General features: G+C 66.1%; 60 protein-coding genes and 1 pseudogene (1 of these 61 cut by a window edge). 20 read left to right on the top strand and 41 right to left on the bottom strand.

Translation table 11 applies throughout. The features are described 5' to 3' along the window. The 3 genes from CUR96_RS18605 to CUR96_RS10465 form a co-directional block, all read left to right on the top strand. Window positions 1-51, top strand: part of the annotated coding region (locus CUR96_RS18605) for a DUF3418 domain-containing protein (protein ID WP_180968999.1) (this coding region is incomplete at its 5' end). 1162 nt of the annotated region lie to the left of the window's left edge; 51 of its 1213 annotated nt are in view. 22 nt (window positions 52-73) lie between these two features. Continuing rightward, entirely contained in the window at window positions 74-1018 is a 945-nt protein-coding gene (locus CUR96_RS10470; protein ID WP_102193261.1) for a quinone oxidoreductase family protein, read from the top strand. Further along, the gene (locus CUR96_RS10465) at window positions 1015-1821 is read left to right on the top strand and encodes an alpha/beta fold hydrolase (protein WP_102193260.1); all 807 of its coding nucleotides are present in this window, start codon (window positions 1015-1017) and stop codon (window positions 1819-1821) included. Before CUR96_RS10470 ends, CUR96_RS10465 begins: the two co-directional genes overlap by 4 nt. A 59-nt stretch (window positions 1822-1880) precedes the next feature. Here the strand turns inward: CUR96_RS10465 and CUR96_RS10460 are convergent, their stop codons facing one another. Beyond that, window positions 1881-2348, bottom strand: a complete 468-nt coding sequence (locus CUR96_RS10460) for an SRPBCC family protein (protein ID WP_102193259.1) — start codon at window positions 2346-2348, stop codon at window positions 1881-1883. 86 nt (window positions 2349-2434) lie between these two features. On the opposite strand from CUR96_RS10460, the gene CUR96_RS10455 reads away from it, so the two are divergent. Genes CUR96_RS10455 through CUR96_RS10445 form a run of 3 tightly spaced genes read left to right on the top strand, consistent with a single transcriptional unit; the run spans window position 2435 to window position 5733 of the window. Further along, complete coding sequence (locus CUR96_RS10455) at window positions 2435-3727, top strand: O-acetylhomoserine aminocarboxypropyltransferase/cysteine synthase family protein (protein WP_102193258.1); 1293 nt, start codon at window positions 2435-2437, stop codon at window positions 3725-3727. A 37-nt stretch (window positions 3728-3764) separates the two neighbouring features. Next, window positions 3765-4760, top strand: coding sequence for a Gfo/Idh/MocA family protein (locus tag CUR96_RS10450; protein ID WP_102193257.1), 996 nt, complete (start codon window positions 3765-3767; stop codon window positions 4758-4760). Continuing rightward, the gene (locus tag CUR96_RS10445) at window positions 4753-5733 is read left to right on the top strand and encodes an NYN domain-containing protein (protein ID WP_102193256.1); all 981 of its coding nucleotides are present in this window, start codon (window positions 4753-4755) and stop codon (window positions 5731-5733) included. The genes CUR96_RS10450 and CUR96_RS10445 overlap by 8 nt, the downstream gene beginning before the upstream one ends. A 117-nt stretch (window positions 5734-5850) precedes the next feature. On the opposite strand, the gene CUR96_RS10440 is transcribed toward CUR96_RS10445, so the two are convergent. Continuing rightward, complete coding sequence (locus tag CUR96_RS10440) at window positions 5851-6957, bottom strand: Gfo/Idh/MocA family protein (RefSeq protein WP_102193255.1); 1107 nt, start codon at window positions 6955-6957, stop codon at window positions 5851-5853. Next, entirely contained in the window at window positions 6957-7763 is an 807-nt protein-coding gene (locus tag CUR96_RS10435) for a sugar phosphate isomerase/epimerase family protein (protein WP_102193254.1), read from the bottom strand. Before CUR96_RS10435 ends, CUR96_RS10440 begins: the two co-directional genes overlap by 1 nt. A 119-nt stretch (window positions 7764-7882) precedes the next feature. Here CUR96_RS10435 and CUR96_RS10430 point away from each other — a divergent pair, with 119 nt between their 5' ends. From CUR96_RS10430 to CUR96_RS10420, 3 genes are read left to right on the top strand one after another with little or no spacing between them, the layout of a single operon-like run. Then, the gene (locus CUR96_RS10430) at window positions 7883-8491 is read left to right on the top strand and encodes a TetR/AcrR family transcriptional regulator (RefSeq protein WP_102193253.1); all 609 of its coding nucleotides are present in this window, start codon (window positions 7883-7885) and stop codon (window positions 8489-8491) included. A 9-nt stretch (window positions 8492-8500) separates the two neighbouring features. Further along, window positions 8501-9118: a DUF4166 domain-containing protein gene (locus CUR96_RS10425; protein ID WP_102193252.1), complete on the top strand. Its 618-nt coding sequence runs from the start codon at window positions 8501-8503 to the stop codon at window positions 9116-9118. Beyond that, window positions 9115-10101 carry an epimerase gene (locus CUR96_RS10420; RefSeq protein WP_281255055.1) on the top strand — a complete coding sequence of 329 codons (987 nt, stop codon included), beginning with the start codon at window positions 9115-9117 and terminating at the stop codon, window positions 10099-10101. Before CUR96_RS10425 ends, CUR96_RS10420 begins: the two co-directional genes overlap by 4 nt. Here the strand turns inward: CUR96_RS10420 and CUR96_RS10415 are convergent. Continuing rightward, window positions 10098-10493: a PLDc N-terminal domain-containing protein gene (locus CUR96_RS10415; RefSeq protein ID WP_102193251.1), complete on the bottom strand. Its 396-nt coding sequence runs from the start codon at window positions 10491-10493 to the stop codon at window positions 10098-10100. The genes CUR96_RS10420 and CUR96_RS10415 overlap by 4 nt on opposite strands. 52 nt (window positions 10494-10545) lie before the next feature. Further along, on the bottom strand, window positions 10546-11475 hold the full coding sequence (locus CUR96_RS10410) for an aldo/keto reductase (RefSeq protein ID WP_102193250.1): 930 nt from the start codon (window positions 11473-11475) through the stop codon (window positions 10546-10548). 51 nt (window positions 11476-11526) lie between these two features. Here CUR96_RS10410 and CUR96_RS10405 point away from each other — a divergent pair, with 51 nt between their 5' ends. Further along, a complete protein-coding gene (locus CUR96_RS10405) occupies window positions 11527-12129 on the top strand; it encodes a GNAT family N-acetyltransferase (RefSeq protein WP_102193249.1) in 603 nt (200 codons plus the stop codon). A 5-nt stretch (window positions 12130-12134) separates the two neighbouring features. On the opposite strand, the gene CUR96_RS10400 is transcribed toward CUR96_RS10405, so the two are convergent. Both CUR96_RS10400 and CUR96_RS10395 read right to left on the bottom strand, forming a co-directional pair. Continuing rightward, window positions 12135-12338 (bottom strand): hypothetical protein, encoded by a 204-nt coding sequence (locus CUR96_RS10400; RefSeq protein ID WP_102193248.1) that lies wholly within the window; start codon window positions 12336-12338, stop codon window positions 12135-12137. Further along, window positions 12335-13396: a hypothetical protein gene (locus tag CUR96_RS10395; protein ID WP_102193247.1), complete on the bottom strand. Its 1062-nt coding sequence runs from the start codon at window positions 13394-13396 to the stop codon at window positions 12335-12337. The genes CUR96_RS10400 and CUR96_RS10395 overlap by 4 nt, the downstream gene beginning before the upstream one ends. Before the next feature lie 23 nt (window positions 13397-13419). On the opposite strand from CUR96_RS10395, the gene pgi reads away from it, so the two are divergent. The 4 genes from pgi to CUR96_RS10375 all read left to right on the top strand — a co-directional run bounded on the left by pgi (window position 13420) and on the right by CUR96_RS10375 (window position 17331). Continuing rightward, entirely contained in the window at window positions 13420-15099 is a 1680-nt protein-coding gene (gene pgi, locus CUR96_RS10390; RefSeq protein WP_102193246.1) for a glucose-6-phosphate isomerase, read from the top strand. An 85-nt stretch (window positions 15100-15184) separates the two neighbouring features. After that, a complete protein-coding gene (locus CUR96_RS10385; RefSeq protein WP_102193245.1) occupies window positions 15185-15796 on the top strand; it encodes a flavodoxin family protein in 612 nt (203 codons plus the stop codon). A 23-nt stretch (window positions 15797-15819) separates the two neighbouring features. After that, window positions 15820-16671 (top strand): alpha/beta fold hydrolase, encoded by an 852-nt coding sequence (locus CUR96_RS10380; RefSeq protein WP_102193244.1) that lies wholly within the window; start codon window positions 15820-15822, stop codon window positions 16669-16671. Window positions 16672-16683: 12 nt separating this feature from the next. After that, complete coding sequence (locus CUR96_RS10375) at window positions 16684-17331, top strand: LysE family translocator (RefSeq protein ID WP_102193243.1); 648 nt, start codon at window positions 16684-16686, stop codon at window positions 17329-17331. Between the two features lie 40 nt (window positions 17332-17371). Here CUR96_RS10375 and CUR96_RS18880 read toward each other — a convergent pair. The 18 genes and pseudogenes from CUR96_RS18880 to CUR96_RS10285 form a co-directional block, all read right to left on the bottom strand. Beyond that, window positions 17372-17635, bottom strand: a pseudogene (locus tag CUR96_RS18880) (hypothetical protein); the annotation flags it as partial. Next, window positions 17604-18140 carry a MarR family winged helix-turn-helix transcriptional regulator gene (locus CUR96_RS10365; protein ID WP_102193242.1) on the bottom strand — a complete coding sequence of 179 codons (537 nt, stop codon included), beginning with the start codon at window positions 18138-18140 and terminating at the stop codon, window positions 17604-17606. The gene CUR96_RS10365 and the pseudogene CUR96_RS18880, both read right to left, overlap by 32 nt. Before the next feature lie 58 nt (window positions 18141-18198). Then, window positions 18199-18657, bottom strand: a complete 459-nt coding sequence (locus tag CUR96_RS10360) for a DUF3237 domain-containing protein (protein ID WP_102193241.1) — start codon at window positions 18655-18657, stop codon at window positions 18199-18201. Window positions 18658-18752: 95 nt separating this feature from the next. Beyond that, on the bottom strand, window positions 18753-20390 hold the full coding sequence (locus CUR96_RS10355; protein ID WP_102193240.1) for an amidohydrolase: 1638 nt from the start codon (window positions 20388-20390) through the stop codon (window positions 18753-18755). Between the two features lie 33 nt (window positions 20391-20423). After that, window positions 20424-21842, bottom strand: a complete 1419-nt coding sequence (locus CUR96_RS10350; protein WP_102193239.1) for an alpha/beta hydrolase domain-containing protein — start codon at window positions 21840-21842, stop codon at window positions 20424-20426. 126 nt (window positions 21843-21968) lie between these two features. Next, window positions 21969-22754: an ABC transporter ATP-binding protein gene (locus CUR96_RS10345; protein WP_102193238.1), complete on the bottom strand. Its 786-nt coding sequence runs from the start codon at window positions 22752-22754 to the stop codon at window positions 21969-21971. Continuing rightward, a complete protein-coding gene (locus tag CUR96_RS10340) occupies window positions 22751-23734 on the bottom strand; it encodes an ABC transporter ATP-binding protein (protein WP_102193237.1) in 984 nt (327 codons plus the stop codon). The genes CUR96_RS10345 and CUR96_RS10340 overlap by 4 nt, the downstream gene beginning before the upstream one ends. Beyond that, window positions 23731-24630, bottom strand: coding sequence for an ABC transporter permease (locus tag CUR96_RS10335; RefSeq protein WP_146008146.1), 900 nt, complete (start codon window positions 24628-24630; stop codon window positions 23731-23733). Before CUR96_RS10335 ends, CUR96_RS10340 begins: the two co-directional genes overlap by 4 nt. After that, window positions 24627-25631 (bottom strand): ABC transporter permease, encoded by a 1005-nt coding sequence (locus CUR96_RS10330; protein WP_102193235.1) that lies wholly within the window; start codon window positions 25629-25631, stop codon window positions 24627-24629. Before CUR96_RS10330 ends, CUR96_RS10335 begins: the two co-directional genes overlap by 4 nt. 102 nt (window positions 25632-25733) lie before the next feature. Then, window positions 25734-27278: an ABC transporter substrate-binding protein gene (locus tag CUR96_RS10325; RefSeq protein ID WP_281255054.1), complete on the bottom strand. Its 1545-nt coding sequence runs from the start codon at window positions 27276-27278 to the stop codon at window positions 25734-25736. 372 nt (window positions 27279-27650) lie between these two features. Further along, window positions 27651-28799 carry a flavin reductase gene (locus CUR96_RS18600; protein WP_180968997.1) on the bottom strand — a complete coding sequence of 383 codons (1149 nt, stop codon included), beginning with the start codon at window positions 28797-28799 and terminating at the stop codon, window positions 27651-27653. A 106-nt stretch (window positions 28800-28905) separates the two neighbouring features. Further along, window positions 28906-30627, bottom strand: a complete 1722-nt coding sequence (locus tag CUR96_RS10315) for a CocE/NonD family hydrolase (protein WP_146008145.1) — start codon at window positions 30625-30627, stop codon at window positions 28906-28908. Beyond that, window positions 30602-31909 (bottom strand): LLM class flavin-dependent oxidoreductase, encoded by a 1308-nt coding sequence (locus CUR96_RS10310; RefSeq protein WP_102193232.1) that lies wholly within the window; start codon window positions 31907-31909, stop codon window positions 30602-30604. The genes CUR96_RS10315 and CUR96_RS10310 overlap by 26 nt, the downstream gene beginning before the upstream one ends. 96 nt (window positions 31910-32005) lie before the next feature. Further along, window positions 32006-32542 (bottom strand): nuclear transport factor 2 family protein, encoded by a 537-nt coding sequence (locus CUR96_RS10305; protein WP_102193231.1) that lies wholly within the window; start codon window positions 32540-32542, stop codon window positions 32006-32008. Between the two features lie 537 nt (window positions 32543-33079). Continuing rightward, complete coding sequence (locus CUR96_RS10300) at window positions 33080-34489, bottom strand: aldehyde dehydrogenase family protein (protein WP_102193230.1); 1410 nt, start codon at window positions 34487-34489, stop codon at window positions 33080-33082. After that, complete coding sequence (locus tag CUR96_RS10295; protein WP_348639574.1) at window positions 34486-35967, bottom strand: APC family permease; 1482 nt, start codon at window positions 35965-35967, stop codon at window positions 34486-34488. Before CUR96_RS10295 ends, CUR96_RS10300 begins: the two co-directional genes overlap by 4 nt. A gap of 40 nt (window positions 35968-36007) precedes the next feature. Continuing rightward, window positions 36008-37309, bottom strand: a complete 1302-nt coding sequence (locus CUR96_RS10290; protein ID WP_102193228.1) for a flavin monoamine oxidase family protein — start codon at window positions 37307-37309, stop codon at window positions 36008-36010. An 11-nt stretch (window positions 37310-37320) separates the two neighbouring features. Continuing rightward, the gene (locus CUR96_RS10285; RefSeq protein ID WP_102193227.1) at window positions 37321-37659 is read right to left on the bottom strand and encodes a cupin domain-containing protein; all 339 of its coding nucleotides are present in this window, start codon (window positions 37657-37659) and stop codon (window positions 37321-37323) included. Between the two features lie 155 nt (window positions 37660-37814). Here CUR96_RS10285 and CUR96_RS10280 point away from each other — a divergent pair, with 155 nt between their 5' ends. The 3 genes from CUR96_RS10280 (at window position 37815) to CUR96_RS18595 (ending at window position 39415) form a co-directional block, all read left to right on the top strand. Beyond that, window positions 37815-38357: a TetR/AcrR family transcriptional regulator gene (locus tag CUR96_RS10280; protein ID WP_245861191.1), complete on the top strand. Its 543-nt coding sequence runs from the start codon at window positions 37815-37817 to the stop codon at window positions 38355-38357. A 421-nt stretch (window positions 38358-38778) separates the two neighbouring features. Next, window positions 38779-39213, top strand: coding sequence for a hypothetical protein (locus CUR96_RS10275; RefSeq protein WP_180968996.1), 435 nt, complete (start codon window positions 38779-38781; stop codon window positions 39211-39213). Window positions 39214-39244: 31 nt separating this feature from the next. Continuing rightward, complete coding sequence (locus tag CUR96_RS18595; protein ID WP_180968995.1) at window positions 39245-39415, top strand: hypothetical protein; 171 nt, start codon at window positions 39245-39247, stop codon at window positions 39413-39415. On the opposite strand, the gene CUR96_RS10270 is transcribed toward CUR96_RS18595, so the two are convergent. Continuing rightward, the gene (locus CUR96_RS10270; protein WP_102193224.1) at window positions 39412-39672 is read right to left on the bottom strand and encodes a hypothetical protein; all 261 of its coding nucleotides are present in this window, start codon (window positions 39670-39672) and stop codon (window positions 39412-39414) included. The genes CUR96_RS18595 and CUR96_RS10270 overlap by 4 nt on opposite strands. 70 nt (window positions 39673-39742) lie before the next feature. Between CUR96_RS10270 and CUR96_RS10265 the strand changes: the two genes are divergently transcribed. Genes CUR96_RS10265 through CUR96_RS10255 form a run of 3 tightly spaced genes read left to right on the top strand, consistent with a single transcriptional unit; the run spans window position 39743 to window position 41063 of the window. Further along, window positions 39743-40075, top strand: coding sequence for a hypothetical protein (locus CUR96_RS10265; protein WP_102193223.1), 333 nt, complete (start codon window positions 39743-39745; stop codon window positions 40073-40075). A gap of 10 nt (window positions 40076-40085) precedes the next feature. Beyond that, window positions 40086-40781 carry an SOS response-associated peptidase gene (locus tag CUR96_RS10260; RefSeq protein ID WP_102193222.1) on the top strand — a complete coding sequence of 232 codons (696 nt, stop codon included), beginning with the start codon at window positions 40086-40088 and terminating at the stop codon, window positions 40779-40781. Between the two features lie 9 nt (window positions 40782-40790). Continuing rightward, window positions 40791-41063, top strand: a complete 273-nt coding sequence (locus tag CUR96_RS10255; protein ID WP_102193221.1) for a hypothetical protein — start codon at window positions 40791-40793, stop codon at window positions 41061-41063. Window positions 41064-41285: 222 nt separating this feature from the next. On the opposite strand, the gene CUR96_RS10250 is transcribed toward CUR96_RS10255, so the two are convergent. The 15 genes from CUR96_RS10250 to CUR96_RS10180 all read right to left on the bottom strand — a co-directional run bounded on the left by CUR96_RS10250 (window position 41286) and on the right by CUR96_RS10180 (window position 56008). Then, window positions 41286-41621 (bottom strand): hypothetical protein, encoded by a 336-nt coding sequence (locus tag CUR96_RS10250; protein ID WP_102193220.1) that lies wholly within the window; start codon window positions 41619-41621, stop codon window positions 41286-41288. Next, complete coding sequence (locus CUR96_RS10245) at window positions 41618-42094, bottom strand: hypothetical protein (RefSeq protein WP_146008143.1); 477 nt, start codon at window positions 42092-42094, stop codon at window positions 41618-41620. The genes CUR96_RS10250 and CUR96_RS10245 overlap by 4 nt, the downstream gene beginning before the upstream one ends. Window positions 42095-42101: 7 nt before the next feature. Further along, window positions 42102-42947 (bottom strand): hypothetical protein, encoded by an 846-nt coding sequence (locus CUR96_RS10240; RefSeq protein WP_102193218.1) that lies wholly within the window; start codon window positions 42945-42947, stop codon window positions 42102-42104. Then, window positions 42947-43273 (bottom strand): hypothetical protein, encoded by a 327-nt coding sequence (locus CUR96_RS10235; RefSeq protein ID WP_102193217.1) that lies wholly within the window; start codon window positions 43271-43273, stop codon window positions 42947-42949. The genes CUR96_RS10240 and CUR96_RS10235 overlap by 1 nt, the downstream gene beginning before the upstream one ends. Window positions 43274-43286: 13 nt before the next feature. Beyond that, window positions 43287-45224, bottom strand: a complete 1938-nt coding sequence (locus CUR96_RS10230; protein WP_102193216.1) for a DUF859 family phage minor structural protein — start codon at window positions 45222-45224, stop codon at window positions 43287-43289. Window positions 45225-45291: 67 nt separating this feature from the next. After that, a complete protein-coding gene (locus CUR96_RS10225; RefSeq protein ID WP_102193215.1) occupies window positions 45292-47937 on the bottom strand; it encodes a hypothetical protein in 2646 nt (881 codons plus the stop codon). A gap of 15 nt (window positions 47938-47952) precedes the next feature. After that, window positions 47953-49914 (bottom strand): hypothetical protein, encoded by a 1962-nt coding sequence (locus CUR96_RS10220; RefSeq protein WP_102193214.1) that lies wholly within the window; start codon window positions 49912-49914, stop codon window positions 47953-47955. Between the two features lie 9 nt (window positions 49915-49923). Next, a complete protein-coding gene (locus CUR96_RS10215) occupies window positions 49924-52767 on the bottom strand; it encodes a phage tail tape measure protein (protein WP_102193213.1) in 2844 nt (947 codons plus the stop codon). Continuing rightward, window positions 52745-53005 (bottom strand): hypothetical protein, encoded by a 261-nt coding sequence (locus CUR96_RS10210; RefSeq protein ID WP_102193212.1) that lies wholly within the window; start codon window positions 53003-53005, stop codon window positions 52745-52747. Before CUR96_RS10210 ends, CUR96_RS10215 begins: the two co-directional genes overlap by 23 nt. 77 nt (window positions 53006-53082) lie before the next feature. Further along, window positions 53083-53517 carry a DUF7426 family protein gene (locus CUR96_RS10205; RefSeq protein WP_102193211.1) on the bottom strand — a complete coding sequence of 145 codons (435 nt, stop codon included), beginning with the start codon at window positions 53515-53517 and terminating at the stop codon, window positions 53083-53085. Between the two features lie 115 nt (window positions 53518-53632). Continuing rightward, entirely contained in the window at window positions 53633-54391 is a 759-nt protein-coding gene (locus CUR96_RS10200; protein ID WP_102193210.1) for a phage tail tube protein, read from the bottom strand. Beyond that, window positions 54388-54795: a minor capsid protein gene (locus CUR96_RS10195; RefSeq protein ID WP_102193209.1), complete on the bottom strand. Its 408-nt coding sequence runs from the start codon at window positions 54793-54795 to the stop codon at window positions 54388-54390. The genes CUR96_RS10200 and CUR96_RS10195 overlap by 4 nt, the downstream gene beginning before the upstream one ends. Further along, window positions 54792-55106 carry an HK97 gp10 family phage protein gene (locus CUR96_RS10190; protein ID WP_102193208.1) on the bottom strand — a complete coding sequence of 105 codons (315 nt, stop codon included), beginning with the start codon at window positions 55104-55106 and terminating at the stop codon, window positions 54792-54794. Before CUR96_RS10190 ends, CUR96_RS10195 begins: the two co-directional genes overlap by 4 nt. 12 nt (window positions 55107-55118) lie before the next feature. After that, a complete protein-coding gene (locus CUR96_RS10185) occupies window positions 55119-55442 on the bottom strand; it encodes a hypothetical protein (protein WP_102193207.1) in 324 nt (107 codons plus the stop codon). Then, entirely contained in the window at window positions 55439-56008 is a 570-nt protein-coding gene (locus CUR96_RS10180; RefSeq protein WP_102193206.1) for a hypothetical protein, read from the bottom strand. The genes CUR96_RS10185 and CUR96_RS10180 overlap by 4 nt, the downstream gene beginning before the upstream one ends. Between the last annotated feature and the right edge of the window lie 63 nt (window positions 56009-56071).

The raw sequence follows: 56071 nt of genomic DNA, 5'->3' as shown, positions 1-56071 counted from the left end.
GCGCAGCCGGTTTCTCCGCCGCGGATCATGAAGGTCTTGGCGGGTCGCTGATCTGCGGCGGTAGCCTGAAATCATGGCTCGCGCGATCGTCTACACCGAAATCGGCTCCCCCGACGTCCTCCACCTCATCGAGATCCCCGACCCGCTCGCGACCTCGGGTGAGGTCGTCGTGCGGATCGAAGCCGCTGGGGTGAATCCGATCGACGCGAAACTGCGCAGCGGCAACCGCGCGTCCAAGCCGATCACCGAACCGCGACCGGTCGGCTTCGACGGTGCCGGGGTGATCGAATCGGTCGGCGACGGGGTCACCGGGTTCGCCGTCGGCGACCGCGTGGCCATCCGCGACACGGTCGGCACATACGCGTCGTCGCTGACCGTGCCTGTGCGCAACATCGCCGCGTTGCCCGACGCGGTCACCGCCGCCGAGGGCGCCGGTATCGGCATCCCGGCCGGCACGGCATACCAGGCACTCCGCTCGCTCGGCGTCAGCGCCGGCGACACGCTGCTCGTGCACGGCGGCTCAGGTGCCGTCGGCCAGGCGGCGGTCCAGTTCGCCGTGGCCTGGGGTGCCACCGTCGTCGCGACGGCGAGCCCGGCGAGACATGACCAACTGCGCGAACTCGGCGCCATCCCGGTCTCCTACGACGCGGGCCTGCTCGAGCGGGTCCGCGAGGCCGCGCCCGGCGGGATCACCGTCGCCCTCGACTGCGCCGGAACCGACGAGGCGATCCAGGCCTCCCTCGATCTCGTCGCCGACCGCGACCGCATCGCCACGATCGTCCGCGGGGCGGACGCCGCCGGATTCGGCATCCGCGGCTTCCAGGGCGGATCTCCCGTCCCGCTCACCGAGGAGGAACGGGCCTGGCGTGCAGAGGCGCTGCCGAAGACGATCGAGCTGATCGCCAACGGTGACTTCACGATCGAACTCGGACCGGAGCTCCCGCTCGCCGAGGCCATCCGGGCACACGAGCTCGTGGAGTCGGGCGCGACCGCCGGCAAGATCATCCTCATCCCGTGACGCGCGAGACGGTCGCCTCCGGGCGCGCACGACTCGCGGTCGAGGCCACCGGATCCGGCGCACCCGTGCTGATGATCCACGCCGGGGTCACCGACCGGCGGTCCTGGTCACCCCTGATCGATCATCTCGGCTCGGCGATCCGCAGCATCCGTTACGACACACGCGGCTTCGGCGAGACCGAGTACGACCCCGAAGACGGCTGGTCGCCGGTCTCCGACGCCGTCGCGGTGCTGGATGCCGAAGCCGTGGATACGGCGATCGTCATCGGCTGCTCGATGGGCGGCCGAGCGGCGATCGATCTGGCCCTCGCCCATCCGGACCGCGTCGGTGCGCTCGTGCTGATCGCCCCGTCGATCGGCGGGGCGCCCGCACCCGATCTCGCCCCGCTCGTCGCGGACCTCGACCGGCGCATCGACGCCGCCGATGACAGCGGCGACCTCGACGAGGTCAACCGGCTCGAGGCCGAGATCTGGCTAGACGGCCCCGGGCACGCCGGCCGTGCCGCACCCGGTGCTCGTACGCTCTTCCTGGAGATGAACGGCCGCGCACTCGCGGCCGCCGACCCCGGCGATCCGGCTCTGATCGAGGAGGCCTGGCCACGGATCGCCGCGATCACGGTGCCGACGCTCGTGCTGGTCGGCGACCTCGACCTGGCGCATATGGTGCGCAATGCCCGTCACGTCGCAGCATCCGTGCCCGATTCCGAGCTCGTGCAACTCAGCGACGTCGCGCACCTCCCCCATCTGGAGGGACACCCGGAGACGCTGCAGGCGATCGCGCGGTTCGTCGCAGCGCAGGCTTGACTCAGACGGACTCACCGAGCGGCGCCACTGGACCTCGTCAACACGCAATCCCGTAGAGGTCAGGCGAGACGCGCGAAGGACCTCTGCAACGCCTCGATGACAACGGTGCGTTCGCGCAGCGCCATCCGGCGGTACAAAGGCGTCATGAGGCGATGGATTCCGTAGGCGGCCATCCTCGCGTGGTGGCGAACGATGGTCGTGCGCGGCCCGGAAGCCTCGAGCCGATATCCCGGCCAGCCCTCCACTTTGACCTTCCCACGGGATGATGCGTCCCACCAGTGGAATACCAGCGTCGTCGGGCTGTCGAACTCGATGACCTCTCCAGGCGAAGTCCCCGCGGACATCTGGTCGACGTAGGTGGTCCCGACTCCGACGGGACCCGGCGACGTCTGCTTCGTATGCCGCAAGAGGCTCCCGCGCTTCGGCATCCAGTCTTTGTATCCGTCGATGTCTGCGAGCCGCTCGAACACCTCGCCGATCTGCGCGTCGACGGTCCGCACCAGCTCGAACTCGATGACGCCGCCCATTCCACCATGCTCCTCCCCCGAATCACGCGCCGCAACAGTTCGACATATCCCCGTGCCGGATCGACACTCCCCCGGATGATGGACGGATGAGCGAGTTCGCGACCCAGCAGATCCAGGCCGGCTACGTTCCGGGGACCCCGCAGAACAGCGCGATTCCGCCGATCTATCAGACAGCCGCCTTCCAGTTCGCCTCGCTCGCCGACGCTGCCGACCTGTTCGCTCTGCGCACGGTCGGCAACCTGTACAGCCGCAACGCCAGTCCCACGCAGCAGGTGCTCGAGGAGCGCGTGGCAGCACTCGAGGGCGGCACGTCCGCCGTCGCCGTGGCCTCGGGCCAGGCGGCTGTGGCGGTCACGCTGCTGGCGCTCGTCGGCCGGAACGGGCACATCGTGGCGGCGAACCAGCTCTACGGCGGCACGGTCGACCTGTTGCAGGACACCTTCGAGGATTTCGGCATCCGCACGACCTTCGTGGACCAGGACGACCCCGAGGCATGGCGTGCGGCCATCACTCCGCAGACTCGTGCCGTTTTCGCCGAGTCGGTGGCCAATCCGGTGGCCCAGGTGCTCGACATCCGGCTCGTCGCGGACATCGCACATGAGGCCGGCGTGCCGCTCGTGATCGACAACACGGTCGGCACCCCGTTCCTGGTGCGCCCCGGCGAGCACGGCGCCGACTTCGTCGTGCACTCGGCGACGAAGTTCCTCTCCGGTCACGGCACCTCGCTCGGCGGCGTCGTCGTCGACCAGGGCACGTTCGACTTCGGCGCGGACCCGGCGCGCTGGCCGCAGTTCACCGCACCGTACAAGCGGTTCGGTGAGCTGGTGCTGTGGGACCGGTTCGGCATCGGCCAGTCGTTCGCGCCGCTGGTGAAGTCGAAGTACGTGCACGACCTCGGTCCCTCGCTCTCGCCCTTCAACGCCTGGCAGATCCTGCTGGGCATCGAGACCCTCGACCTGCGGGTGTCCCGTCAGAGTGCGACGGCGCAGGCCGTCGCGGAGCACCTCCGGCAGCATCCCGCTGTCGCGAAGGTGAACCACCCGGGGCTTGACGACAACCCGTGGCACGAACTCGCTCAGCGCTATCTGCCGCGCGGCGTGCCCTCCGTGTTCTCCTTCGAACTCGCGGGAGCAGAGGACGCCGGCACGCAGGAGCGCGTCGCGCGGGTGGTCGACAGCCTCACCGTGGTGCGCCTCATCGCGAACATCGGCGACGCACGCAGCATGGTCGCGCATCCGGCCTCGATGACGCACTCGCACCTGAACGCCGAGCAGCGCGCAGCGGCCGGCATCTCCCTCAACACGATCCGGCTCTCCGCCGGACTCGAGGACCCGGCCGATATCATCGCCGACCTGGATCAGGCGCTCGCGCGGGCCTGAGTGCCGCCGCCCGGCCCGCACCCCGTACGCTGAGACCATGACTGGTCTTCGTTGGGGAATCCTCGCAACCGGCGGCATCGCCGGTTCCTTCGCATCCGATCTTCGAACGGCCGGACTCGATCTCGTGGCCGTCGGATCCCGGTCGCAGGAGTCGGCGGACGCCTTCGCCGCCCGCTTCGACATCGCGCACGCGCACCCCTCCTACGAGGCTCTCGCGGCCGATCCCGATGTCGACATCATCTACGTCGGAACTCCGCACCCGATGCATCACGAGAACGCACGTCTCGCCCTCGAGAACGGCAAGCACGTGCTCGTCGAGAAGGCGTTCACTCTGAACCGCGCCGAGGCCGAGGATCTGCAGCGGCTGGGCGCCGAGCGCGGACTCCTGGTGATGGAGGCCATGTGGACGCGCTATCTGCCGCACATGATCCGCATCCGCGAGATCATCGCCGCCGGAACGCTGGGCGATATCCGAGTCGTCACCGCCGACCACACGCAGCGCATCTCCTCCGATCCGGCGCACCGCCTCAACGCGCTTGAGCTCGGCGGTGGCGCGCTGCTCGACCTCGGCATCTACCCGATCTCGTTCATCCACGACATCCTGGGAACACCGACCACCGTACGCGCCGTCGGACGCCTGATCGAGACAGGCGCCGATTCAGAGGTCGCCACCGTCATGACGCACGAGGGCGGGGCCGTCTCGACCAGCGTGTCGTCCTCGCGTGGAGCAGGGGCGAACGCCGCGACCATCGTCGGAACCGAGGCGCGGATCGACATCGACCGGGTCTGGTACAGCCCCACGTCGTTCCGGGTGGTCGGGCCGGACGGCACGGTGCAGGAGGAGTACTCCTCGGAGATCGTGGGACGCGGCATGCAGTTCCAGGCGCTCGCCGCCGAGCGGCTGGTGCGCGACGGCCAGCTCGAAGGAGACATCCTGCCGATCGCGGAGAGCGTCGCGATCATGGGCACCCTCGACGAGATCCGCACACAGATCGGCGTGCGTTACCCGAGCGAGGAGGCCGACCGTGGCTGAGACGACAGACACGCGCGTCGCCGTCTACCTCGACTTCGACAACATCGTCATCTCCTGGTACGACCGTGTGCACGGCCGCAACGCCTACGGCAAGGATCGCCAGCGGATCACCGAGAACCCGAACGACCCCGAGGTCAGTGAGCGGCTGAGCCGCGCGATGATCGAGGTCGGCGCGATCATCGACTACGCCGCATCCTTCGGCACGCTGGTGCTCACCCGCGCCTACGCCGACTGGTCGTCGCCCGTGAACGCCGTGTATCGCTCGCAGCTCGTCGCCCGCGCGGTCGACCTGGTGCAGCTCTTCCCCGCCGCCGCCTACGCCAAGAACGGCGCCGACATCCGCCTGGCCGTCGATGCCGTCGAGGACATGTTCCGCCTTCCCGATCTGACCCACGTGGTGATCGTGGCAGGCGACAGCGACTACGTGCCGCTCGCACAGCGGTGCAAGCGCCTCGGCCGCTACGTCATCGGGGTCGGCGTCGCCGGCTCCACGGCGAAGTCACTCGCCGCGGCCTGCGACGAGTTCGAGTCCTACGACTCGCTGCCCGGCGTGGTGCGCCCGCAGCCGAAGGCGGTCGTGGTTCCGCCGACAGCTCCCGAACCGGCCGACGCCGTCACGGAGGTGGCCGCAGAAGCGCCGCCGAAGGCGAAAGCCGCTCCCCGGTCGCGCACGAAGAAGACCGCGAAGCCGGTGGAGGTGGAGGAAGTCCCGTCCGCTCCGCTCACGGAGCAGGAGGAATCGACTCAGCTGCTCGAGCGCGCGTTGCGTCTCGGCCACGACAAGGCAGGCGCGGACGAGTGGCTGCACAGCTCGGCGGTGAAGACCCACATGCGGCGGATGGATCCGTCCTTCAGCGAGAAGGCGCTCGGCTATCGTTCGTTCTCCGACTTCCTCAAGTCGCGCGATGAGATCGCCGAACTCGAGGAGACCGGGCACGAGCGTCTCGTCCGCCTGCGCGAGCTCGCGCCCTGACCGCGCGGAGACGACCATGACTTTCGCCTCAGCGCGAGCAACGCGCGCCGAGGCGAGCGCGCAGCACCTCGGAGTCTGAGGAAAGCTCCGACTCCGAGGTGCTGGCGACGCACTCGATCAGAGCGTTGCGGCGAACGGGTCGAAGTCGGCGCCGAGTGCGCCCACCTCGCCGAGGGTGCTCTCGACGGTGACGAAGCTGCGTGAGGCGGCAGCCTCCTCGATCGACAGCAGCGTGTCGAGCACGTGGTACCCGAACTCACCGGTGGCGATGTGCGGGCGATCGGCGGCGACCGAGCGGACCATGTCGAGCAGTCCGAGGCCACGACCCGCGAGGACGCCCTCCTGGACGACGTCCTGGACCACCTGGTCGCCACGGATGATCGAGATCGTGCCGCCGAAGGTGTTCGGGTCGGGAATGACCAGCGTCCCCTCGGTGCCGGTGATCTCGACGATGCCCTGTCGCGCCAGCGGCGAGTCGGTGCTGTACATGCTCTGCCCCTGGCCCCCGCCCTCGAACTCCATCAGCACGCTCAGCGTCGACGGGATCTCGACTGGGAATTCCTGGCCGGCGAGCTCACCGACCTGCACGCGGCGCGTCGGGCTGCCCTGCAGCCCGAGGGCCGCGACCGTCGCGACCGGACCGAAGACGTGCACGAGCGTGGAGACGTAGTACGGCCCCATGTCGAGCAGGGGTCCGGCGCCCTTCGCATACAGGAACGCGGGGTTGGGGTGGAAGACCTCCGGGCCACCCCACTGGAAGGTGGTCTGCGCGAACAGCGGCCGGCCGATGTCGCCGCGCGCGATCGCGCGCTTCGCCGTCTGCACGCCCGGGCCGAGCACGGTGTCCGGTGCGACACCGACGCGCAGGCCGGCGGCGTCCGCCGCCTCCAGCAGCCGTCGCGACTCCTCACGGCTCACGCCGATCGGCTTCTCGGTCCAGACGTGCTTGCCTGCCGCCAGGATCGCGAGCGACACCTCGACGTGGGCCGCCGGGATCGTGAGGTTCACCACGACGTCGATGTCCGGGTCGCCGAGCACGGTGTCGACGCCACCTGCACGGGAAACGCCGTACTTGTCTGCCTGTGCACGTGCGCGATCAGCATCGAGATCGCCGATCGCGAGCACCTGAACGTCGGGGAAGGCGGTGAGGTTGGTCAGGTACTGGTCGCTGATGTTGCCCGCGCCGATGATGCCGACGCCGACGGGTCCGCTGATCGAGCCCATCAGCCGGCCACCTGCTCGTCGAGGAAGACACGGCTGCGCTCGACGGCGTCGTACAGGTCCCCCTCATAGTGGTCGAACTCGACGATCGCGAGCTCGAGCGCGGGAGCGGCCCGGATCGCCTCGACGAGCGGAACGACACCGTCGCCTGCGGGCACCTGATCCGCCGGCGGGTATGCCTGGACCGCCGCGGGGTCGAGCGTGCCGTCCTTCGCGTGCACCGCGATGACACGGTCGCCGAGGCGCTGCAGCAGGGCGACCGGGTCCTGACCTGCGCGCGCCACCCAGTACAGGTCGACCTCGAGCACGACGCGCTCATCGAGGAATCCGGCCAGCACCTCGAGTCCGGTGACACCGTCGAACACGGCCTCGAGCTCGTGAGCGTGGTTGTGGTAGCCGACTCGGATGCCGAGCGGTGCGCCGATCTCCGCCGCCTCGTTGAGCAGGCGAGCGGTCTCCTCGATCTGCTCGACGGAAGTCCAGCGCGCAGGCTCGACGTACGGCTCGATGACCGTGGTCATGCCGAGAACCTTCGCCGCGGCGAACACCACAGCAGGCGACGGCACCGCGTTGTCGGTTCCGCTGCCATCCGGGTTGACGAAGGACTGGGAGGCGAGGAAGGCGTGGCCGCTCGGGGCGGTGAGGCCTGCGTTGGCGAGGGCTGCGGCGAGCGCCTCGGCGCGGCGCACGAAGTCATAGGGCTCGACCGTGGTGAAGCCGCGCTTCGCGACCTCGACGAGGGCGCCCTCGAGGTCGGCTTCCAGCTGATCCTTGATCGTGAACAACTGGACGGATGTCTGAACCGTCATCGGTGGGGCTCCTTCTGTGTCGTCGGTGACGCGTGGAGGCGCATGCGAGCGCCCGCGATACGAGGCACGCTACCACAAATACCTCCGACTGGAGGTTTTCGTTCGGCTAGGCTTCAGCCATGTCCGACGACTCCGAATCGCCACGTCCTCGCGGCACCTACGCGAAGGGCGTCGCGCGACGGCAGGAGATCCTCGATCGCGCCATCGAGGTGTTCGCGGCCCGCGGGGCGGACCGCACCAGCCTCCGCTCGATCGCCAAGGAGGTCGGTGTCACGCACTCCGCCCTGACCCACTATTTCGGCTCTCTCGAGGAGCTCCTCGTGGCCGTCTACCGCGCCGCCTCCGAGCGCCCATCCCCCGGCCCGCGGCCGAAAGTCGCCCCGACCCCCGTCGAGATCATGATCCACTCGGCGAAGGCGAACCGCGCCGTCCCCGGTCTCGTGCAGCTGTACTCATCTCTCGTGGCCGCGGCGCTGGAGGAGGGCCACCCCGCCGCTCGGGAATTCGCCACCGATCGCTTCACCGAGGTGCGGGCCGACCTCGTCAAGCGGGTCATCGCGCAGCAGCGCACCGGACGCATCCGCGCCGACGTCGACCCGGGGGCCGTCGCGGCGCTCGTGGTCGCCGCATCCGACGGCCTCCAGACGCAATGGCTGCTGGATGACACCGTCCCGCAGCAGGACGCGCTCGAGCTCCTCGAGCGGTTGCTGCGCCCGCCGGAAAGCTAGTCTCGAAGGGTGCCCCCTTCGGAGTCTCCCTACGCCAGGGCACTCGGCGACCGCATCCATGAGCTGCACCCCGTCCTGCAGACCTATTTCCGGGCGATCCCGGACGGCGATGTCGGCGTCGGGGAAGGCGTGCTCCATCGCATCGGCACTCCGCGGCGCTGGCTCTGGCCGTTCCTGCGCCCGCTCGAGCGACGCGGCGTCATCGTCGCGTGCTGGGAGAGCGATGTGCCGTTCCGCGTGGAGAATCGCACCATCGCCTCCCGCGCGGTCGGCGAGCGCGAGTTCCACCTCGCCGGCGGCTCGTGGACGATGAGGGATGCGGTCGCGCTCACGCGCCACGGCCGCGTCGTCGATGAGCTCGGCGAGCCGGGCCTGATCGCAGCATGCTTCGAGGTCGACGTGCAGGGCGGCGCGCTCGCCCTCACCAGTCGTGCCGTCGGCATCCGGCTCGGCCGCCTGCGGATCCGCCTGCCGCGGCCCCTCTCCCCCGCCGTCCGTCTCACCGAGCGCTTCGACGACGTGACCGGTCGGCAGCACGTCGATCTGACCATCACCGCGCCGGTCATCGGGCGGATCTACGAGTACAACGGCGATTTCAGCTATCGGATCGAGGAGGCAGCCCCGTGAGTGCAGGCGAACCCGTAGGTGCAGGCAGAGTGGTCATCGGCGGATCCACCGGGTTCATGGGCCAGTACCTTCTACCGCGTCTGCGCGCGGCAGGGCGCGAGGTCGTCACGATCTCGCGATCGGGCGCCGATCTCGGCTGGGGCGACCAGACCGGGATCGACCGCGCCGTCGACGGCGCCGAACTGGTGATCGGGCTCGCGGGGAAGAGCGTCAACTGCCGCTACACACCCGAGAATCGAGCCGAGATCTTCCGCTCCCGGCTCGACACCACATCCTCTCTGAGCCGGGCGATCGCCGCAGCGGCAGCACCACCGGCGCTCTGGGTGAACTCCTCCACGGCGACGATCTACCGTCATGCGGAGGACCGCCCGATGACGGAGTCGACCGGTGAGATCGGCACGGGTTTCTCGGTCGAGGTCGCGAAGGCATGGGAGCAGGCACTGTTCGCCGATGACCTGCCGCACACCCGCCGGGTGGCGCTGCGGAGCACCATCGTCCTCGGACACGGTGGTGTGCTCGGCCCGCTGCAGACCCTGGCGCGACGAGGTCTCGGCGGCGCGCAGCACGACGGCCGGTGGCCGGTGAGCAGGCGACGTCGCGCGGCCGGAACCGGGCACTTCCCCGGCGCACGACGCGGAACGCAGCGCTTCAGCTGGGTGCATGTCGAAGACGTGGCGCGCATCATCGACTTCATCGAGCAGACGCCGTCGCTCGACGGCCCGGTCAACGCCGCCGCGCCGCATCCCGTCGACAACAACGAGTTCATGGCGACGGTGCGCCGGGTTCTCGGGGTCGGCTTCGGCCCGCCCATGCCGCGATGGATGTTGGAGCTCGGCGCCATCGGCATCCGCACCGAGACCGAGCTGATCCTGAAGAGCCGGTGGGTGCTCCCGGAGAAGCTCACCCGAGCAGGGTTCGAGTTCCGGTATCCGACCCTGGAGCCGGCGATCAGGGAGTCGTACGACCTCGCGGTCGCCGCTTAGCCCGGCTGCGCCTCCGAGCCGGCCGAAGGGCCGCCCTCTTCGCGCTTGCGCTTCTCGACCTCCTGGCGCAGGCGCCACTCCTCGATTTCGCGATCGAGGTCGGCGATCTGCTGCTCCGTCGTGCGCGTGTCGACGGGCGCGGCCGGAGCCGGCCGTACATCCGTCGGCGTGGGACGCGATGCCCTGCGCATCCGCGGAATGGCGATCCCGGACTCCCCGTACTCCCGCCCGATCGCGAACCACAGGATGCTGCCGATCAGCGGCAGCAGGATCACGATGATGATCCACACCATCTTCGGCAGGTACTTCACCTGCGAATCGTCACGCGTGATGATGTCGATCAGCGCGCCGATCATCAGCGCGACGACGAGCATCGAGAACAGGAACGGCATGGCTACAGGGTAGACGACGGACGAGGTCTCCGAGCCGGTCGAACGGGATCCGTCACGGCAGCAGGTGGCCCGCTGCGCGGAACAGCTCGTACCACTCAGGGCGGGTGAGGACGATGTCGGCACCGGCTGCCGCGTCGCGGACCCGCTCGGGCGTGGTCGTTCCCAGCACCACCTGCATGTTCGCGGGGTGCCGCGTGATCCACGCCGTCGCGATGGCGATGGGGGTGACGTCGTAGGATGCCGCGAGCCGGTCGATCACGGTGTTGAGTTCGGCGTACTCGGGGTTGCCCAGGAACACGCCCGTGAAGAAGCCGCCCTGGAACGGCGACCACGCCTGGACCGTGATGCCGTTGATGCGGCAGTAGTCGACGATGCCGCCACCGTCGCGGTCGACGCTCTGCTCCTCGGCCGCCATGTTCGCGGCGACCGGCTGCGCGATGATCGGGGCGTGCGTGATCGACAGCTGCAGCTGGTTGGCCACGAGCGGCTGCCGCACGGCGGTGCGCAGCAGGTCGATCTGGCGCGGAGTGTGGTTGGAGACGCCGAACGCGCGCACCTTGCCGGTGGCCTCGAGCTCGTCGAAGGCCCTGGCGACCTCATCCGGCTCGACGAGAGCGTCGGGCCGGTGAAGCAGCAGAACGTCGATGTGGGAGGTTTGCAGAGCCCGCAACGATCCCTCGACCTGGGTGACGATGTGCTCGTAGGAGAAGTCGAACATGCCCTGCGCCGGCACGATCCCGCACTTCGTCTGCAGCACGATCTCGGCCCGCTCCGCGGCGCTCAGCTGCAGAGCATCCCCGAACCGGGCCTCGCACGCGTGCATGCTGCCGCCGTAGATGTCGGCGTGGTCGAAGAAGTCGATGCCGGCGGCGCGGGCGGTGTCGTAGAGTTCGCGGATCTGCGCATCTGTCTTGTCGGTGATGCGCATCATTCCTGCGATGACGGCGGGGGCGGTTGTCGATCCGAACGGCACTGTCTTCATGGGGCAACGCTACCGCGCGCCGAGCGGCTCGCGCGCTGGTTGAATGTGTCCATGGCCTTCCTCGTCGAACCCGCCCCTGTCACCCTCACCGGCCGGCTGGTCGAACTCCGCCCGCTCGAGCGCGCCCACCACGACGGGCTGGTCGAAGCCGTCGAGGAAGGCGATCTCTGGAAGACCGCGTGGTACACGTCCGTTCCCGCACCCGACGGCGTCGCCGCCGAGATCGAGCGGCGCCTCGACCTCAGCGAGAAGCACGAGATGGTGCCGTTCACGGCGTTCGACGCGGCCGGGCGCGTGATCGGCATGACGACGTTCTACGACCTCGATCCCGAGGCTCCGCGACTGCACATCGGCTACACGTGGAACCGCCCGTCGGCGCACGGCACCGGCACGAATGCCGAGTCGAAGCTCCTCCTGCTTCAGCACGCGTTCGAGACGCTGGGCGTCTTCCGGGTGGGACTCACCACGCAGTGGCTGAACTTCCAGTCCAGGACCGCGATCGAGCGTCTCGGCGCGAAACAGGACGGCGTGATGCGGTCCATGTCCCGGTACCGCAACGGCGCGCTGCGCGACAGCGTCGAGTTCTCGATCATCGAGCCGGAATGGCCGGCTGTGAAGGCGAACCTCGACGCGCGCCTCGCCAGGAGGCGCTGACTCTGCTACTCGGCTGCCTTGCCCGACCAGCTGTTGGAGCGGCGCGTCGCCGATCCGCCCTGGCGCATCATGAACGCGAGCGAGAGGCACATGATGAGCAGACCGGCGATGAAGATGATCGCCTGGAAGTCTTCGAGCGACTGCGCGAGACCCATCAGCCAGATGCCTCCGAGGAAGAGGATCAAGAAGAGGATGAAGCTGAGGATCACGGGGTCTCCTGTCGTAACGGCCGCTTCCCAGGATACTTCTCGTCCGGGAGCGTGCCGACCGGGCGACGGAAGGTGATGACCTCGCCGCGGGCCGACTTCTCCATGACGAGGCCCGCGAGCTCGAACCGGCGGAAGACCCGTCGCGGCAGCCGAGGCAGCTCGACTGTCCAGCCCGCAGGCGCCTTGGCGATGCCCGTGAAGAGCGACACGTCGACGCCCGCGCCGCGGACCTCGACCCTGGCGTAGTCGCTGCGGCCGCGCCAGCGCAGGTGTTCGAGGTCGGAGAATCGGATGACGGATTCTGCTCCCCCGACGTCGATGCGGATCTCGTCGTTGCCGAACGCGATGGCGCACTGCTCGGTCCGCCGGCGAAGCACCGCGGTCAGGACCAGGTAGGCGGGAAGACCGAGGACGAGGCCGATCACGACGATCAGAATCCGCGGACCGAGGCTCAGCACGATGTCATTCAAGGCGATCAGGAGGACAACTGACAGCGCGCCGACGACGACCACGATCCCCGCAATGGCGACGGTGAGGTGCTGCATCCGCAACTCGACCGCGAGGAACCGCACGAATGATCCGTCGCCTCGCTCATCGCGCTCCCACTCTGGGGCGACCCGTATCGGAGCGTTCTTGCGCTCGCGGCGCGTGAGCGCATCCGTGACGCGGCCGAGGAGCCCCAGCCAGATCCACCCTGTCGCCGGGATCGCCGCCATCTGGAGCACGACGAAGATGCCACGCGCCGCTTCGGGAAGCGGCTCGATCAGCACTCCGCCGTACTCGGTGACGAAGACCATCAGGGCACCCAGGGCCACGGCGACCGCGATGTGCAGCACCACGCCGTTGCGCGGCATCCGCATGGTGGCGTTCACGAACGCGAAGCCGAAGCACCAGCCGCCGACGATCATGAGCAGGAACTGGAGGATGTCGAGGTTCCCCGTTCCCAGGGTCAGCGCCGTGGCGGCTGCCAGGAGCACGAATCCCCAGGTGAGGAAGTTGAGCACGAGCCGCCGCCACCAGGGCGGCGTCATGTTACCGGGTGCCGTCGTCTCGCTCATCTCGGCAATCCTAGGATGTACCCATGGCCGCTCCCGTAGACCCGACCCGTACCCCCGCCTGGTCCGATCTCACCGCTCTCCGCGACGATTTCGCCCCCGATCTCCGCGCCTGGTTCGCCGCAGATCCGTCTCGCGCCGAACGGCTGTCGCTGCCCCTCGCGGATCTGCATGTGGACCTCTCGAAGAACCTCGTCACCGACGAGGTCATCGCGGCTCTTCTCCGCCTCGCAGAGCAGACCGGGGTCGCCGACCGCTACGCCGCGATGCTCGCCGGCGCGCACATCAACACCACCGAGGACCGCGCTGTGCTGCACACTGCGCTGCGACGTCCGGCCGGCGCCGCGCCGGCGCTGGTCGTGGACGGACAGGATGTCGATGCCGACGTGCACTCCGTGCTCGACGCGCTCTCGGCCTTCGCCGACCGGGTGCGCTCCGGCGAGTGGCTGGGCGTGACCGGCAAGAAGGTGACGCACGTCGTCAACATCGGCATCGGCGGCTCGGACCTCGGTCCGGTCATGGTCTATGAGGCCCTCAAGCCGTATGCGGATGCCGGCCTCCAGGCCCTCTTCGTCTCCAACATCGACCCGACCGACCTCGCCCAGAAGACTGCCGGCCTCGACCCCGAGACCACCCTGTTCATCGTGGCGTCGAAGACCTTCACGACGCTCGAGACGCTCACCAACGCGCGGCTCGCGCGCGACTGGCTGTGGACGGGGCTCGAAGCATCCGGTGCGATCGGCGACTCGGATGAGGCTCGTACCGATGCCGTGGCGCATCACTTCGTCGCCGTCTCGACCGCCCTCGACAAGGTGGCCGCCTTCGGCATCGATCCGGTGAACGCCTTCGGTTTCTGGGACTGGGTGGGTGGCCGCTACTCCGTCGACTCCGCGATCGGGCTGTCGCTCGCGATCACACTCGGCCCGGCCGCGTTCCGCGATCTGCTGGCCGGGTTCCACGCCGTCGACGAGCACGTGCGGACCACTCCCCTGGAGCGCAATGTCCCGGTGCTGATGGGCCTGCTGAACGTCTGGTACGTGAACTTCTTCGGCGCGCAGTCGCACGCGGTGCTCCCGTATGCGCAGCAGCTGAGTCGCTTCCCTGCGTACCTGCAGCAGCTGACCATGGAGTCCAACGGCAAGTCCGTGCGGTGGGACGGCACCCCGGTCACCACCGACACCGGCGAGGTGTTCTGGGGCGAGCCCGGCACCAACGGCCAGCACGCGTTCTACCAGCTGATCCACCAGGGCACCCGGCTGATCCCGGCAGACTTCATCGCGTTCGCGAACCCCGCCTACCCCCTCGCCGACGACGGCCAGGACGTGCACGCCCTGTTCCTGGCGAACTTCCTCGCGCAGACCAAGGCCCTCGCCTTCGGCAAGACCGCCGAGGAGGTCGAGGCCGAAGGCACCACCGGCGCCCTCGTCGCCGCGCGGACCTTCGCCGGCAACCGCCCGACGACGTCGATCTTCGCACCGGCGCTCACGCCGCAGGTGCTCGGCCAGCTCATCGCGCTGTACGAGCACATCACGTTCACGCAGGGCACGATCTGGGGCATCAACTCGTTCGATCAGTGGGGCGTCGAGCTCGGCAAGCAGCTGGCGATGCAGATCGCTCCGGCGATCGAGGGCGACACCGCAGCGATCGAGGGTCAGGATGCGTCGACGAAGGCGCTGCTCGCATACTACGCAGCGCACCGGAAGTAGCCCGGGGAACAGCCGGGCTTAGTACACACTCCGGCGGCGCGAAAGCCCCTGTGCCGCTTCGCGGGGATGTCCGTATCGTGCGGGGATGGACGATCGACTGACCGCACTGATGATCAACTGCACGCTCAAGCCGTCTCCCGCGACGTCGAGCACGGAGAAACTCGGCGGGCAGGTGCTGGATGCTCTCGCTGAACTCGGCGTCGACGACGACCGCATCCGCCCCGTCGATCACCGCATCCTTCCGGGCGTGGTGACCGACATGGGCGACGGCGACGCGTGGCCGGCTCTGCGGGAGAGGGTACTGGCGGCGGACATCGTCGTGTTCGCCTCGCCGACGTGGATGGGACAGCATTCCAGCGTCGCTCAGCGCGTGCTCGAGCGCCTCGACGCGGAGCTGAGCGAGACCGATGAGCAGGGCCGCCCGATCCTGTTCGACAAGGTCGCGATCGCGGCGGTCGTGGGCAACGAGGATGGCGCTCACCACATCGCAGCGATCCTGTTCCAGGCCCTGAACGACGTCGGTTTCTCGCTTCCGGCGCAGGGATCGGTGTACTGGAACGGCGAAGCGATGCAGACGACCGACTACAAGGACCTGCCGGAGACTCCGGAGAAGGTGGCATCGTCGATCGCGACCGCCACCCGCAACGCGGTGCACCTCGCCCGGTCGCTGCGGATCAGCGCGTACCCCGCCGGCTGAGCGACTGAGACCGTGGCACGAGCATGAACCCCATCACGCGAGAACGAATCCGCCTCTCCAGCGATGCAGAGCTGTCCTTCCTCACCGCGGGAGAGCCGTCCAGGCCGACGCTGCTGCTGTTGCACGGCGTCCCGAACTCCGCGCGGATGTTCGAGGATGTCGCCGCGGCGCTGGCGCCACAGGTCTATGTCGTCGCACCCGACCTGCCGGGTTTCGGTGAGTCCGATCCGTTGCCCGACCCCGGCTTCACCGCTTTCGGAGAGGCGATCTCCGAACTTCTGGATCGCCTCGAGATCGGACCGCTCTATCTCTACGTCCACGATTTCGGCGCCCCCGTCGCGTTCCACATCGCCATGGCCGCACCGGAACGAGTGCGGGGCCTGATCATCCAGAACGCCAACGCCCATCGGAGCGGATTCAACGCCGGCTGGGACCGGACGCTGGAGTATTGGGCGGCCCCGGACCCGGAGAACGAGGCCGCAGCGATGGCCCACCTCACCTTCGAGGGAACGCGCGATCAGTACCTCTCGGGTGTCCCCGCAGACGTCACCGAGAAGATCCCGGCAGAACGCTGGGAGGAGGACTGGCGGGTGATGAATCTGCCGGGCCGGATGGAGACCCAGCGCGCACTGGTCACAGACTATGCGACCTACATTGCCCGGTGGAACAAGATCGCCGAGTTCCTCACGCAGTGGCAGCCGCCCGGGCTGCTGATCTGGGGCAGGCACGACATCTATTTCGATCTCGCCGAAACAGTGTCGTGGATGCGGGACCTGCCGAGGATGGAGGCGCACATCTTCGACGCCGGACATCTGCTGCTTGAGACGCATTCAGCGGCGGCGGCTCCGCTCATACGCGACTTCATCGGGGACTAGGCTCGCATCACCATGTTCAGCACCGCGACCCTCACGACCTTCATCGTCGCGGCGTTCATCATGGTCGCCATCCCCGGCCCGACCGTGCTGTTCACGATCGGGCGCGCCATGGCGCTGGGCCGCCTCGGCGGCTTCCTCAGCATCCTCGGCACTGCGATCGGCTCGATCGTCCTGGTGATCGGCGTCGCACTCGGAGTCGGCACCGTGATCGCCCAGTCAGCCGTGCTGTTCACGGCCGTGAAGGTCCTCGGCGCCGGTTACCTCATCTTCCTCGGCATCCAGGCCGTCCGGCATCGGAAGGATGCCGCGAATGCGATCACCGGCGCGCAGCCGCAGCGGTCGGGTCACCGACTCCTCGCGGAGGGTTTCATCGTCGGCGTCACGAACCCGAAGTCGATCGCGTTCTTCCTCGCGATCCTCCCCCAGTTCGTCGACCTTCGGGCGGGGTCGGTCCCGCTGCAGTTGTTCGTCCTCGGCGCGATCGTCGTGACGATCGGCGTGGCCTGCGACGCCCTCTGGGTGCTGCTCGCGAGCGCCGCCAGAGACTGGTTCGGTCGCTCTCCGCGTCGGATCGAGGCGATGGGCACGACGGGTGGTGCTCTGATGATCGCGCTCGGCGCGTTCCTGCTGGTGTGGAGCGAGAAACCCTCCAGGGCCTGAGCAACCGGATCCGCCGCCGCGAAGACGCCAGGATGGCGCTGACATAGCCCTTGACGACGCCCTCGACCAGATGCAGTCGGCCACCGATCTCGGCGTTGGATGCTTCTGCCCCCAGCAGTCCGAGAACCTCGCGCTCCCTGCCTGTGAGCAGCGACACCACCTCGCGGGCCTCCGACGCGCGTGCTCGAAGCCGTCGCGGTGATCTCGGCGGCGGCACCGAGCGCGTCCGCAAGGAGCTTCTGCCCGAGCGCGGTGGAGCGATCACATGTGCTTCACCCGTCGACGGCGGGTACAGCGCCTCCATCGTCGTCTACGAGTTTCCCGAGTAGCCCCACGAGCATATGTTGCTCGGGCAGCGTCAGCGCCTTGAGGGCTGCGGTAGCGTTCCGCATCGCGCGTTCGTGGATCTCCCGGACAAGGTCGATGCCTTGCGGCGTCAGCGACAAGAGAATGGATCGCTGATCGGTGGACGAGCCGACCGACGTCACGAGCTGGCGGGATTCGAGTGTCTTGCGGGCAGCGGACACGGCGGCCCGGCTCATGGATGTGAGAGATGCGAGGCGGTGGGGCTCAAGTGGCCCGGCAACCCACAACGTGAAGCAGACACGGAAGCTTGCCCAAGTGAGGCCGTCGGGCAGGAGCATGCTATCGCTGTCCGCCAACTGCCGCGTGGCGCGACGCGTGAGCAACGTCAATAGCACGGCGGGTCCGCTTCCGAGATGCCCGAGTTCGGCTGCGGTGCGATCACCAGCCAGCTTCACGAAGTCCAGAAATCGGTCGTCAGGAAGACTCGCTCTTGACTGTGTCATTGCCTTACCCCCTTGGCGGCACCCGAGATGATTCGGGAATCGCCGTTCGTGTCGCCCACTACGTCAAACGGTAGAAGCGGACCTTGATCGACTGAGAGAACCGAGCGCCCGTGCTCACGAATATGTTGTCGTTCATCCATCCGTATCGTCCTGCGGGGGCCGAAAACTCGGGAACGCATCGGAAGTAGTACTCGTCGGCGTCGACCTCCTCGCCTGCCGCAAGACGTTGCATCACCGCGGGGTCGCCATGACGAAGACCGCGATTGCGACACCGCAAGTGCACACCGTCGTCCGTTTCGAGAAGGTAGAGCGCATCGATGACGGTGACCCCATCCGGGCGCGTCAGCTGCCAATCATATCCACCGACCATCTTGCCCCGGATGTGCGGGCCCTCGAAAGGCCCACCAGGGGGGATGGGAATCACCCGTTCCAGTCCATTCGGGGTACTCCCGATGGTCACAGCAGCCGAGAGATCACCGGTCGCTTCGAACAGAAGTTCCAGGCCTGGTTCACGCATGCGGATTCCTCGTTCCTGTCGGGTCTGTGGTTGTGGAAGTCGCAACGCAACTGCCCGCTCCGCATCTGGAGGGACCGAGCGCTCGCCTGCGGCGCTCAGACACGAGCATCGTGTGAGTAGACTTCTCGTCCGTCCACCCAGGTCGATACCACGCGGGTCTCCCCGATCTGCTCGGGAGGTGCGGTGAACGGGTCAGTGTCGAAGATGGCGAAGTCGGCGTCGTAGCCCACGGAGATTCTCCCGACTCTGTCCTCGAGGCCGTTCACATAGGCCGAACCCGCCGTGTACGCATCCCAGATCGACCTTAGCTGCATGGCCTCTTCCGGGAGGAACGGGCCCGGGTTCGGCGCTCCCGTCGCGTTGCGATTCACGGCGACGTGCATCCCCGCGACCGGATTGATGTCAGAGACGGGCCAGTCACTCCCTGCCGCGATTCGGGCGCCAGCCCGCTCCAGCGTCCCAAAAGGGTACTGCAACTCGCGTAGCTGAGGATCGAGGAACGGAATGGTCAGGTCATGCATGTACGCATCGCTCTGCGCCCACAGCGGTTGGAGGTTCGCGATCGCCCCGAGCGTCGAGAAACGATCCGCGTCGTCCGGCTGCACTATCTGCAGGTGCGCAAGGTGGTGTCGCTGCAAGGAAGGGTGTGGCAGTGACGAGATCGCATCGAGCGCATCCCGAACCGCTTGATCGCCCAGCGCGTGGAAGTGCATCTGGAAGCCGGCTGCGTCGAGTTCCTTGGCGGCAGACCCGAGTTGCTCGAAAGGCACGAGTCTCATCCCATGGTTCTCGGTGGCATGACCGTGACCATCGTGGTACGGCTGGGTGAGGAGCGCGGTGAAGTTTGCGCAGGTCCCGTCCAGCATGATCTTGATTGAATCGGCGCGGAAACGTGGCGCCCACTCGCGCGCACGATTCCGGCGCTCGATCAATTCGCCAACCTGGTCCAGTCCGCGGTTCCTGTCCCACCACAGGGCGCCCCGGACCTTCGCCTGCAGGTCGCCGCGTTCCAGCGCGTGAAGGTATACGTCGAGGGCATCGACACCGTTGTCGTGGACTCGTAGAATGGCGTCCTGCCACCCGGTGATTCCGTGCGAGAAGCAGTGATCCTGGGCGACGAGCAACCCGCGGTGCATGGCATCGAAATCGGGTTCGGGTGCGACGGACTGCACGAGCACTATGGCTCCCTCATGCAGGGTACCGGACGGAAATCCGTCTGCTTCTCTCTCGATGCGCCCATCGGATGGATCAGGCGAGGTCACTCCGATTCCCGCTGCGCGAAAAGCCGCGGTGTTCGCCCACGCACTGTGCCGCTCCCCGCTGCGCAGGATGGCCGGACGACCGCCTGTCGCCGCGTCGAGCTCCTGGCGCGTGGGAAGACCATTCGGAAAAAGGTCCTGTCTCCACCCCCCACCGGTCACCCACGCGTCTTCCGGCAACTTCGCCGCGAACTCAGCGACGATTCGAAGAACCTCCTCGCGGGTCGCCGCTTGGTTGAGGTCGCACTGACCCCGTTCCGCCCCTCCCATGATCGGATGCAGGTGGGCGTCGATGAAACCCGGGCTCAGCAAGCCGCCGGCGAGGTCGATCTCGTCGGCCTGCCCGATTCGATCGCCCACCTCGCCTCTGGCCCCGATCGCAGCGATGACACCGTCTACGACGCCGACCGCAGCCGGCCGCGAGCCGACCCCCGTCACATAGATCGAACCGTTTACAAAGATCTTGGAAGCCATTTCCTGTTCCTCTCAGGACTAGTTCTCGGACGCTCAGAAGTCAATGCCGTTGAGGGCATGGTGCAACGCGGCCGGCACGTGCTCAGGCAGGTACCAACGCGCCTCGACAAGCTCCGCCAACCGCCTCTCGACGCGTTCTCTGTAGACCTCGACTGAGCCATAGAGGCCTCGCATCTCGTCTGCGGAAAGGGCCCGATGTTCCCAGTACTTCATCGTCAACGGGCCATCGACATCGGCGGCCATCGATGTGCGCGGCACGTCGACGTCGAGATACCGGACCCCGCCTCTCGCATGCCCTGAGGAGTCCTTCGCCGAGCGCAACGCTCGGTAATCCACACCCGCCATATCCCGGACATACGACGCCGGAATGTCCACGAAGATCGGATCGGCGCGGGGCGGTGTCACACCCCGGGTCCAGAGGATGAGGTTGTCAAGGGCCGCTGCGAGGAGGAAGATCGTCGCCACATGTTCCGGCTCATCGGCCAGATCACTCTCGGGCACCTGCCGCCCATCGACGGGCTTCTCGTAATACACTCTGCGAACCCCGCTGATGTGACCGCGACCAGGGATCTGATAGCACCTGTAGAGGTCACCTGGCGTGTCGCTGTCCCCCCGACTGTGCCATTGGTGCTGCATGACCTCATCTTCAGTCATGAACTCCATGACGGGCACCGATGCCCCCCGGACGACTCGCCGCGGGTCATCGAGCTGAAGCTGATCGAAGTCCCCGAGCGGCCTCAAGTCTTCGTCGAAGTCCAGTTCACCATCCCGGTCGATATTGACATAGCCCATCGGCCCGAACCCGCCACTTGAGACCCCGATCACATAGCCGTCGATGATGTCGTGACCAGCCTCGAGACTGTGCAGGTCGTGCAGATGCTCCGAAAGGTAAGTACGAAGGAAGCTACCCGACTGCGACCATCCGTTCGCAATGATCCGCTCCGCCGGCTTGAGGCCAGGGAGCATACCGCCGCCCTCGGACGTGCGGAGCGCCCGCGCGACAGCAGCGACCATGTCCCAGAGCAGCCCGTCGTGCCCTACCGACAAGTGCGCGTACCGCGTAGAGGAGCTTGCCTTGAGGGCCTCCACGATCACGTTCTTGCAGGTGAGTCCCACGTAGGCATCACCGCGCTGGAGGATGTATCCGGCTGCATCAGGCCAGAACATCGATGACTCCATCCCGCCCGAAGGGTTCAAGAGCTCGAAGTGAACGTTCCCGCTGAACCTCTCCGGACTGACCGGGAAGACGCTGACGACGCGACTCGTAAACTCGGAAGTGGCGGTCACCGAATGGGGAAGAGCGCCGTTGCTATCGGCGAAAACGCGCGCCGGAGCCGAGATCATGTATTCCCGGACGTCGTAGCCTGCGTCACGGATGGTCGCGAAGTTCTGCGAGATCTGCTCGGGGAGGTACGACAGAGATTCTGTCGCACCGGGAATCTCGTTGATCATGCCGGATGCCTTTCTCTAACTGTTTGGTCATTGGATGACTGGTGGACGATCGCTCATCCCCATCGTCGCCAGTGGATGTTCCGCGGCGGCAACTGAGTGGCGAGCGCAGCGCCCGCCGGACCCGGTTCAACCAGGAAGTACGCCGGGAGGGATCGGTGTGTGCCCGAACGCTGAGAGCAGAGTGCGCGTGTAGGCATGTTGCGGCGCGTTCATGATCTGGTCGGTCGCACCGCTTTCGACGATCACACCGCCCTTGAGCACCGCCACTTCGTCCGTCAGATGATTGATCACCGAGATGTCGTGACTGATGAACAGGATCGTCAACCCGAGCTCCCGCTGCAACCCCATCAAGAGATTCAGAATCTGTGCCTGCACGGATACATCGAGTGCGGATGTCGCTTCATCCGCTACCAGCACCCGAGGCCGACATGCCAACGCGCGGGCGATCACGACGCGCTGTCGTTGACCACCGCTGAGGGAACTGGGAGCCCTCTCTGCGAGGGCACCGCTGAGACCGACCTGCGTGAGCAGTTCGATCGCCCGGTCTCGCGCCCTGGCGCGCCCCTGCCGATCTGCGACAGCAACCGCCTCGGTCACAGCGGCGAGCGGTGACAAGTAGGGGTTCAGTGCCGCGAACGGATCCTGAAACACCATCTGCACGGATCGACGCATACCGTTCTTACGCGAATTGCGATCCCAGCGTCTGCCTTCGATGAGAATGTCGCCGTCCGTCGGTCGGCGCTCGTCGACGACTAGTCGACCCAGGGTTGACTTCCCCGATCCGCTCTCTCCGACGAGCCCTGTGATCGTGCCCGCCGGAACTGCGAGGCTGATGCCTTTCAAGACCTCTGGACCGTTTCCGGTGTACCGATAGCGCACGTCGCGTAGCTCGATCGCGGGAGTGTCACTCATGCTGCCACGACCTTTTCTGCATGGTGGCACGCGGCTGCGTCGCCCTCGCGCACGTTCCTGAGCTCGGGCACCGACTGGGCGCACACTTCGGTGGCGAACGGGCACCGTTCGCGGTAGACACAACCACCGTCCCGCCAATCGACGGGTGGTCGCGGCGCGCCCGGTATCGCACCCAGAACTGTCTTACGCGCTGCGAGCGTAGGATCTGCCTGGAGTAGAGCTCTCGTGTACGGGTGGGACGGTGCGGACAAGACAGTCGATGTCGGGCCGAGTTCGACGATACGACCTCCGTACATCACGGCAACTCGATCGCAGACTCGGCGGATCACACGCATGTCATGCGAGACGATGACCATAGCCATGTTTCGTTCTTTCTGCACCTGCTGGATCAAACCGAGCACCTCGTTCTGGACCGTCGCGTCCAGGGCCGTCGTCGGCTCGTCAGCGACGAGGATGTCGGGGTCGCCCGCGAGCGCGAAGGCCAGCATCACGCGCTGCCGCATCCCGCCGGAAAGCTCGTGGGGATAGCTGCGAAGCACGCGGTCCGGGTCGCGCATCTGCACTTGTTGCATGAGCATGCGTGCTTTGTCGAGCTTCAGTGCCCGGGCGCCGACGAGAATGTCGTTGAGCTGACTGCCCACCCTACGCACGGGATTGAGGCCCGCCATGGAGGCTTGCGGCATGTACCCGACGCGTCGTCGCCGCAGTTGAGCCCAGCGGCGGTTGTCGGCTCGCGCGAATTCTTCGCCCTGGAACTCGATCGAGCCTGCGTCGATGGTTCCACCGGAGAGGCTCAGCATTCCCACCAGGGCGCGGCAGAGCAGGGACTTTCCGGAACCCGTCTCCCCGACCACGCCGAGGGTCGTTCCGGGAGCAGCTTCCAGCGTGATGGGACCCAGCCTGACGCTGTCTCCCACTGAGAACTCGAGGTCTCGGACTCGCAGGCTGAGCTGCGCTTCCGGCGCAGTGTCCAGCGTCATTCCTGTCTCCTCAGTTTGCGCGAAGTGCGATCGAGCAGTCCGTCGGCGATGACCGACGCCGCGACCGCCGAGATGGTCAATGCGAGCGCAGGGAAGATGACCTGCCACCAGGCGAAGACGATCGAGGAGCGCCCCTCGTACATCATCGATCCCCATTCCGGAGTGGGCGGCGGTACACCAGCTCCCAGGAACGGGAGGCTGGCGACGAATCCGACGATGATCACGGCGTCGGCAACCGCATAGGTCCCGGTCACGGCAATCACAGCAGGCATGATATGGCGGAACGTGATCCGACCTTTCCCATATCCCATCAACTCGGCGGCGACGATGTACTCGCGTGATCGGAGACCAGCGGCCTCGGCACGCGCGAGACGCGCATAGATCGACCAGCCGACGACCACGATCCCGACGAGGATCTGAAACACTCCCGGCGGCGTGCCCAGCACACTGACCTGGTTGCCGACGGTGAGCAGAATCAGAAGGATCAGCAGCGGAAAGGGGACGGCGATGAGTGCGTCTGTCACCCTCATCAGGACCGTACCCCAGGCGCGCCGCCTCGCCATGCCGGCCAGAGTGCCCAGGAGTGTCCCGATCGCCAGGGACACGAACGCCCCTACCAGTGCCACGAGGTAGTCGACGTGGACGGCGACGAAAGTCCGGACGAACACGTCGCGCCCGAGCACATCGGTCCCGAACGGGTGTTCAGGGGATGGTGGCGCCAGAGGCGGCCCGCCCAGCTCGTTGGGGCCGTAGCCGACGAGGACGGGCGCGAGAAAGCTCATGATCACGAAGAGCAGGAGCACCACCGCGCCGGCGATGATCTCCGTGAGACCACGTTCGGCACGGCGTCGTTTCGCCGCGAGAGGAATAGCGGCTGTCCGCGGAATGGTAGTCACTGAACACGCACCCTTGGGTCGGCGATCGTGTAGATCATGTCGGTGATGAGGCTGATCACGACCGTGAAGATGCCTGTGAACACCGTCACCCCGACGATCACGGGATAATCGCGTTGCCCGACGGCCGTCACGACTACGGAGCCGATTCCCGGAATCCCGTAGAGCGCCTCGATCACCACCGCGCCGCCGATGAGCACCGCCATGCTGAATCCCACGAGGGTGATGATCGGGAGAAGCACGTTGGGCAGGACGTGCCGGACGACGAGCGAGAGCCGCGAGACGCCACGGCTGATCGCGGCCTCCACGAACTCCTCGCCCATCAATCTCGTCGACTCACGCTCGATTGATCGGACGAAGATCGGCGTCATGAACAGCGCCAGGGCCAAGCTGGGAAGCCAGACGTATCGCAGCGTGTTCGGCCATTCCCTCGACCAACCCCCCGCAGGCGCCCAGTGAAGCTGAACGCTGAACAGGATGAGCAGGTAGATACCGATCAGGAAGGACGGGATGGCGATGAGGACGACCATCGACATCCGGAGGACGCGAACGCCTCGACGGCCTACCCCGAAGGCGGGGAGGAGACCAAGCGGAACAGCGATGACGAGTGTGAAGAGGATCCCCGTGACAACCAAGGAAAGCGTGACGGGGAGGGCTTCACCGACGATGAAGAAGACCGGCTGGTCCGAAGTCATCGACGTTCCGAAGTCGCCGATCAGGAGCCCCGCGAGCTGATTCAGGACCTGAGAGAAGAGCGGTTGGTCCAGACCGAGTTGAGCACGCAACGCCTCGAGCGTCTCGGGCGTCGCTTGCATACCCAGAATGGCCTGCGCCGGGTCGCCGGGTACGAGCCGGACGAGCGCCGCCGTCCCGACCACGATCAGCGCCACCACGATGATGAGTTGCAGGATGCTCTGCCCGACTCTCCGCACCAACCGTGACCATCCGCGTCGTCCCCGGGCCGGGGAGGAGCCGGCCGCGATGGCCTCCGTCGTGGCACTCATGATCTCTCACCCTGAGCTGAGACGGAGGCGACTACAAACCCGCTCATGTCATCTCCTTGCGCGTGAATCGAGAGGCTCGGGCGACGGGCGAGGGCGCGCGGCCTACTGGCCGGCAATCCACAACTCCGAGTTCGGCTGCAGACCGATCACGTCGACGAGGTTGGATCGAACTCCGTAACTGCCCGTCACGCCAGAGACGGGAATGATCGGCGTCCACTCTTCGAACACCCGCAACACCTGGGCAGATGCCGCTTCCTGGTCCTGCGGCGTCTGAGCTCCGAACAGATCATTGAATGCGGGCGCGATCTGTTCGTTCTCGCAACCGGCGAAGATGCACATCGTGGCCGCCGGGTCGAAGTTGCCCTTCGCAGAACTCGGAGCATTGAACTTGCTGAACGTGACGATGTTGAGGTCGAACGCACCGTCCACCGAGTTCTGAATGAACTGCTGATCCTCGACGGGCTGGATGTTCATGTTCAGCCCCAGCGGCTCGAGCTGCTGCTGAAGCACAGCGGCCACTCGCCCCGCCTCGTCTGAGGCGCTCGCGAAGTAGCTGACGGTGAACGAGCAACCGTTCTCGCAGGCGGTACCTTCGAGCAGCTTCTCCGCCTGGGCGATGTCCTGCTCCGCGTAGACCTTCACCGGTACCGGGTAGTCCGCCACGGCAGGGTACGGCCCACTCTGAAGTATGACGTCCGGCCCGAACGCGGACGAGGCCAGGGCCTCGCGGTCGATGGCCCACGCGATCGCCTGGCGGATGCGCACGTCTTCGAACAGTCCACCCGGCCGATTGTTCGGCACGATGAACAGACTCGCGAGACCGTCGACCTGCCGAGCCGTCACGTCTCCCGAGAGCTGTGCCGACACTTCGTGCGGCAGCGCGGGAATGAAGTCCACATCTCCGCTCTGAAGGCGCTTGACGCTGGTGGGAGTGTCGGCCACCACACTGAAATCGAGCTTGTCGATGGAGGGGAGGGTTCCTGCGAACGTCTCATTCCGCACGAGTGAGAACGAGCTTCCCTTGACGTTGCCTTCGGGGACGTAAGGACCGGAGAAGACGGGCTCGCCTTGGAAGTAGTCCTCGTTCGTCGCAGCGGCGGCGGGAACGATGCCCATGGCCGGGACGGCAAGCATCTGATCGAAACCGGCGAACGGCATGCTCAGCCCGATGGTCACCGTCGTCGTGTCGGGTGCTGCCAGATCGACGATCATCTCCGCGTAGCTCTGGTTCGGTCCGGGGATGTCCCGCAATCTGGTGAGCGACGCCACCACGTCTTCACTCGTCAACGGCGAGCCGTCGGAGAACGTCAGATCAGGCTTCAGGACCACGGTGTAGGTCGTGGCATCGCTGGAGGCGGTCACGCTCTCGGCGAGTACGGGCTCCGTTTCGGTCGCGCTGCCCCGAACGAACTGTACGAGTCGACCACTGGTCAGCCCGACGATCACCGAGTCGGACAGGTAGGGGCCCGTGGCCGGATCTATCGACGTCACAGCCGTGGACAGATCGACGTGCACTTCTGTCAGGTCAGCCGGCGCCTGGCTGGCACCGGCCCCTTCTCCGGAACATGCGGTGAGGGCAAGCGACGCGGTTGCGAGAATCGACGCCCCCCACAATACGGTCCTTCTGGACTTCCGAATCTTGACCATCTCTACTCCTCTGTAGTGCGACGGGTGGGTCTCGCTCTGTGTCATGGCTAGGGAACTCGCGCCTTCTCTGTTCGACTCGAAGTGCTTTCGCTGGCCCTCACGACCAGAGTCCCCCGCGTTGAGTACAGGCTACCCAGCCATCGCCATATCGTCAACTAGTGAATTAGCTTCCTCTTCCCGAATATGCACGGTCGGCTGTTTTCACGGGCATCCAGGCGTGATCTCGACAGATGCAGATCGCTGGAAAATTCAGAAGTTAACTTCTCGGTCCATCGAATCAAGAGCGGTCGACCGTACTCGCAGTCGATGTCGGAGCGAGCGCTCTGCCCGCCGCGACGACGAAGATCGAGCGGTCGCTGTCGCTGAGGCGATTCACAACACGCCGCCGCCCAGCCTGATGAGTTCCTTCGCGGCGTCCGTGACGAACGAAACCTGAGAGCGCACGAGTTCACTCGCGGTTTCGGCATCGCGGTTCTCGATGGCCAGGGCCAGTCTTTGGATCAAGGGGTGACCAGACTGGTCGCGCCATAGAGGAGACTGGTACGTCTCGCGCCAGACAGTGGCGAGACTCAATTGCCGAAACTGGAGTTCGAGCTGCCGAGATCCGGCAAGGCTGACAATCGCAGCATGGAAGTCGAGATTGTCACGCAGGAACGCGTCGAGTGCATCTGGGGCGCCGGTTTCGCTCTTGGCTAGGGCATGCCCACGCCGGACGATGTCGAGCACTCGATGATCTGGGGCGTCGTGCAGGTACGCGTCGAGCACACCGACCTCGATCGTCTGGCGCGCTCCATAGAAGTCATCAACGAACTCCTCAGTGATCGGCGTCGGCGTGAACACGCCTTCCTCCGAACGCAACACGAGCCCCTCAGCGAGAAGCCGTACCAGTGAGTTGTACACCAGTGCAGATTCCGTCTGGAGTTCCCCGGCGAAATCGTCGATATGAATTTCCTCGCCGACGGCTGTGCGTCGCCGCAAGACGAGCTCGCGAACCGATTCGTAGCTGCTGGCTTCGAGTATCCGCTCAAGCGATCCGAACTTTCCCCGAAAGTATGCGAGAGGCTCCCCAGGCCGAGACCGCGCGTCGAGAACCTCTCCGATGAAGACGGTATGAGTTCCGCCGGGAGCTGTGTCTGCCACGCGACACTCGATACTTGCGAGCGCACCCTCAATGAGCGGCAGGCCTCGCTCGCTTTGAAAGTATGGGACATCGCGGAACTTGTCGGCGCCTTTCGTAGCGAAGCGAGTTGCGAAGTCGCGCTGTTCGAGCGCCAGGATGTTGACCGCGAATCGTCCCCGCTCACGAATGGCATCATGGGTGGAACTCGATTTGTTCAAGCACACCAGCATCATCGGCGGATCCATCGACAACGATGCCACCGCGGAGGCTGTCGTACCGAAGAGGCGGCTATCGGACTCGGTCGTGATGATGGTCACCCCCGACGCGAAGTGCCCCGCGACGTTCCGAAAGACTCCTTGATCGAGCGCGCCGGCGGCGGCGGGATCTGTTGACTGCGACATGACTACTCCTCATTCAAGAATGACCGGGTTCCAGTGCGCGGATGCGCTTCTCAACGAGACCGGCTCCTACGGGCAGAGCGCACTCCCAAGCGGTGTGTGTATGCGTTCAATCCGATTCGACGACCGGCAGGCGAAGAACGCTTTCGTGGGCGCCTCCCGTGTAGATACTCCACGTGCCGACGGTTCGCGACTCCTCGTGGAGGATCTGAAGCGGTGGCACGCCACCCGACAACGGTCGCTTCATCCAATCTCGCCCTTGAATGGTCAGCACGAGGCTTTCGCCGGCATGAAAAGTTGTGCCGGATGCCCAGACCTCGATATTCAGGCAGACGGGCACTCCTGGAGTGAGGGGCTGCTCCGCATCATGCGGATGATAAGGGACCAACGCGGTGGAGCGCGTGAGGTCAAGCGCTCTGTGGCTGGCTCGCAACCATCCGAGTGCGACGGGCCCGTCCGTGAAAAGCGAATTGATGGGAAAGAGCACCTCGGTTCCGTCGATGCGCAGTTTGCGTAGCACGATGAACACGTCTGCGTCTGTGCTCTCGTCCGCGCTCAACCAGATCGACAGCGAGACAGGTCCGATGACGTCCCGGTCTTGTGTGAACAGGTGCGCAGCATCAAACGACTCGGTCTGCGGATAGAAAGTCGCAGTGGCTCCGGTCTCGGGCGGGGCACCCGACAACGACCTGGTCGCGGCGTCCAGATGGAGCGTCTCGAAACGTTCCGCGAGAGGCCAGTCAGGCAATTCCACCCATCGGGATTCGGCGGGGTCGCCCGTGTCACGCAGCTCTGCTCGGACACGAGGCCAGTCGTGGATCCCGGATTCTCGTTGTTTGAGAAAGGTGTCGAAGAACACGCGCTGCCGTTCGACACTCGCCGGCGCATAGAAGTACTGCCACTTCTTCTGCCCATGCACCTCCAGCCACTTGTTCGGCGAAACCATCGCTGAAAACGCATTGAGCGTGCCGCGGGTGTGCAACCCATGGTCGCTCCACGATGCGACGACGTATGCCGGCACATCTATAGTGGCGAGATCTCCGTACTTGTCGGCGTAGTACCAGTCATCGAGGGGATGCGCCTCGAGATTGGCTGCAGTGTCTTCGGTGCGGGAAAGGCCATATGACAGGTTCGTCGAGACCCGGGGCCGGAAGCCGGTTTCGGGAATCCCCCCATGCGTTGCGAACTCCCGATACCAGTCGGCGAAGCACTCCCATGGGCTGATGGCCTTGAGCGACGGAGGCTTCACCGACGCCGCCTGGTACTGGCTCCCCGCCAAGTACGAAACTCCCAGCATCCCGACCCGGCCGTTCGACCACGCACTGGCTCCCAGCCACTCGATCGTGTCGTAGAGATCGTCGCGCTCTTGTGGGCCGTTATGGGAGAAGTCGCCTTCAGAATGCCAGAGTCCACGGGGGTCGGCATATGCGACGGCATAACCATGTCGCGTCCAGTAGACCGGATCCGGCGCCTCGAAGCCGGTATGTGGCGAGATCCACTCCGGATCGACTCCCGACCCGGGGAACGTGGCCTTCGTGACCCAGTGCTTCCCGTACGGGCCCCACGCGAGCAGGACCGGAAGGTCTGTCGCCTCAGAAGTGGGCCGATAGATATCGAGGTAGATTGTCGTTCCATCGCGAAGTCGGACAGCGGCATCCTTTTCAACGAAAAGCCCACCGAGATCGACGGTCTCGTGAAGCAAGGGCGAGGGCGCCGGTTTTCCGACCACGCTGGCGGGATCCGCACCCGGGCGATCAATAATCGAATGAGGGTCCAACGGCGAAGACGTCATGAGTGCTTCCACATCAAAACTGGACACCGGGTCGCGCAAGTCCCAGATGGTCTCTCAGCTGTGTACCCTCGTACTCCGTCCGAAAGAGACCCCGGTTCTGCAGTTCAGGGACGAGCATGGAACAGATCCGCTCAAACCCCTCGGGGTTATAGGGAGAATTGAGATTGAACCCGTCACACGCGGGAGTTTCGAACCACTTCTGCATCCGGTCCGCGATCGTTGCCGGCGTGCCGGCAATCCACTGATGCCCTGTGGACCGCGCTCGATCGTGAATGAGATCGCGCAGAGACAGTTCCTGCTCGACCGACTTGCGACGATAGATCTCCTGGCGACTGGATCGCTGCGGAATCTGATCAAACCGCTCAGCCGGGACCGGTTCATCGAGGTCGAGGTCAGATAGATCCACCTTGAGGTCGCCGGCGATCTGGAGTCGCCCCTGCTCCACATCGAGGAAGGAGCTCAACTCGGCCGCGATCTCGTCAGCCTCACGCTGTGTAGATGCGACCACGGGCACGATCCCCGGGATGATCTTCACGGCGTCGGGGTCGCGCCCATTCGCGGCGATCATGGACTTGCTCGAGGCATAGAACGAGACCGCTTGGTCGAAGTCCGGCTGGGCGGTGTAGATGGCATCAGCCACCGACGTCCCCAATGCCATGCCGGGACCGGAGGAACCCGCTTGCACAAGCACCGGATGACCCTGCGGCGGCCGGGGCATATTCAGCGGCCCCTCCACCGTGAAGTAGTCGCCCGCAAAGTCGATCTTGCGCAGTTTCGCGGTATCGAGCCAACGACGCTCGGAGCGATCCACGACCACTGCGTCATCGGACCAACTGTCCCATAGCTGCTTGACGACCTCGACGAACTCCTGCGCCCGACGATACCTCTGTGCTGGGTCAGGGGTCTCTGCGAAGCCGAAGTTCTGAAAGCCATCGCCCGAAGTCACGATGTTCCAACCTGCGCGCCCCGCCGAGAGGTGGTCCAGCGACGCAAGCATCCTCGCAACGTTATACGGATCCATGAGGGACGTAGACAGCGTCCCGATGAGGCCGATATGGCGAGTTCGCGCCGCCAATGCCGAAAGCGTCGTCATCGGCTCATAGAAGCCGTTCATCATCGTGTCGCCACGCAACGTAGGTGTCGCGTGCACTACGTCACCGAAGAACAGCGCGTCGAGCTTGGCGTTCTCGGCCGTTCGCGCGATATCGGTGAGCAGGTCGAGTCCCGGCACCTCCTCTGCGCGGCTTCCTTGACGACACCAGCTGTTGCGGTGGTAGCCAAGCGGCATCACGAACGTCGTAAGAACCATCATGCGTGTCATGTCTTCAATCCGATCTTTCTGGAAGGGCGGGAGAACACTGAAAAAGTGGCAGAAGTCGTAGCGGGTTCGCGCCCGCTGAACGGCAAGTACTGAGCTTCAACGCCGTCGCAGACCGCCCCCGATGACGCCACCGGCAGCACCGACCTCGACCATCTCTTCGTCATGATCGGGCGCGTGAACGCGGAACCAGAGTTTGGAGATCTTCCATTCCCCGTTCTCCCGGACGTACTCAGTCTCGTAACGGCCTTCCGACCACGGGCCCCACACGCGAAGCATGCCGAGCGAAGTCTTGAAGTCCGCCTGCAGTCGATGCCATGTCCACGTGCCGCGCGCTGCATCTCCATCGACCACGATGTCCGGCGACGACAGAATGTACCCATCGTTGCTATGCACGACAGGAACCAAGTCCCTCGTGAACATGGCATCGATGGCCTCACGACCTCGGTGCACTCCGTGATGTCGGATGTCGCAGAGCGCGTCCTCGGTGTAGGCGGAAGACACCGCTCGCCAATCGCGCGCCGCCAGGTCACGAATGTACTTGTGATGAAGCGCGGCTATGGCCTGAGTCGACTCGAGATCCTCGACCCTTCGCTCCAGTGCGATCAGATGCCGCGTCAGATCCTCGTGATTCACCGTCTGCCACTCCTTCGTTGCCGACTATTTGGTCACTCCAACGACCAACCAACCCGCCGCCCTGCCTTGACCAGCGTCAATGTCAGACTACGGAACATCACGTTGTTCGTCAACTAGTGAATTACTTCGATGTCGACTTTCCCGGAATTTCTAGCCCTTCTTCTCGCATACGATTCACTTCTTCATGATCCGTCGGTTTGCATAGCGCATGAAGAGAGACACGCACTCATCCTCCGCGCCCACCCGAACACCGACTGTCTGTGATTTGGAGCACTTCCCCACACGCCTCGCTCGCCGAGGTCACCGCGGTCAGTGGTGAGGATCGGGTCGCGGGTGGACTCAGGGCATGAGCAAGCGCAACCGGCTCGCGACCGCGGCGACTGGTTCCAGGTCGTCGGGGTGGCGCCTGGTGGCTCTTGACGACGTGTCGCACGCCGGATCGTCGTCGCCGTCGCGCCCACCGCAGATGATTCGACTGCGGCTCCGACGCGCGTCACTCACCCCAAGATGGAAGCGAGTGGCCATAGGCGGGTTGCCTCATCGCGAGATGACCTTCGGGGCGGCGACGGCTTTGAGCCCCGCTACGCCGAACTCCTGGCCGTATCCGGAATGCTTGGTGCCGCCGAACGGAACCTGTGGATTGAGCGCGCCGTGCTGATTGATCCATACAGTCCCGGCCTGCAGACGAGCGGCTACGTCGACGGCTGCATCGATGTCGTCCGACCAGACGGATGCCCCGAGCCCCTGCGAAGAGCTGTTCGCCCGTGCGACAGCGTCGTCGATGTCGAAGTAGCGCAGCACGGGAATGACCGGGCCGAACTGCTCCTCGACGACAAGAGAAGCGTCGTCTGCGATGTCGACGACGACTGTGGGCTGGTAGAAGAGCGGACCGAGTTCTTCGGCGGGTGCACCGCCGGTGACAACTTTCGCGCCTCCGGACCGCGCCTCGTCGATGAGGCGGCTCACGATGTCGAACTGCCGCTGATTCTGGAGGGGTCCGAGGACGTTCCCCTCCTCGAGACCTGGTCCCATCGGCATCGTCGAGGCGAGCTGAGAAAGGGCATCGACGACCGAGTCGTAGACGGAATCGTGCACGTACAGTCGCTTGAGCGCAGCGCACGTCTGTCCGGTGTTGATGAAGATGCCCCAGAAGAGGTCCTGGGCGATCTTCGACACGTCCGTTCCCGGTAGCACGATGCCGGCATCGTTGCCTCCGAGCTCCAGGGTGAGCCGGGCGAGGTTCTGCGCCGACGATTCGATGATCTTCCTGCCCGTCGCGGTGGAACCGGTGAACATGATCTTGTCGAGCCCGGGGTGCTTCGCGATCGCCGCGCCGACTTCGCGGTCCCCGACCACCACCGACAGGACTCCTTCGGGAAGATGTGCGTTGAACACTTCGACGAGAGCGAGCACCGACAGTGGCGTGTACTCGCTCGGCTTCACGACCACGGTGTTGCCCATCCGCAGCGAGGGCGCGATCTGCCAGACCGAAATCATGATCGGCCAGTTCCACGGACCGATCGCTCCGACCACGCCGAGCGGGTCGTAGTGCACCTCGGCACGGGAGGCGCCGTTCTCGAAAACGACCTCCGGTTCGAGAACGGTATCGGCGGCGCTCCGCGTCCAGACGGCTGCGGCACCGATCTCGAAACGGGCGTTGGGGCCGTCGAGCGGCTTCCCCTGTTCGCGGGAGAGAATCACCGCGAGTTCCTCGGCGCGCGCTTCGATGTCGTCAGCGATTCGATGGAGGATGCGACTGCGCTCAGCATGGCCGAGAGCAGCCCACGCCGGTTGAGCGCTCCGGGCTGCCGTCACGGCCGATTCGAGATCGACCAGCCCGTGTACGGGCGCGTATCCGATCGTCTCCCGGGTCGCTGCGTCCGGGATCGCCCGCCCGTGGCTCTCGGGGACTGTGATGGCGTCGAGAAGTGCAGTCGCGGTGGTCATGATGTCTCCTTGTCGAATGAGGATGAGGTCGCGTCGGCTGAGCGGCCTCGCTCGGTGACGAATCCGATCGCGAATGCGACCGGCACGACAGCAAGAAGGACGGCGGCGGTCGTCACGTCACCGCCGATGAGAGAGGTGAAGTTGGTCACGACGAGGGTGAGCACCCCGAGCAGCAACACTGCCGCAACGGCAGGTGCGACTCGTGTCTGCCACAATCCGCCCCCCGGGTTGCTCACCGAGTAGGTGATCACGGCGATGGAGCAGAGAACGTACAGGGTGATCAGCGCGGCGACGGCGAGTCCGCTGAACCACGAGAACAGGGTGAGCACGGGGTCGAGACCGAGCACGACGAACGGCAGGATCATCAGCACCGCGAGAATCGACTGAACCCACGCGGCCACGTGTGGTGCGCTCTGGCGATTGGTGCGAGCGAGGGTGTACGGCAGGGAACGCTGCGTAGCCAGCGCGTGGATGTATCGGTTGATGCCGTTGTGGAAAGCCAGGATGCCTGCGAAGAGAGAAGTGACGAGGAGAACACCGGCCACGGGTCCGGACCAGGCGCCGAGTATGCCGACGAGTGCGTTGAAGACGAAGACCGTCGAGTCGCCGGAGACGACGGCTTCTTCTGCAGCGACCACCGCGGCGTCCGCACCATAGAACGAGATGAACATCCACGATACGAAAGAGAAGAACAGCGCGATGACGCCGACGGAGAGGTAGGTCGCGCGCGCCACGGTGCGGCGAGGATCCTTGGCTTCGCCGGAGTAGATGGCCGTGGATTCGAACCCGAACATGGAGGCGACGGCGAACATGAGGGCCACGCCCGGCGCTCCGGACATCACCGCCGTCGGCGAGAAGCTCGAGGCCACATCGATCGACCCCTCGGGGCCGCCGCCCATGACGAACGTGCCCACCGCGAAGGCGAGCAGTATCGCGACCTCCAGGCCGACCAGCACGGCGAGGACCCGCGCACCCAGCTCGATGTTGAGCGAGCCCAGTACCTGCACGAGAACGATGGTGACGATCACCGGGACCCACCACGGCACGACGACACCCACGGTGGCGAGAAGCCCGCTGAAACTCGCGCCGTACAGGCCGTACATCGCTGCCTGGACGGTCGCGTAGGCGACGATCGCGAGCCAGGCCGAACCGGTGCCCGTCCGTCGTCCAAGCCCTGCGGACACGTATGCGTAGAAGGCGCCCTTTCCGTCGATCCGACGAGACATGGCGATGAAGCCGACGGCGAAGATGACGATGATGATGCCGATGAGCAGGTACGCGCCGGGTGCGCCCGATCCGTTGCCGAGCAGGATCGTCAACGGGAGGGCCCCGGCGATGCCGGTAAGCGGGGCTTGCGCCGACAGGACGAAGAAGAGGATCCCGAGTACCCCGACCGCGCCCTTGCGAAGTGATGTGCGGTCGTCGGAATCACCTCGCTCAGCGGAGGTCATAGGGCTGGTTTCGTTTCTTGTGGACATGATGATCACCTTTGATCTCTAGAAGTTGGGTGTTGCCGAATCAGGCGGACACCAGGTGGGATGCCGTGAGAACCGCGTGAGCCGCCTTCAAGCCGCTCTCGATCGCTCCGTCGATGAAACCGCCCCATCCGTCGGCGATGTCTGATCCGGCGAGCCGAATCCGCCCGAGTGGCTGTTGAAGCGCTGGCAGAGAGGCGGAGAGATAACCGGTTCGGTGCATCGGCCAGGTCTCCTTGGAATATTCGTCTCCGACCCAGTCGTGGCCGACACTGGCGGTGACGCGCAGGTCCGGCACAAGGCGCTTCAGCACGCGCTGGACCGCCTCCGGGTCGTTGGGGTCGAGGGCTGAGGAGTCGGGGCCGAACCCGATGACGTAGGTGAGCCCGTCACGGACATACTCTGATTGAAAGAAGTTCAGCGGCCAGTCCGAGCTGCCGAGCGCAACGAATGGACGATGCTCCCCCTCGACCGTGAACCACGCCTTGACTCCGAGACCGAGCTGGCCACGGTCGGCTGCCATGCTCACCGGTTCGGGGAGAGCCGGCTCGAAGTGGATACGCGTCAGAGTCTGCAACGGCACCGTGAGGATCACATCCCGCGCCGAGTACTCCGTCCCGTCGGCCGTGGTCACGACAGCGGATGATCGTTCCTGCGTGATCTCGCGTACGTCGGCGCCGAAGACGAAGTCCGCAGGAGTGTCCTGGAGGATCGCTTCGGCGAGAGCGCGTGTGCCGCCTGCGATCTTGTATGTCGCGCACGCTTCGAAGTTGACCTTCCAGTCGCCGTTGGTCAGTGACACCCACCGGAGCGCCTGCGTGAAGGCGGCATCTGCGATATTCCCATTGAAGTTGAGCGTCCAGAAGGACTCGAGCAGTGCGCGTCGCTCCGCGCTGATCGGTAGTGCCGCGATCTCGTCGGCGAGCGAGCGGGAGTCGACCTCCTTGAGGGATGTACTCAAGGGGCGAAAGGGCTGGGGGAAGACTTCTCGTGAGCGGGAGGTGAGGACCTGGTTGGGCTCGTCGAGCAATTCGAGCAGCTCGTCTGCCGAGCCTGCGACGAGCTTGGAGCCGTCCCACCAGTAGGCGTTCTCGGGCACGGGGCTCGGGGCGAGGCCGATGCCGTAGCGGCTCAGCTCTGCCCAGACATGGGGCTGTGTCCAGTGCACCCACGTTCCACCGAGTTCCAGCTCCATTCCGAGCCGGCGGTCGAGCCAGGTGCGACCACCGATGCGATCCCGCGCTTCCAGGACCAGCACCGATTGCCCGGCGCGGGACAACTCACGGGCCGCGGTGAGGCCTGCGAAACCTGCCCCTACCACGATGGTGTCGTATGACTGTGCCATGTCGCTGTCGCTCAGGAGTAGACGAAGAACTCGACAGTTGGCTCGAGCACGGTCCACGTCGCCGATACGCCCTTGTTCATCGACGCGGATCCACCGGCCGTGACCTCGAATGCTTCCGAGCCCTCCGGCTCGATCCGCACTCGCCCTTCGACGATGTAGATGGTCTCATCGGCGTGGGCCTCCACCACCATCGGACCAGGCGTCTGCTCCGGTGTGATGAACCAGTAGCCGGCGGCGAGCTCTTCACGTCCGCCGTCCCCGGGACGGCGCATCCACTGCACCTCGCCGACTTCGAAGGGCTCACTCTTCGTGCGGTCCTGCGTATCGGCGGTAATGAATTGATCAGGCATGTGTGTCCTCCTCGACGATCCTCGCGCTTCTCTGCGCATTGCCCAGACTAAGCAATTGCTTAGTTAACCGCAAGAGGGTATTTGTAGGGTTTAGTGGAGGTATGGCTCGACAGGTTCCCTACGGCAGCGGTCGCGATCTCCTGGTGGCGACGACGGTGGCCATCGTCGCCGAGAAAGGCCTCCGCGGGATGACGTTTCGTGCCGTCGCCGACCGGGCCGGCGTCAACAACTCGCTGATCGCTCACCACTTCGGAAACAGAGAATCGTTGCTCGCGGCCGCCCTCGATTGGAGCGTCGAGAGCTCGATCGACACCACCGGCCTGCTCGATCTCGCCACGAGCAGCACCTTCGCTGACGGCTTGCTCGACTCCGTCGCCGAACGGCCCGAGCTGCAAGCCTTCCAATACGAGATGATTCTCGAATCGCGGAGAAATCCTCGATATCAGCCCTACGTCAGCCGCCTCTACACCCGGTACCACGAGGTCGTAGCCGTGAGCCTGAAGCACCACGGCATCGACGATCCATCAGGTGCACTCGCCAGATCCGCTTTCGCGACTCTGGATGGAATCGTCCTCCAGTTCATGGCCGGGGTAGACGCAGAGCTATTGCGAGCGGCTTTGCAGCGGCTGTGGGAGGGGTTGCTCGGCACCAGGGATGCCACTGCTACCGAAGCCGCGGGCGGGAGTATCAAAGAGTGATACGACTGCAGAAAGCCAACGGGTATCCCTGGTCGTCTCTGTCCTCCTCTGTCATTTCGAAGAGGGCACGAAAGAGGCCCGGACCCGCGAGATTTCGCAGATCCGGGCCTCTGACCAGCTGTTTCGCTGGAACCTCAGAGAGAAGCTCTCAGAAGTCCCAGTCGTCGTCCTCGGTGGCCTCGGCCTTGCCGATGACATAGGACGAACCCGACCCGGAGAAGAAGTCGTGGTTCGCGGCATACCCCCGAAAGAAGTCAGGCAACCGCGAGATTCCGGCACGGTGACCGACCTTCACTCACCGTGAACCACCCTCATATGCGGCCGACTGTGGGCAAAACGTGGGCAGAGCGCGCAGCCAGGTCGCTAGCTCCACGGCTCGAACTGCCGTCCGCCAACTCCGCTCCCTCGATATCCTGACGGCATGAATTCTCGACCGTATCTGCCGATTGTTGCCGTGCTCGCGCTGATGCTTGCCGGATGCAGCAACTCGTCCGCCACTCCCTCCTCTGGCGAAACCGCGACTGCGACGGACACTCCCGAAAGCTCGACGGTGACGCTCGAAGAACTCCAGACGAAGTACGTCGACGCAGGCGGGGACTGCGACCGCATGACGGTTCGCGCTGACTCCGCAGTATCCGAAGAGGCGGGTGACTGTGACGGCGGCGCGCTCCTTACGACCTATCGGTCCGATGCTCAACGCGACAGCGCGATCCTCGTGTTGAAAGGACTGCAGGACAGCAACCCCTCCCCGCACGTGATCGCGGTGGGGCCGGACTGGATCGTCAACGGCGCCGACGCCGGCTCATTCGCTGCTGCGATGGGTGGCGAACCTCTCCAAATCGGAACGCCGAGATAGGTAGTCCTGGACTCGGCGTACCCTGTCACGCATGGACCCGCTTGACGACGATGCCATCGCGCAGCCGCGGTGCCCGAATGACGGCACGATCATGCGCACGATCCCGGAGGGGTGGGAGTGCGGTGAGTGCCGTCACTTCGAGCCAGTCGCGGCCGGCCCCCTGCCACCAGAGTTCGACGGCCCGAGCATCCAGGGCGGCTAGTCGTAGGCGCGGTGCACGTGCCAGCCGTCTTCACCCTTGTAGACGTCGAAGACGAGGGACAGGCCAGCGTCGTCAGTTCCCTGGAACCGCCATCCGTACATACCGTGGCTGTGCTCCAGTGGGACCGACCAGAGGGAGTGGCGCAGCCGCGTCGGAATGTCGGTGACGCGCCACCGCTTCCCCGCGTAGACCATGCGGGACGGGATGTCCTTGACCAGCCATAGGGTTACGGCTTGTTCGATAAATGTCGCGCTCATGGGTTAAGAGAATAGAACACATGTTCTATCCTTGCTACCCTGGGATTGGCCGGAGGAGGGACCACCGGCGATGGGAAGACCGAGCGAACGACTGCAGATCGCGTACGACCGTAGGTCACAGGAGAAGTCGATCCTCACGGCTGCGAAGCATGGTCCGCTGCAGTCCCTCACAGACCGGGAGCTCGCGCTGTCGGAGCAGCCGGTCACTGTCTACCCGCATGCGCTGCAGCGCCGCGTGAAGGCGTGGGTGCGCTTCGGGCCGGAGTCGGTTCGCGTGGACGCCAAGCTGATGCGCTCCACGCCCCTCGCCGCCGGGATCGAGTTCCATGCCGAGGAGCAAATCTTCCGCTGCTGGGTATGGGGTAACGCGATCGTCCTCGACGACGTCGACCGGCAGGCGTAGGGTCGCTGGCATGTGCGGTCGATTCGCGAACGATGCCAAGACGGACGAGATGATCCGGGAGTACGTCGCCGAGGGCGGCAAGCCTGAGGACTGGTGGAAGTCCTGGGCCGGTGCGTACTCGATCGCGCCGACGATGGAAGCCCCGATCGTCCGCGACCGTGGCGAGGGCCGCATCCTCGAACTCGTTCGCTGGGATTGGCAGAAGCCCGCGAACCGGCCCAAGGGCGCGCCAATCATCAACGCGCGGATGGAGAAGCTCGCGACCGGGTTCTGGGCGCCGGCGTTCTCCGCCGCCCGGTGCGTCGTCCCGATGCGCGGCTATTTCGAATGGACAGGCGAGAAGGGTGACAAGACGCCGCACTTCCTCCACGGCGACGGCCTGCTCTCGGCCGCTGGGCTCACCTGGTCGATGGAACTCGCGAACGGCGAGCGGTCTCGCTGCTTCGTTGTCATCACTCGTGAGGCGCGCGACGCCAGCGGCGAGGTGCACGACCGGATGCCGGCGTTCCTGACGCCCGACACGCTGGATGCCTGGCTGAGTCCGGAGAAGGTCACCGGGGACGCGAAGACAGAGCTGCTCGCGATGCTCGACCACACGTCCGCCGACGTCGCCACCACCATCACCGAGCACATCGTGGATCGGAAGGTCAACAACTCCCGCACCGCGGATGCCGCCGACGCGTCGCTGATCGAACCCGCGGCCTAGGCTGGTCTGATGCTCGTCGCACTCGTCCGCCCCCGTGAATCCTGCACTGTCACCGTGGAAGGCAAGAATGTCACCGACCTTCGGGGCGAGCTCGCCGCGCAGGTGCCCGCCGGATGGGAACTCGTCTCGGCTCACGCGACCATGAAGGCCGGTGGCATTCGCACCGTCGAGGGAAGGTACGAGCGTCGTGACGGCACCCAGGAGATCGAAGCCGACGACATGACCGCGCTCGAGGCGAAGGTCCCAGACGGCTGGCAGATGCTCTCGGTGCGGAGCACCTGAGCGTAGACTGTCTCACCCGCGTGGGGGACCCAACTGAATATGGAAGAGGACGACATGGGCCGTAACTCAGAACTGGCGCTCGAGAACGAGATCGCAGACGACGAAGCCGCCGGATACGAAGAGCACCTGCAACTCGCTGACGATCCCACTTGATCGCTGAACGACAAAAGACCCCCACCCAGCCTGAAGGCTAGGTGGGGGCCTTTCGTCGTCTTTGCGACGTCAGCGAATGTCTCGGCGCAGCGTCTCGCCGGATGTGAAGTGTCGTTCGACGGCGGATGCGGTGGGCTTGGTGATCAGCGCGTAGGAGGCCTGAACGACGACGACCGCGAGCAGCACGAGCACAGGCCATTCCGGGAGCGCGTCGCCGGTGTAGAGGTAGTAGAACGCCAGCACGAGGACGGCGAGGACGACCGCGACGGCGATCGCGAGAGCCTTCTTCTGCCAGGGCTTCGCGATGAACAGCAGGACGCCGTTGAGCGCGCCGATCACGTACGGTGCGAAGAGCGCCAGGAGCATGAGCACGCCGGCGGGGATGATGGGGAGTTCGATGTTCACGGTTTCTCCTTGATTCGGTTTTCGATGGATTCGAAGCGGTTGTTGTTGGCGCTGCGGTCGATGCGGATCTCCTCACGGATGCCACCGATGTCCCTGCCGAGGGTGGCGAATCGACCGGCGAAGTCGTTCTGCAGGCCATCGAGCCATGCCTTCGTCTCGGCGTGCCGGGAGTCGTTCGCTTCCTCGATGGTGCTGACCTTCCGCTCGGTGCGGTTCGTGGAGTCACGCATCGACCCGCCGGAGTTGGGGCGCGTCTCGTGCTTCACCTCGGCGGTGGTCTTCAACAGCAGAGTGAGGATCGTGCCGACGACGCCGAGGAGCGCGATCAGGACGTTCGAGGTCTCCGCGTCAAGCAGTGCTTCACCCTGCTCGTCTCGAAGTCCGGACGCCCAGATCACCGCCGCCCCGGTGACGACGGCGCCGACCGAGATGATCAACCACGTCGGGACGGGGCGGCGGTGTCGTTGTGTCATCGCCGTGTCAGAAGTTGCGCCACGCGAGCGCGGCGTCGATCTCGGACTGCGCCATGACGACCACCTCGGCGGCCTGCCGCTGCAGCGCGGCAAGGTCGCGGACGTTCGTCAGCGGCCAGGCGCGGCCACCGAGCGCGCCATAGCGCGACGCTCCCCCCTCGGCAGGTGCGAGGATGCGCAGCGGCTCTCGGCCGGTGTCGTAGAGGCCGGCGGGCACGGTGCCGTAGTGGCCGACGAGGTAGTTCAGCTTGTCCTCGCTGATGCCCCAGGTTGCGGCGCCGGTCGCCTGGTGGATGCCGGTCCACTCGTCGGGGTCGTCGAGCAGAGTGAGCGCGCCGCCGAGGCGGCCCTGGATTGCGATGGTGCCGCCGGGGGTGCGGTATGCAGCTTCGGTCATGGTGTTCCTCTTCCTTCGTGGTTTCGGTGCGGGTGTGGCGGTGGCGGGCGCGGCGGCCCAGGGCTCCCAGTCGATGAGGTGCCAGGGCTCCCAGTCGAAGACGTCCGGCTCGAAGCCGTGCTTGCGGGCGTAGTGGTAGAACAGGGCGCGGCCCAGCCGCCCCCAGTTGCCAATGTCGACCGCCATCGCGTCGCGGCCGTTGTACTCTCCGCCGTGCGACGAGGAGCCCGGGTACGCGGCGTTGCCGTCAGGCTCGTCTCGGTACGCCTCTTCCTGCTTCTCGAACCAGCGGTATCCGTTCGCGCCGGGACTGATCTCGAGCCAGACGCCTTCGTTCTCCCACACGTCGGCACGCATCGCGATGAACTTCGCAGCGGTCCCCGGCGTCAGGTAGTGCTCGCCGCCGAGGTGCACGAGCACATCGAACGGGATGCGGCCGTTCTCATAGCGAGCCATCAGGATGCCTCGGCAGTCTGCACGGCGGTGATCGCCGTCGTGAGGTTCGCGTCCGTCACTGCGGAGAGGTTCGCACCGGGGCGGGCCGGGGTCGCCGCGAGGTGCGCGTCACGGACCTCGTCTGCGTATGCGTGCACGTCGGAGACGGTCTTGTCGTCGCCTGCACCTTCGCCGCCGACTTCGACGACGACGCTGACGAGTCGCCCCATGCGCGCCTGCACCCATGCGGATGCGTTCTCAACGTTGGCCTGCTCGGCGGCGGCGACGAACCGGTCGAGCAGGTCCGGGTCGTTGCGCGCGTTGATGTGCTGATTCGTTGTCGCCATGATGAGGTGCCTCCTACTGGGCCTTGATGATGTGGTTGACGGTGAGGAACGGCTGCAGGTTGTTGTGCGGGAGGCCGCCACCGGTGCTGCCGATCAGCCCGCCGTACGCGGCGTGCGACGGCGTGTTCGTGCCGAAGTACAGCGAGGACGTGACGCCGCCCGGGTAGGCGTTGATGTCGGCTCGTGTCGAGTGGCTGTGCGAGGGGATCTCGTCGATCGTCAGCAGGTGCGTCTTCGTGCCGCCCGTCTTCCCGAGCGCGTTGAACTCCGCCTGCGTGCCGTCAAATCCAACCGGCGCGCGCCCGCGGAAGTCGGGCACGTTGAAGGTGCTCGAGCCGTTGCCGACGCCGTACGCGGTGCCGATCACCGCGAACAGTGCGGCGTAGGTCGTACGCGACACGGCCGCGCCATCGCAGAGCAGCCAGCCCGCCGGCGCGGTAGCGCCGGCGAACGCGGTGAGGATGCCGACTGGCTCGACACGCGCCGCACCCTGGTAGACCTCTGGAGCGGTCATGCGTTCGTCGCTGTCGAGCGTGCCGTACACGCGTGCCGGCCCCTGGATCTGGGAGGCAGGTCCGGAGTCCTCGACCATCTTCCCGAACGCCTGCTTCGTCGGCGTCGCATCCAGCACAGCGCCGGCGGTTGGGGCGAGGTAGTAGTCCTCGGACTTCTGCAGCTTGTCGGCCGCTTCGACCTTGACGTCCCACGCCTTCGTCGTCAGGAAGATCCCGCCGCCAGTGATGACCACCGAGGAGTTGTACGTCAGGCCGGTGGCGATGACGTTGCGGGCTGTCCACGGGCCGGTGCCACGCTCGCGGGTGTGAACGCGCACGGTCAGCGCGTTCTTCTCCGTGCCGACGACAAGCGAGGACACCGAGGCGTTGAGCGTGATCTTCAGGTAGACGCCGTTGACGTCGGCGACGCCGGCGGCGGTGCACCGCTCGGCGGTGAACGTGTTGATCTGCGGGACGCTGTACGGCAGCACCGCGACAGTCCCGGATGCCGTGCCGGTGCGACCACGAGAGTCGACCACGGCTGCGGCGACCGCGCGAGTTCCGGAGATCGGGAGCGGCATCGCCGTTCCGGAGGTCACAGTGGTCCCGTCGACGGTGACCTGCGAGGACGCGATCGTCGAGCCCTGCACGCCGGCGGCCGTGACGGTGGCCTTGAGTCGCGACTGGCCCTGGACATACCCGCCGATCAGCGAGGTGGTGTCGGGGTTGTCGTCGAGAGCGTTGATCGCGGAGATCGTGGGAACGATGCCCGGACCTGCGCGCAGCGTGAACGCGGTCTCCTTCGACCCGATGACGGTCGTGCCGTTCTTCGTGACGACGGTGATCTTGCCGGTGCCCTCGACGGCGTTCGGGATCTGGGCGAGCAGGGTGAGCGGCGGTGTCCAGGCGGCGGAGACCCCGGCGCCGGTGGCGATGGTGCCGGTCTGGGTGCCGAACTGGAACGTCACGTCGTGAGTGAACATGCTCGACGCGCGCGGCAGGCTGATCGTCTTCGCCGTGCCGGCGTCGAACGTGCCGCCGCCGGAGAAGCTTCCAGTCGTGGCACGCGGGATGGTCGGCAGGCCGATGTCGAAGAACCCGGAGTCGCCGACGCCCGGGTACGAGACGGCCATGACCACGCGGGCGGGGCCGCGTGTACCGTCGGCGTTGTGGCCGATGTGCACGCGCCCGCCTACACGCCAGCGGAGTTGCCCGTTCTGATAGCCCGAAGGCATGAACGGTTGAGCCTGCCGCCACGCGAAGGTGCCAACGCCTTCGACATACCCGTGATGGACGCCGTCGCCGCCGTCATAGGAGGACGTGTTGCCGGTGTTCACTGCCCGAACGAAGCAGTCGACCATCGAGTAATTGCCGTCGATGGACATGCCGACGTAGTCCGCCTCGAGGACGAACTGCGTCGATGGGGAGGTCTTGTTCCAGACGATCCGATCCGTCACGGGGAAACCTCCGGGTATGCGGAGAGGCCACCCCGCGGCGTGCGGGGTGGCCTCTCGGGGTGATTGGTTACAGGCGCTGCCAGGTGGTGCGGCCACCGCCCTCGGTGATGACCGTCTGACCGACGACGACCTGCGATGCCTTCAGCTTCGGTACGACCATCTGGTTCTCGTCCCACCACGTCTGCGCGACACCGTTCCGCCGGAACGAGGCATCCGTGTTCGACAGATGCAACGCGACCGGGGAACCCGGCCGCGAGATTCGCACGTCCGTCGGAGTGATCGTCAGAGCCAACGACAGATTGTCGACGCCGGCCTGCGCCGCGGCCGCTGCAGCTTGAGCCGCCGCGGCCGCGATGCCCGCCGAGGACGCACCGTTCTGCGCCGCTTCCGTCGCCGCCTGATTGGCCGCGAGTTGCGCGGCCTGCGCGTCAAGCTCGGCCTGCTGAGAGGTGATCGACTCGGCGGCGGCATCCGCTCGACCGGCGAGCAGGTTGATGGACGCGTTGCCGTTCAGGCTCAGCGAGTCACCGAATGCCGGTTCGACATGGTTCACGCTGAGCGTTCCCGCGGTGACGTGGTTTCCGGTGATCGAGTCAGCTTCGATGTCGGGACCGGTGACCCCGGTGACGACGATCGATGCGGCCGCTGATGTCCCGCCGGGGCGGCCGAGCGTGTCGAGGGATCGGAGGCGTACCCAGACTGTGGCGCCTAGGGTCGACTTGACTCCGCGCACGTCCGCGCCGGTCAACGACGAACCCACCTGGGTCCACGGGCCGGTTTCCGCCGGCGCCGTGTCGACGACGACCGATCCGAATCCGGCGGGCGGCGCAGTGGTGCCGAGCAGTCCGTTCCAGCGGGCCTGCACCGTGTTGAGTCCAGTGGTGAGGATCGGGACGGATGGGGCCGCGAGAGTACCCGCGGGGTTCGCACCGGTGACGTTCAGCGCGACGGACGGATCGCCCCAGACGTCGAGCGTCGTGCGCGCCTGCGCCGTGACCGACACCAGCCTGCCGGACGGAATCGTGAACGTCGCCGAGGGACCCGTGACGCGCTGCGCCTCCTGCCCTACCCGGAAGGTGTACTCCGCGACGTCGACCGGCACGTTATCCAGGGACATCGTGACCGGTGTCCAAGTCACGGTGACGGTCGCCACCGCCCGACCGTCCGGGAGGAACGCGCCCACGTTCGACGCGACGGCCAGACCGACCGGCGGCTTCGGGATGATCGACGACGGGACGGTCGGGGTGACGGAGATCTCCGCGGACCAGTCGCCCCATACTCGGGCGACGGAGCGAGCTCGGACCGCGACGTACCGAGCGACACCCGGCTCCCAGTCAGTGAGCGCAGCGGTGATGCCCGCTGTGAACGTGTCCGTCTGCAGCACTCCGGACGCGGTGCGCGAGGCCACCTCGTATTCGGCGATGTCAAGTGCCGATCCGTCCGTGGACGTCGCGACTGCGCCCCACCCGATCTGCACCGTGGAGACTGCGGAACCGTCGGGCCGCCACGACCCGACGTTCGAGTCGACGTGCAGCCCCGTGGGGACGGCGGGCTCGCTCGGCGCGGGGCCGGGGTTCGAGGGGATCGTTGAACCGGATCCGCCGATGATCATCCCGGAGCCGACGGAGCCGACTCGCTTCGCGATCTTCGCCTGCAGCCCGACGAGCTTCGACCCGACGATGACTCGGCAGGTCACGGCGTCGCCGCGCTTGGACACCTGCATGCCTATGACGCGCTGCGGCTGTCGACCGGTCTTGCGGCGTGCGGTGATCAGATCGCCGATCGTGAAGTCGTCCCACGGGACCGGGCCGCCGGCGTCCGGGGTCCAGTCGTAGGAGAGTTCGAGCTTCTTGGCCCGGTTCGCGTCCATCACCGGCTGCGCCTGACGCACGGCCGTCGGGTGATCCTTCACGCCCGACAGCGACATCGACGTTTCCAGGTTCCCGAACCGGGTGTCAGCGCCGACATTCGTCGTGTGCGTCGCCGCGGTCTGATCGGGCAGCAGTACCAGGGTGGAGAAGGTGCCATTGAAGTCGGTCTTCGCGGGCGCGGCGGTGAAGCCGGGACCGCCGAGGACGATCGATTCAGTCCTGTCGACTCCGGATCCGACGCGGGCGAGGCGCAGCGTCGTTCCCTCGGACCACCATTCGAAATGCCCCTGTTCCGTCCAGGACTGCACCAGGGCTGAGAGTGGTTTCCAGAAGTCGACGGTCATCTTGATCTGATCGGTGGCCTGCCATGACTGCCCGAGCGAATCGGCGGTGTCCGTGAAGTCCGTCGTCACGGTCGGACCCCAGCCGCGACCCTTTGCCTCAGCGATGAACCCGCGAATCAGCTTCCCGGGGGTCGCGTCGTAGTCGCACCGGTGCCCGTCCTTCGTGGTCGCGTTCCACCAGTGCAGCGCCTGCGACAGCAGCCAGCCGACGTAGGACTGAGCAGTGAACCGCATCACGTCGTTCTGATCAGCCGCGTCCTCCGCGTCTTCGAGCACCACGAACAGGTCGTTGCGGGGACGCTTCCACGTCTTGCCGCCGGTGTTGTATTCGAGGCCGACGACGAACGGCGCTTCCAGCCGGCCGGCCACCTTCGCTGTGGTGGTGAAGGTGAGCCGACCGGTGGCAGACTCGGCGTCCGTCGGCAGGATCTCCGACGTGGGGAGAACACGCCCCTTGACGCCGGCGGGAGTGTATTCACGCAACCGGATATCGAACACGCGAACCTCCGTGGGTTAGAGCAGGTACGCGGCTCTCCCGCGCACAGCAACCGACGCCCCGCTGCGGGACGTCGTGGTGACCGTGACCTGACCGAACCGGGTCGATGGATCACCAGGCGTCAGGACCGGCGTGATCTCGAAAACGCCACGCGGCCCGCCGAAGTCGACCAGCCCAGAGACGTCCGTGCCGCCGGTCCAGGTGTCCGACGTCGTGATGAACGCCCGCCCTGTGGCGCACTCGAACCGCACCCACTGGCCAGCGGTCACGGTCGGCAGCGACGCCCATGCACCAGACGAGTCGACGATCTGAATCCCGCCGGCGGCGCCCTGCACGCGGATCACCGCGTCGGCGACCGGCGCCGAGAGTCCGCCGTTGATCGACGAGCGATCCCAGGCCGCAGAGGCTGATCCGTCCGGTGTGGCATCCCACAGGTACACCCGGGACGATGACGCCGGGGTGCTTCCGTTGAATGCGGGACCGGTGTAGTTGCCTTCGACGATCGCGAGGTCATCCCACCACATGTCGGTGGAGAGGGAACCGTTGTAGAAGATGACAGCGGTAGACGCCGCGGTGGCGGTCACCACGATCCTCAGGTCGTGCACTCCCACGGCGTTCGGTGCGGTTGCGAAGTTGTTCACGTCAAAGCCGGTGTAGAACCGGCGTGCGTTGCCGTGCAGGGTTCCGGATTGGATCGCTGCGAGGCGAGCCTTCACCATGAGCGTGTACGTCTTCCCCGTCGTGAGGCCAGCGGCCACGAGTTGGCCATAGCTGCCCGCGTTGTCACCCTTGGGGACGACCCTGAGGGACTTCGCCCGGTCAGACGACCACGCGCCGGACTGAACCGGGAATGCCGTCGCGATCCCGCCCGAGAGTGCCGCAGGCGCCACGCCAGATAGCGTGCTGGTGGACGAGTTGGCTGTCGCGGTGAAGGCGGTGACGAGGTCGGGGTCAGGTGCAGCCGTGGACGGGTAGGCGACCCCTCCCGCGATTGTGGCCTTCGGTGGCACGGTCCCCACCAGCGAGGTAACTCCGGTGATGTAGGCGATATCCGATGCACCGGCGTTGCCCGAGACCTTGGAGACGTACGCGCCCATGTAAGAGTTCGCTGCCGACGTTCCAGTGACCCACACCCATGTGCTGCCCGGGAGCGGGGTCCGAACCGTTTCTGAGGACGAACCGAGCCACGCCTCATATCCACCCGCGGGCACGTAGAACCACGCACCGGCGACGCTGGCTGGACCGACGTTCCCGTTGCCATCGATGTCGTACATGTTCATGATGAAGGGGTTGTTCTGAGCGCCGTTGAAAGCAGATGCGGCGCGAGTCGTGATGCCCTGCGGGTTAGTGGAAGCGCCCACGGTCTGACGGGTGACCGTCCAAACCGCGACGTTGTTGGAGCGGAATCCAGCAGCCCCCGCAGGGGCTGCGTTCGGATTCAGCGCCAGGTTGGTCGCATGCACAAGCGCCGCGCCAGGAGCCTCGAAGGAGGGGTTGACCGCCTCGTTCCGCGCGACCGGCACCGCCCCCGGCATCGGAGCCATCCCGAACAGCCGCACGGGAATAGACGCACTCGTCAGAGCTCCGGTCGTGGTCGATTCCGTCTTGTCCCGCCAGAACACGGAGGGCAGGCGGATCAGGAACGTCGCGTCCACGACCGCATCGGCGGGACCGTGACCGGTCGGCGTGTGGCTGAGGGTCTCGTACGAAACCTCGCGCCCAGTGTTGGCGGTCACCGCGAGAACGCCGCCGGCGGCGAAGACGGCGATGAGCGTCTCGAGGTTCGCGCGTGGAGTCTGCACGATAAACCGAAGCGAGACCGGGCCGGTGGTGGCAGGAAGCCCCGCCACCACCCCGTCCCGGCCCGCTCGCTCCATCGACGCGCGATCGAACGTGAACGACGACAGCGGCTCAGTCGGCGCCCGAAGGATCCAGCCGAACACCGGGTTATCCAGAGGGACGCCGTTCACCGAGTACACATCGGCCTCCTACACATCGATTCCAAGGATCTGCGCGGCTTCCCACGCATCGGACTTCGGATCGCTTGAATCCGGGTGGTTGATCGCGACGTTCGGCCGGCTGAGGTTGGCACGCAACGCGCGGATCTCGTTGACGACCGCCTGCAGGTCGACAACCGTTCCGGCTCCGCTGATTCCGCCGGCAGCCATCGGAGTAACGCCCATGCGCCGCATGGTCTCGCCGAGGATCGCCATCGAACGAGGCGATCCATCGAGCGGGATGAACGCCTCTGGAACGTCACTGCGATCACCGACCACACGCCAGGTGTTCGCCGGCACCATCTGCGCGATCGACTGCATCGGAGTCAGACCGCCCTCGGCCATGAACTCGAGCACCGACCCCTGAGCCTGGGCGGTCACGGCGCGGCCGCCGGGGAGCTTGAACCCCGAGCCGTCGGCAAACACCTTCACCCAGATCTGTCGACCGCTGTTCGTGGTGATGAGCCGGTCGACCGTGGACGATGCCGGCGACGCGTCGGCGTAGATCACCGCGCTGCCATCGGGCAGAGTGATGATCCGGTTGCCGAGGTTGTCGACCTTCCACGTCTCCGCGTCAGCGTTCGAACTGTAGAACGTCGACGCCTCCTCGGGAGTCTGCAGCACGGTGTCGATGAGCGCTTGAGCTTCCTCGCGCGTCATCCCCATCGCGGTCAATTGACCCATCAGAGCATCCCGCGTCGCGGCATAGCGCCCTTGCAGGTTCTCTTGAGACTCCCCCGCCGCCACGGCCGCTTCGTACTCGATGCGCAGAGCTTCCGCCGAGGCATCGAGTTGCGCCTTGAGTTCGCCGCTCGCTCGCACCGAACCGTCTTGCGCGGTCGTGAACTCTCCCATCAGGGATGCTCCGTCGCTGGCGGCGGTGCCGACCTTGGACACCGCGTCCGCGGTGCGCAGGGCGGCGTCGTTGACGTAGCCGAGTGCGACGAGCGGGTCGGTGAAGTCGTTGAACTGGCCGCGCATCTCTTCCAGCTTGACCACCGCGGCATCGGTCGTGCTCTCGAAACCGCGCATCCCGTCGGCCAGGTCGTCGAGTTCCTTCGGCCGACCTTCGCCACCGTTGAAGAAATCGATGAGGCTTGCCACGCCATCGACCATCTCCGCGAGCGGCCCCGACACGAACGACCCGAAGGACTCCGTAGCGGAGATGCCGAAGTCGATCGCTCCGTTCAGCAGGTCTTGGAAGAACTGAAGGATCGGCCCGCGGTTCTGTGATACCCAATCGGCGAAATCGCCCAGAGGCTCGGCGAACACGGAGGCGAGGGCTCCCTTGATTCCATCGGCGGCGACTTCGATGTTCCGCTGTGCCTGCTCGATCTTCGACGCGTCGTTGCCCGCGAGGGTGTCGAACATCCGCTGCGCGGATCCGGCGACGCCATCAAGTTGAGCGACGGCCGTAGTCAGATCCATTGCAAACAGCGCCTCGCCGAGGTCTTCCGCCTGCGTGCCGAACAGACCCACGGCGGCTGCGTTGCGGAGCACCGGGTCTTCGGTCTCGCGGAGCTTGGTCAGCACCTGAGCGAGTCCGTCGCGGGCCTCCTGGCCGCCTCGGGCGATCTTCGCCGTCATCTCCTCGGCGTTCAACCCAAGGTTGGTGAACGACTCTGCCGACAGCACGGACGCGTCCGTGGCGCGGATCTGGAACTCCTTCAGCGCATCCGCGGCGAGATCGCTGTTCCGCGCTCCGGCCCGCATGCCCTGATTGATCAGGCCGAGTGCTTCCTCGCCGGAGAGTCCGAGGCGCTTGAACAGCGATGGGTACTCGGTGAGGGTGTCGAGCAGATCCTCGTTACGGTTCATGCCGTTGCGGGCGCCGGCGGCGATCAGGTCGAACGCTTCTTGTGCGTTCTTCGCGAGTCCGTTGCTGAGCAGTTGCGTGACCGCCTGCGCGGTGGGGCGCACGTCCTCGCTGAGGACGTCGGCGATTCCCGCGAGCCCTTGCACGACCTGCTGCGCGTCGCGCGTTGTTGCAGACGGGTCCAGGATGCGGAACTGCAAGGCGAGCCGGGTCGCGTCCATGTTGGATTCGATCGACTCGCCGAAGTTGTTCGCGTACGCCTCGCCCGATGCGCGACCGAGACGGAGAGCGTCGGCTTCGCTGATACCGGTGAGCCCCTGCAGCCGGTCGGTGCGCTGCTCGACGGCGAGGCCGTCCTGCATGGCGCCGATCACGGCCTTGCCGATCGCGTAGCCGGCGATCACGATGCCGCCGGCGATGGGGATCGCGGACAGGGCGTCGACGAGGGTCGACTCGATCTCGCCGCCGACGACCTGGCCGACCTTCTCGCCGGCGCCACGGGTGGCGGCGTCGAGTCCCTGGCCGAGCGAGCGACCGCCTTCCGCGCCGGCCTCCTCGGTCTTGCGCTTGAACAGGCTGAGGAATCGCTTCAGTCCGGTCTCTGCCGGCTCGGCGTCGACCTCTACGTCCACGGCGTTGCGGGCCTGCTTCAGGCCGTCGAGCATCCGCTCGATGCGCTGGATCGATGCCTCGGCGCGCTTCACGTCGGCGGTGACGTCGAGTCCACCCTCTGCGCGGATGTGGAGGTCTTCGAGCTTGTCGACGGCGCGCTCGAGGTTCTTCTCGGCGCGGGAGACGTCGGCGTCGAGCTTGAGGACGGCCCGCTCAGAGACGAGTTTCTTGACCGCCTTCTCGACGCGGTCCATGTCACCGAGAACGCCCTTGGCGTCAGAGCCGAGCTTGAGCGGGTTCGCCTCGATCTTCTTGCCGATGGCGACGACCTGCTTCTCGGCCTTCTCCACACGGTCGACGTTGGCGGTGAACAGTACCTCGAGGTCAGCGACGGTCAGCTTGTTCATCGGTGTCCCTTCGCAGTGCGGCGCGGAGCCGGGTGTCGGAGTCGATGAGTGAGAAGATCAGCGTCCGGACTCCCGGCCACGGGCGGGCGCGAACGTCGGCGGCGTACAGGTCGACGCCGCGCTCCATGAGCTCGGCGACGACGATGCGCCAGTGGTTCACGATCGCCAGCCATGAGGTATCGATCGGTGTGCCGGTGACGGCCGGGGCGACTTTGGCGGGGCGGAGCCGGGTCGGCACCTTCGCATAGTCGGGATACCAACCGTCGGCGTCGGGCTCACCACCTCGGCCGTACGGCGCCCAGTCCTCGGCCGTCTCTAGTCTTTTGGGGCGGTCTCTCCCGCCTCGCCTTCGTTGCCCTGCTCGCGGCCCCAGAGGAGGACGGCGAGACCGTCGGCCCAGTCGCGGCCGCGGGTCCAGTAGAAGACGCTGTAATAGGCGGCGCGCCCGATCGTGTCGGGGTGGACGCCGGCGTCCACCATCTCCTGATAGGTGGAGCCGAGGGCGGGGTGCTCATCGGGCGAGATCGAGTCGAGGATCTCCTGCACGCCAGCGGGGATCGGTCCTTTGACGATGCCGAGCTTGACCTCTCCGCGCACTGCGCAGGCGAGGAGCTTGCTCACGTCGCCGACGCTGGGCGGCTGGATCACGAAGACGCGCGGCTCGCCGTCTCGGGTGGGAAGCGGCGGCAGGGTCAGCGCGGGGATCGCCCAGTCGGCGAAGTCGGTCGCGGTCGCGGTCGCGGAGGTCATGCGGAGACCTTTCGTCGTGGGTGGTCAGAGGTGGACGCGTCGCGTCCAGCTGACGGACACATCGGTGGAACCAGAGGCCCGGGCGCGTGAGCGCACCCGGGCCTCCGGGTCGAGGTCAGGCGCCGCGCGTGTATGCGAAGGCCACCGAGGTGCCGACAGGGGTGATGACGGTCACGTTGACGCTGCCCGCGGTCCCGGCGGGGACGGTGGCGACGATCATGGTCGCCGAGACGACGGTGAACGCGGTCGCCGACACCGCGGCGAACTTCACGTCGGTCGCGCCGAGGAAGCCGACACCGGTGAGGGTGATCATCTTCGTCGCAATCTGACCGGCCGGAGAGATCGAGGAGATCGCCGGCGTGGGGTTGTCGTTCCACCCGGTGAACGGGTTGGGGATGGGCGTGTACTCGCCCTTGCCCGTGAGGGACACCGAGAACACATCGATCTCGGCGTTGCCGGTGTTCTGCCGGCTGGACTCGACGGTCACCGACGCGCGGCCGGCATCCGTCGGGTGCGGGGTGCCGGAGTCCGGCTTGTGGTAGAACCGGATGTCGAGGATCGCCTGCTCGCCCTTGCGGCGCGATGCGTTGACGATCGCCTCCACCTCGGGAAGGTACAGGCCCGAGGTGAGGGACCGGTTCGCCTGGACGGTGAATGCCCCGGCGAAGCCGCGACCAGAGACGCCCTCGCTCGGTGCACCGCGGTCGTCGTACGTGCCGTCGTCCTGCGTGACCTTCGGGAAGGTCGGCGCCCACCCGGAGATGCGGCGGACCGGCTGCCAGGTCGGCGACGCGAACGTGCCGATGTTGATGTCGATGCCGTACTCGAAGCTCTGCCCGAGCGTCGTACCGGCGGGAAGTGGCTGTGTGCTCATTGCAGAGCCTCCTTGTTGTCGAGGGTGATGGTGTAGTTCTCCGACCGCTGCTCGCGGCCGTTGTCGTCGGACCCTTGGTCCGACATGGATTCGCGGCGGATGCCGAGGATCCCTCCCTCGCGGGAGAGCTTGTCGAAGCGCGCGAACACGTCGTCCGCGATGCGGTCGGCGCTGTCGCGTTCACCGCGCGCGCCTCGCACCCAGATCTGCGCCTTGCGTCGGGTGAGATCGCGGGTGTCGCTCGAGCCGTAGAGGCGGACGCCGACAGCGCGATCGGGGGTTTCCTCGATGCGGCCGTAGAACACACCGACGACGTCGGCGGTGTACGGGTCGGTGCTCCATTCGAAGCCGTCGATGCTGCCGAGGATCTCGCACAGGGTTGTCTTCAGAGTTGCGTCACTCACCCGAGTGCCTCCCGTACTGCTTCGGCCACTGCGGCGCCGATGTCGATCTCGTCGGAGGCCCGCTCGAGGAACTTCGCGCTCCCGCCGTCGTCGTGCTCCCAGTCGAGGTGCTCGTGCTGGAACACGGCGTGCGGGGCGGTGTATCGGACGGTCACGCTGAGGTCGTCGACGACGACCTTCCCGGACTTGATCAGGTCACGGTCATCGACCGGGGCGAGTTCGTTCGAGCGCTTCAGCAGTTCCCGGCCGGTCTTGCGCATCGCGTCCTGCGCCGCCTTCTCGACGATCGTGAGAATCGGCTTCAGGTTCACGATCGCCTCCGATCAGGTGAGGAACAGGGTTCGGGATTGCGGGAGCCGGTTGTGCCGGAAGACGCTGATCTTCACGACCTTCGCCTGCCGCTCCCCCGGTTCGCCTTTCCAGACGGTGACGAGGGAGCCGAGCGGAATGATCTCCTCGACGTTCGTGGAGACCTGCGTGTTGGAGACGACCTCGGTCCCGACGTCGTCGATGACCACGAGGCGTTCGTCGACGACCCAGACGTCTGCGACCTCGCGCGGGTCGGCGTGCCGCTGCCCCATGCCGCCGGCGCCGGTCAGGTCGCGGACGGTGACGGTGTGCGGAGTGAAGCTCTGCCGAAGTCTCATCGGCTTGCCCTCAGTCGGTGTTCGTCGATGCGGGTGAACTCGTCGTCGACGAACATGGCGCCGGCGGCAAGCCCGCCGGCAGACATCCGGGAGTAGACGATCGATTGCCCGATCGCGGTCTCGGAGGCGATGCCTCCGGCCGGGGCGAGGACGCCGCGGGCGACAGCGGCGGCGATGGCTTGAGCGATGCCGCCGGGGCAGGTGTCGTAGCCGTGGTTGATGGTGGCGACGATGAGTCGGCGGCCGCGCGGCCAGCGGCGGCCGATGCGTTCGATGACGCCGTTCTCGTCCCAGTCGAAGTCGGTGCCGGCGGTGAGGGGTTCGCCGTTCTCGGTGAGGGTGGCGACGCTGTTCACATGCAGGCTCGGCAGGAACAGCAGACGTCCGCCTCGCGATGACAGGGTGAACGTCTCGTCGGCAGGCTTGGCGACTCGCCATCCGCAGCGGTCGCGGACGGCCTCGGTTGCCTGGACGGCGACGGCGGCGGCCTGTGCCGCGGAGAGCGGCTCGTTCGTGACTGCCTGCACCTCCTGATCGGTGAGCAGCAGGTCGGAGGTCTCAGGCATCGGTCGCTCCCGTCGTTGAAAGTGTGAGGGGGTGGCGGCGGCCGGTGGTACCGGCCGCCGCCG

Source organism: Microbacterium aurantiacum (genome assembly GCF_002872075.1).
GTDB lineage: Bacteria > Actinomycetota > Actinomycetes > Actinomycetales > Microbacteriaceae > Microbacterium > Microbacterium aurantiacum_A.
This window is presented reverse-complemented; position numbering and strand designations above follow the sequence as displayed.

Excerpts from the sequence above, each read along its gene's own strand:
- CUR96_RS10470 (WP_102193261.1), top strand. The coding sequence starts at position 74 with ATGGCTCGCGCGATCGTCTACACCGAAATCGGCTCCCCCGACGTCCTC.
- CUR96_RS10460 (WP_102193259.1), bottom strand. The coding sequence starts at position 2,348 with ATGGGCGGCGTCATCGAGTTCGAGCTGGTGCGGACCGTCGACGCGCAG.
- CUR96_RS10455 (WP_102193258.1), top strand. The coding sequence starts at position 2,435 with ATGAGCGAGTTCGCGACCCAGCAGATCCAGGCCGGCTACGTTCCGGGG.
- CUR96_RS10450 (WP_102193257.1), top strand. The coding sequence starts at position 3,765 with ATGACTGGTCTTCGTTGGGGAATCCTCGCAACCGGCGGCATCGCCGGT.
- CUR96_RS10440 (WP_102193255.1), bottom strand. The coding sequence starts at position 6,957 with ATGGGCTCGATCAGCGGACCCGTCGGCGTCGGCATCATCGGCGCGGGC.
- CUR96_RS10435 (WP_102193254.1), bottom strand. The coding sequence starts at position 7,763 with ATGACGGTTCAGACATCCGTCCAGTTGTTCACGATCAAGGATCAGCTG.
- CUR96_RS10430 (WP_102193253.1), top strand. The coding sequence starts at position 7,883 with ATGTCCGACGACTCCGAATCGCCACGTCCTCGCGGCACCTACGCGAAG.
- CUR96_RS10415 (WP_102193251.1), bottom strand. The coding sequence starts at position 10,493 with ATGCCGTTCCTGTTCTCGATGCTCGTCGTCGCGCTGATGATCGGCGCG.
- CUR96_RS10410 (WP_102193250.1), bottom strand. The coding sequence starts at position 11,475 with ATGAAGACAGTGCCGTTCGGATCGACAACCGCCCCCGCCGTCATCGCA.
- CUR96_RS10405 (WP_102193249.1), top strand. The coding sequence starts at position 11,527 with ATGGCCTTCCTCGTCGAACCCGCCCCTGTCACCCTCACCGGCCGGCTG.
- CUR96_RS10395 (WP_102193247.1), bottom strand. The coding sequence starts at position 13,396 with ATGAGCGAGACGACGGCACCCGGTAACATGACGCCGCCCTGGTGGCGG.
- pgi (WP_102193246.1), top strand. The coding sequence starts at position 13,420 with ATGGCCGCTCCCGTAGACCCGACCCGTACCCCCGCCTGGTCCGATCTC.
- CUR96_RS10385 (WP_102193245.1), top strand. The coding sequence starts at position 15,185 with ATGGACGATCGACTGACCGCACTGATGATCAACTGCACGCTCAAGCCG.
- CUR96_RS10380 (WP_102193244.1), top strand. The coding sequence starts at position 15,820 with ATGAACCCCATCACGCGAGAACGAATCCGCCTCTCCAGCGATGCAGAG.
- CUR96_RS10375 (WP_102193243.1), top strand. The coding sequence starts at position 16,684 with ATGTTCAGCACCGCGACCCTCACGACCTTCATCGTCGCGGCGTTCATC.
- CUR96_RS10365 (WP_102193242.1), bottom strand. The coding sequence starts at position 18,140 with ATGACACAGTCAAGAGCGAGTCTTCCTGACGACCGATTTCTGGACTTC.
- CUR96_RS10360 (WP_102193241.1), bottom strand. The coding sequence starts at position 18,657 with ATGCGTGAACCAGGCCTGGAACTTCTGTTCGAAGCGACCGGTGATCTC.
- CUR96_RS10355 (WP_102193240.1), bottom strand. The coding sequence starts at position 20,390 with ATGGCTTCCAAGATCTTTGTAAACGGTTCGATCTATGTGACGGGGGTC.
- CUR96_RS10350 (WP_102193239.1), bottom strand. The coding sequence starts at position 21,842 with ATGATCAACGAGATTCCCGGTGCGACAGAATCTCTGTCGTACCTCCCC.
- CUR96_RS10345 (WP_102193238.1), bottom strand. The coding sequence starts at position 22,754 with ATGAGTGACACTCCCGCGATCGAGCTACGCGACGTGCGCTATCGGTAC.
- CUR96_RS10340 (WP_102193237.1), bottom strand. The coding sequence starts at position 23,734 with ATGACGCTGGACACTGCGCCGGAAGCGCAGCTCAGCCTGCGAGTCCGA.
- CUR96_RS10330 (WP_102193235.1), bottom strand. The coding sequence starts at position 25,631 with ATGAGTGCCACGACGGAGGCCATCGCGGCCGGCTCCTCCCCGGCCCGG.
- CUR96_RS10325 (WP_281255054.1), bottom strand. The coding sequence starts at position 27,278 with ATGGTCAAGATTCGGAAGTCCAGAAGGACCGTATTGTGGGGGGCGTCG.
- CUR96_RS18600 (WP_180968997.1), bottom strand. The coding sequence starts at position 28,799 with ATGTCGCAGTCAACAGATCCCGCCGCCGCCGGCGCGCTCGATCAAGGA.
- CUR96_RS10310 (WP_102193232.1), bottom strand. The coding sequence starts at position 31,909 with ATGACACGCATGATGGTTCTTACGACGTTCGTGATGCCGCTTGGCTAC.
- CUR96_RS10300 (WP_102193230.1), bottom strand. The coding sequence starts at position 34,489 with ATGACCACCGCGACTGCACTTCTCGACGCCATCACAGTCCCCGAGAGC.
- CUR96_RS10295 (WP_348639574.1), bottom strand. The coding sequence starts at position 35,967 with ATGTCCACAAGAAACGAAACCAGCCCTATGACCTCCGCTGAGCGAGGT.
- CUR96_RS10290 (WP_102193228.1), bottom strand. The coding sequence starts at position 37,309 with ATGGCACAGTCATACGACACCATCGTGGTAGGGGCAGGTTTCGCAGGC.
- CUR96_RS10285 (WP_102193227.1), bottom strand. The coding sequence starts at position 37,659 with ATGCCTGATCAATTCATTACCGCCGATACGCAGGACCGCACGAAGAGT.
- CUR96_RS10275 (WP_180968996.1), top strand. The coding sequence starts at position 38,779 with ATGAATTCTCGACCGTATCTGCCGATTGTTGCCGTGCTCGCGCTGATG.
- CUR96_RS18595 (WP_180968995.1), top strand. The coding sequence starts at position 39,245 with ATGGACCCGCTTGACGACGATGCCATCGCGCAGCCGCGGTGCCCGAAT.
- CUR96_RS10270 (WP_102193224.1), bottom strand. The coding sequence starts at position 39,672 with ATGAGCGCGACATTTATCGAACAAGCCGTAACCCTATGGCTGGTCAAG.
- CUR96_RS10265 (WP_102193223.1), top strand. The coding sequence starts at position 39,743 with ATGGGAAGACCGAGCGAACGACTGCAGATCGCGTACGACCGTAGGTCA.
- CUR96_RS10260 (WP_102193222.1), top strand. The coding sequence starts at position 40,086 with ATGTGCGGTCGATTCGCGAACGATGCCAAGACGGACGAGATGATCCGG.
- CUR96_RS10255 (WP_102193221.1), top strand. The coding sequence starts at position 40,791 with ATGCTCGTCGCACTCGTCCGCCCCCGTGAATCCTGCACTGTCACCGTG.
- CUR96_RS10245 (WP_146008143.1), bottom strand. The coding sequence starts at position 42,094 with ATGACACAACGACACCGCCGCCCCGTCCCGACGTGGTTGATCATCTCG.
- CUR96_RS10240 (WP_102193218.1), bottom strand. The coding sequence starts at position 42,947 with ATGGCTCGCTATGAGAACGGCCGCATCCCGTTCGATGTGCTCGTGCAC.
- CUR96_RS10235 (WP_102193217.1), bottom strand. The coding sequence starts at position 43,273 with ATGGCGACAACGAATCAGCACATCAACGCGCGCAACGACCCGGACCTG.
- CUR96_RS10215 (WP_102193213.1), bottom strand. The coding sequence starts at position 52,767 with ATGAACAAGCTGACCGTCGCTGACCTCGAGGTACTGTTCACCGCCAAC.
- CUR96_RS10205 (WP_102193211.1), bottom strand. The coding sequence starts at position 53,517 with ATGACCTCCGCGACCGCGACCGCGACCGACTTCGCCGACTGGGCGATC.
- CUR96_RS10200 (WP_102193210.1), bottom strand. The coding sequence starts at position 54,391 with ATGAGCACACAGCCACTTCCCGCCGGTACGACGCTCGGGCAGAGCTTC.
- CUR96_RS10185 (WP_102193207.1), bottom strand. The coding sequence starts at position 55,442 with ATGAGACTTCGGCAGAGCTTCACTCCGCACACCGTCACCGTCCGCGAC.
- CUR96_RS10180 (WP_102193206.1), bottom strand. The coding sequence starts at position 56,008 with ATGCCTGAGACCTCCGACCTGCTGCTCACCGATCAGGAGGTGCAGGCA.